General features: G+C 68.2%; 45 protein-coding genes, 1 tRNA gene and 2 pseudogenes (1 of these 48 running past the window's edge). 28 read left to right on the forward strand and 20 right to left on the reverse strand.

Features of this window, described 5'->3' with window-relative positions:
• Positions 1-31: 31 nt before the first annotated feature.
• Positions 32-1,242 (reverse strand): IS3 family transposase gene (locus KPB06_RS24450; RefSeq protein ID WP_275920516.1). Its coding sequence is split into 2 segments (ribosomal slippage): positions 32-927 and positions 927-1,242, totalling 1,212 coding nucleotides; the frame shifts between segments, so codons are not numbered across the junction.
• A 192-nt stretch (positions 1,243-1,434) separates the two neighbouring features.
• Here KPB06_RS24450 and KPB06_RS24455 point away from each other — a divergent pair.
• Both KPB06_RS24455 and KPB06_RS24460 read left to right on the forward strand, forming a co-directional pair.
• Positions 1,435-1,815, forward strand: a complete 381-nt coding sequence (locus KPB06_RS24455; RefSeq protein WP_196487838.1) for a hypothetical protein — start codon at positions 1,435-1,437, stop codon at positions 1,813-1,815.
• Positions 1,816-2,058: 243 nt separating this feature from the next.
• Positions 2,059-2,457, forward strand: coding sequence for a carboxymuconolactone decarboxylase family protein (locus KPB06_RS24460; protein WP_059580213.1), 399 nt, complete (start codon positions 2,059-2,061; stop codon positions 2,455-2,457).
• Positions 2,458-2,520: 63 nt separating this feature from the next.
• Here KPB06_RS24460 and KPB06_RS24465 read toward each other — a convergent pair whose 3' ends face one another.
• The 3 genes from KPB06_RS24465 to KPB06_RS24475 are packed head-to-tail and all read right to left on the reverse strand — an operon-like array spanning position 2,521 to position 5,994.
• Positions 2,521-3,504, reverse strand: coding sequence for an alpha/beta fold hydrolase (locus KPB06_RS24465; protein ID WP_059580216.1), 984 nt, complete (start codon positions 3,502-3,504; stop codon positions 2,521-2,523).
• 7 nt (positions 3,505-3,511) lie between these two features.
• Positions 3,512-5,095, reverse strand: coding sequence for a flavin-containing monooxygenase (locus tag KPB06_RS24470; protein WP_059580218.1), 1,584 nt, complete (start codon positions 5,093-5,095; stop codon positions 3,512-3,514).
• Positions 5,092-5,994: an SDR family NAD(P)-dependent oxidoreductase gene (locus tag KPB06_RS24475; protein WP_059580219.1), complete on the reverse strand. Its 903-nt coding sequence runs from the start codon at positions 5,992-5,994 to the stop codon at positions 5,092-5,094. Before KPB06_RS24475 ends, KPB06_RS24470 begins: the two co-directional genes overlap by 4 nt.
• 88 nt (positions 5,995-6,082) lie before the next feature.
• On the opposite strand from KPB06_RS24475, the gene KPB06_RS24480 reads away from it, so the two are divergent.
• From KPB06_RS24480 to KPB06_RS24490, 3 genes are all read left to right on the forward strand, one after another.
• On the forward strand, positions 6,083-6,739 hold the full coding sequence (locus tag KPB06_RS24480; protein WP_063892428.1) for a TetR/AcrR family transcriptional regulator: 657 nt from the start codon (positions 6,083-6,085) through the stop codon (positions 6,737-6,739).
• Between the two features lie 90 nt (positions 6,740-6,829).
• The gene (locus KPB06_RS24485) at positions 6,830-7,102 is read left to right on the forward strand and encodes a type II toxin-antitoxin system Phd/YefM family antitoxin (protein ID WP_050014516.1); all 273 of its coding nucleotides are present in this window, start codon (positions 6,830-6,832) and stop codon (positions 7,100-7,102) included.
• Positions 7,099-7,428 carry a type II toxin-antitoxin system RelE/ParE family toxin gene (locus KPB06_RS24490; RefSeq protein WP_050014473.1) on the forward strand — a complete coding sequence of 110 codons (330 nt, stop codon included), beginning with the start codon at positions 7,099-7,101 and terminating at the stop codon, positions 7,426-7,428. Before KPB06_RS24485 ends, KPB06_RS24490 begins: the two co-directional genes overlap by 4 nt.
• A gap of 24 nt (positions 7,429-7,452) precedes the next feature.
• On the opposite strand, the gene KPB06_RS24495 is transcribed toward KPB06_RS24490, so the two are convergent.
• Entirely contained in the window at positions 7,453-8,412 is a 960-nt protein-coding gene (locus KPB06_RS24495) for a LysR family transcriptional regulator (RefSeq protein ID WP_059580224.1), read from the reverse strand.
• A gap of 126 nt (positions 8,413-8,538) precedes the next feature.
• Here KPB06_RS24495 and KPB06_RS24500 point away from each other — a divergent pair, with 126 nt between their 5' ends.
• From KPB06_RS24500 to KPB06_RS24550, 11 genes are all read left to right on the forward strand, one after another.
• Complete coding sequence (locus tag KPB06_RS24500) at positions 8,539-9,183, forward strand: glutathione S-transferase family protein (protein ID WP_059580227.1); 645 nt, start codon at positions 8,539-8,541, stop codon at positions 9,181-9,183.
• 36 nt (positions 9,184-9,219) lie between these two features.
• The gene (locus tag KPB06_RS24505) at positions 9,220-11,283 is read left to right on the forward strand and encodes a pyridoxamine 5'-phosphate oxidase family protein (protein ID WP_060011762.1); all 2,064 of its coding nucleotides are present in this window, start codon (positions 9,220-9,222) and stop codon (positions 11,281-11,283) included.
• Positions 11,284-11,404: 121 nt separating this feature from the next.
• On the forward strand, positions 11,405-11,608 hold the full coding sequence (locus tag KPB06_RS24510; protein ID WP_006486164.1) for a DUF2970 domain-containing protein: 204 nt from the start codon (positions 11,405-11,407) through the stop codon (positions 11,606-11,608).
• Positions 11,609-12,217: 609 nt separating this feature from the next.
• The gene (locus tag KPB06_RS24515) at positions 12,218-14,449 is read left to right on the forward strand and encodes a TonB-dependent siderophore receptor (protein ID WP_060011760.1); all 2,232 of its coding nucleotides are present in this window, start codon (positions 12,218-12,220) and stop codon (positions 14,447-14,449) included.
• 59 nt (positions 14,450-14,508) lie between these two features.
• Positions 14,509-15,132: a nicotinamide riboside transporter PnuC gene (gene pnuC, locus KPB06_RS24520; RefSeq protein ID WP_059644631.1), complete on the forward strand. Its 624-nt coding sequence runs from the start codon at positions 14,509-14,511 to the stop codon at positions 15,130-15,132.
• Positions 15,133-15,167: 35 nt separating this feature from the next.
• Positions 15,168-16,376, forward strand: coding sequence for a phosphotransferase enzyme family protein (locus KPB06_RS24525; RefSeq protein WP_060011758.1), 1,209 nt, complete (start codon positions 15,168-15,170; stop codon positions 16,374-16,376).
• A 242-nt stretch (positions 16,377-16,618) separates the two neighbouring features.
• Complete coding sequence (locus KPB06_RS24530) at positions 16,619-17,929, forward strand: TolC family protein (RefSeq protein ID WP_089465424.1); 1,311 nt, start codon at positions 16,619-16,621, stop codon at positions 17,927-17,929.
• A 26-nt stretch (positions 17,930-17,955) separates the two neighbouring features.
• A complete protein-coding gene (locus KPB06_RS24535; protein WP_179231763.1) occupies positions 17,956-19,425 on the forward strand; it encodes an efflux RND transporter periplasmic adaptor subunit in 1,470 nt (489 codons plus the stop codon).
• A 128-nt stretch (positions 19,426-19,553) separates the two neighbouring features.
• On the forward strand, positions 19,554-22,766 hold the full coding sequence (locus tag KPB06_RS24540; protein ID WP_059580245.1) for an efflux RND transporter permease subunit: 3,213 nt from the start codon (positions 19,554-19,556) through the stop codon (positions 22,764-22,766).
• Positions 22,766-23,449: a heavy metal response regulator transcription factor IrlR gene (gene irlR, locus KPB06_RS24545; RefSeq protein WP_006490455.1), complete on the forward strand. Its 684-nt coding sequence runs from the start codon at positions 22,766-22,768 to the stop codon at positions 23,447-23,449. Before KPB06_RS24540 ends, irlR begins: the two co-directional genes overlap by 1 nt.
• Entirely contained in the window at positions 23,446-24,870 is a 1,425-nt protein-coding gene (locus KPB06_RS24550; protein WP_059580248.1) for a heavy metal sensor histidine kinase, read from the forward strand. The genes irlR and KPB06_RS24550 overlap by 4 nt, the downstream gene beginning before the upstream one ends.
• Positions 24,871-24,949: 79 nt before the next feature.
• Here the strand turns inward: KPB06_RS24550 and KPB06_RS24555 are convergent, their stop codons facing one another.
• Positions 24,950-25,237: a DUF4148 domain-containing protein gene (locus tag KPB06_RS24555; RefSeq protein ID WP_059580250.1), complete on the reverse strand. Its 288-nt coding sequence runs from the start codon at positions 25,235-25,237 to the stop codon at positions 24,950-24,952.
• A gap of 142 nt (positions 25,238-25,379) precedes the next feature.
• Here KPB06_RS24555 and KPB06_RS24560 point away from each other — a divergent pair, with 142 nt between their 5' ends.
• Both KPB06_RS24560 and KPB06_RS24565 read left to right on the forward strand, forming a co-directional pair.
• Entirely contained in the window at positions 25,380-25,775 is a 396-nt protein-coding gene (locus tag KPB06_RS24560) for a hypothetical protein (protein ID WP_230951170.1), read from the forward strand.
• Positions 25,776-25,996: 221 nt separating this feature from the next.
• Positions 25,997-26,500: a hypothetical protein gene (locus KPB06_RS24565; protein WP_059580256.1), complete on the forward strand. Its 504-nt coding sequence runs from the start codon at positions 25,997-25,999 to the stop codon at positions 26,498-26,500.
• A 22-nt stretch (positions 26,501-26,522) separates the two neighbouring features.
• Here the strand turns inward: KPB06_RS24565 and KPB06_RS24570 are convergent, their stop codons facing one another.
• The 8 genes from KPB06_RS24570 to KPB06_RS24605 all read right to left on the reverse strand — a co-directional run bounded on the left by KPB06_RS24570 (position 26,523) and on the right by KPB06_RS24605 (position 35,354).
• Positions 26,523-27,248, reverse strand: a complete 726-nt coding sequence (locus tag KPB06_RS24570; RefSeq protein ID WP_059580259.1) for a ZIP family metal transporter — start codon at positions 27,246-27,248, stop codon at positions 26,523-26,525.
• A 161-nt stretch (positions 27,249-27,409) separates the two neighbouring features.
• The gene (locus tag KPB06_RS24575; RefSeq protein WP_059580261.1) at positions 27,410-28,705 is read right to left on the reverse strand and encodes an O-acetylhomoserine aminocarboxypropyltransferase/cysteine synthase family protein; all 1,296 of its coding nucleotides are present in this window, start codon (positions 28,703-28,705) and stop codon (positions 27,410-27,412) included.
• 253 nt (positions 28,706-28,958) lie between these two features.
• The gene (locus KPB06_RS24580) at positions 28,959-30,263 is read right to left on the reverse strand and encodes an XAC2610-related protein (RefSeq protein ID WP_059580264.1); all 1,305 of its coding nucleotides are present in this window, start codon (positions 30,261-30,263) and stop codon (positions 28,959-28,961) included.
• A gap of 62 nt (positions 30,264-30,325) precedes the next feature.
• On the reverse strand, positions 30,326-31,474 hold the full coding sequence (locus KPB06_RS24585) for a DUF1176 domain-containing protein (protein ID WP_059580267.1): 1,149 nt from the start codon (positions 31,472-31,474) through the stop codon (positions 30,326-30,328).
• A 257-nt stretch (positions 31,475-31,731) separates the two neighbouring features.
• Complete coding sequence (locus KPB06_RS24590) at positions 31,732-32,544, reverse strand: nucleotidyltransferase domain-containing protein (protein WP_059580270.1); 813 nt, start codon at positions 32,542-32,544, stop codon at positions 31,732-31,734.
• Positions 32,545-32,596: 52 nt separating this feature from the next.
• Complete coding sequence (locus KPB06_RS24595) at positions 32,597-33,820, reverse strand: RtcB family protein (RefSeq protein ID WP_059580335.1); 1,224 nt, start codon at positions 33,818-33,820, stop codon at positions 32,597-32,599.
• 62 nt (positions 33,821-33,882) lie between these two features.
• The gene (locus KPB06_RS24600) at positions 33,883-35,022 is read right to left on the reverse strand and encodes a slipin family protein (protein WP_059580273.1); all 1,140 of its coding nucleotides are present in this window, start codon (positions 35,020-35,022) and stop codon (positions 33,883-33,885) included.
• 259 nt (positions 35,023-35,281) lie between these two features.
• Positions 35,282-35,354: transfer RNA gene (locus tag KPB06_RS24605), tRNA-Phe, on the reverse strand.
• Between the two features lie 338 nt (positions 35,355-35,692).
• Here KPB06_RS24605 and rtcR point away from each other — a divergent pair.
• Entirely contained in the window at positions 35,693-37,309 is a 1,617-nt protein-coding gene (gene rtcR / locus KPB06_RS24610; RefSeq protein ID WP_059580276.1) for an RNA repair transcriptional activator RtcR, read from the forward strand.
• A 43-nt stretch (positions 37,310-37,352) separates the two neighbouring features.
• Here the strand turns inward: rtcR and KPB06_RS24615 are convergent, their stop codons facing one another.
• Complete coding sequence (locus tag KPB06_RS24615; RefSeq protein ID WP_059580279.1) at positions 37,353-38,105, reverse strand: class I SAM-dependent methyltransferase; 753 nt, start codon at positions 38,103-38,105, stop codon at positions 37,353-37,355.
• A 13-nt stretch (positions 38,106-38,118) separates the two neighbouring features.
• A complete protein-coding gene (locus tag KPB06_RS24620) occupies positions 38,119-38,745 on the reverse strand; it encodes a LysE family translocator (RefSeq protein ID WP_059580281.1) in 627 nt (208 codons plus the stop codon).
• A gap of 164 nt (positions 38,746-38,909) precedes the next feature.
• Between KPB06_RS24620 and KPB06_RS24625 the strand changes: the two genes are divergently transcribed.
• From KPB06_RS24625 to KPB06_RS24635, 3 genes are all read left to right on the forward strand, one after another.
• On the forward strand, positions 38,910-39,710 hold the full coding sequence (locus KPB06_RS24625; protein ID WP_059580284.1) for an AraC family transcriptional regulator: 801 nt from the start codon (positions 38,910-38,912) through the stop codon (positions 39,708-39,710).
• Positions 39,711-39,828: 118 nt separating this feature from the next.
• Entirely contained in the window at positions 39,829-40,248 is a 420-nt protein-coding gene (locus KPB06_RS24630) for a hypothetical protein (RefSeq protein WP_059580286.1), read from the forward strand.
• A 101-nt stretch (positions 40,249-40,349) separates the two neighbouring features.
• Complete coding sequence (locus tag KPB06_RS24635; protein WP_059580289.1) at positions 40,350-41,351, forward strand: LysR family transcriptional regulator; 1,002 nt, start codon at positions 40,350-40,352, stop codon at positions 41,349-41,351.
• Between the two features lie 24 nt (positions 41,352-41,375).
• Here the strand turns inward: KPB06_RS24635 and KPB06_RS24640 are convergent, their stop codons facing one another.
• From KPB06_RS24640 to KPB06_RS24650, 3 genes and pseudogenes are all read right to left on the reverse strand, one after another.
• Positions 41,376-42,647 carry a type II toxin-antitoxin system HipA family toxin gene (locus KPB06_RS24640; protein WP_081066628.1) on the reverse strand — a complete coding sequence of 424 codons (1,272 nt, stop codon included), beginning with the start codon at positions 42,645-42,647 and terminating at the stop codon, positions 41,376-41,378.
• Entirely contained in the window at positions 42,644-43,171 is a 528-nt protein-coding gene (locus KPB06_RS24645) for a helix-turn-helix domain-containing protein (RefSeq protein ID WP_124657294.1), read from the reverse strand. Before KPB06_RS24645 ends, KPB06_RS24640 begins: the two co-directional genes overlap by 4 nt.
• Positions 43,172-43,429: 258 nt before the next feature.
• Positions 43,430-44,350 (reverse strand): annotated as a pseudogene (locus KPB06_RS24650) (LysR substrate-binding domain-containing protein).
• Between the two features lie 108 nt (positions 44,351-44,458).
• Between KPB06_RS24650 and KPB06_RS24655 the strand changes: the two are divergent.
• Together KPB06_RS24655 and KPB06_RS24660 are read left to right on the forward strand one after the other, a co-directional pair.
• A pseudogene (locus KPB06_RS24655) lies at positions 44,459-45,542 on the forward strand (tartrate dehydrogenase).
• 176 nt (positions 45,543-45,718) lie between these two features.
• The gene (locus tag KPB06_RS24660; protein WP_059580297.1) at positions 45,719-47,029 is read left to right on the forward strand and encodes an MFS transporter; all 1,311 of its coding nucleotides are present in this window, start codon (positions 45,719-45,721) and stop codon (positions 47,027-47,029) included.
• On the opposite strand, the gene KPB06_RS24665 is transcribed toward KPB06_RS24660, so the two are convergent.
• On the reverse strand, positions 47,023-47,526 hold the full coding sequence (locus tag KPB06_RS24665; RefSeq protein WP_059580298.1) for a P-loop NTPase family protein: 504 nt from the start codon (positions 47,524-47,526) through the stop codon (positions 47,023-47,025). The genes KPB06_RS24660 and KPB06_RS24665 overlap by 7 nt on opposite strands.
• A gap of 244 nt (positions 47,527-47,770) precedes the next feature.
• Between KPB06_RS24665 and KPB06_RS24670 the strand changes: the two genes are divergently transcribed.
• The 4 genes from KPB06_RS24670 to KPB06_RS24685 form a co-directional block, all read left to right on the forward strand.
• Entirely contained in the window at positions 47,771-49,909 is a 2,139-nt protein-coding gene (locus KPB06_RS24670; protein WP_230951171.1) for a filamentous hemagglutinin N-terminal domain-containing protein, read from the forward strand.
• Entirely contained in the window at positions 49,909-51,735 is a 1,827-nt protein-coding gene (locus tag KPB06_RS24675) for a ShlB/FhaC/HecB family hemolysin secretion/activation protein (RefSeq protein WP_059580305.1), read from the forward strand. Before KPB06_RS24670 ends, KPB06_RS24675 begins: the two co-directional genes overlap by 1 nt.
• A gap of 11 nt (positions 51,736-51,746) precedes the next feature.
• On the forward strand, positions 51,747-52,667 hold the full coding sequence (locus KPB06_RS24680) for a peptidyl-prolyl cis-trans isomerase (protein ID WP_081059323.1): 921 nt from the start codon (positions 51,747-51,749) through the stop codon (positions 52,665-52,667).
• A gap of 156 nt (positions 52,668-52,823) precedes the next feature.
• On the forward strand, positions 52,824-57,671 hold the 5' end (the start) of the coding sequence (locus tag KPB06_RS24685; protein ID WP_275905970.1) for a two-partner secretion domain-containing protein. The gene runs 6,591 nt beyond the window's last position; only the first 4,848 of its 11,439 coding nucleotides appear in the window; it begins with the start codon at positions 52,824-52,826; the stop codon falls past the right edge of the window.

A 57,671-nucleotide genomic window follows, 5' to 3' on the forward strand; every position in this document is an offset into this window, starting at 1 on the left:
TGGAGTTGACCCTGTAATCCCGGACACAGCGTCACACTAAGGTTGCTGACTCCATTGAGCGCCGGAACTCGCGAGGCGAGCGGTACTTCAGCGCGCTATGGGGATGCTTCTCGTTGTAATGCTCGAACGCGATGGCCAAGTTGCGTGCAGCAGTCGCTGCGTCCGGCTTCGGCATGAAGGCAACGTAGTCGCGCTTCATTGTCTTCACGAAGCTCTCGGCCATCCCGTTACTTTGGGGGCTGCACACCGGCGTGGTCAATGGCTTCAGGCCGATGGCCGCTGCAAACCGGCGTGTATCGTCGGCCGTATAGCCCGAACCGTTGTCGCTCAGCCACTCGATTTCGGACGGTGTATGCAGTTCGTTGCCAAACCGATTTTCCACTGCAGCCAGCATCACGTCGCGCACGATGTCACCACTGTGGCCTGCCGTCGTGGCCGCCCAGCTCATGGCTTCCCGGTCGCAGCAGTCCAGCGCGAACGTCACGCGCAGCGGTTCGCCGTTGTCGCAGCGGAACTCGAAGCCGTCCGAACACCAACGCTGGTTGCTGCGCGCCACGGCCACCTTGCCATCGTGCCGGCGTTGCTGCCGAGGCGGAGTCGGACGACGTTGCATCAGCAGACCATGCGTGCGCATGACGCGATAGATGCGCTTCGCATTGAACGGCACCTGTCCGGCGGCAACGCGTTCATTACGCAACGTGCCCCAGACGCGGCGATAGCCATAGCTGGGCAAATCGGCGACAACCCGGCGGATTTCTTCGACCACCACCGCATCGTCGGTCTGCCTGGATTGCCGCCCATCTCGCCATGTGGCCGGACGCGACAGTCGTGCCGAAACGTTCGAGCGCGACACGCCGAGAACTTCACAAACCAGTTTCACTGGTCGTCCTCCGGCAGCGAGGGCGAGTGCGCTATCCATTTTTTTGCTCGGCCATACTCGACTGCTTCGCGGAGAATCTCGTTCTCCATAGTCTTCTTGCCAAGCATCCGCTGCAGCTCACGAATCTGCTTGAGCGCGTCGGCCAGCTCTGAGGCCGGAACCACTTCCTCGCCAGCCTTGACCGCTGACAGGCTCCCATCCTGGTACAGCTTGCGCCAGTGGAACAGCTGGTTCGGGTTCACGCCGTGCTGCCGCGCGACCATCGAAACCGACTTCCCTGGTTCGAAACTCTCGCGAACCATCGCCAGCTTTTGCTCCGCCGTCCAGCGCCGCCGGCGCTCCGGGCCCGTCAACACTTCCATCACTTCCTGCCTGGTGTTAGTCAAAAACACAGTCTTATGCCTACCCGTTATTGTAAGTGGGTGACTGTGTCCGGCGTTTCAGGGGGCTGCTCCATACCCGAAGTACCCGAAGTACCCGAAGTACCCGAAGTACCCGAAGTACCCGAAGTACCCGAAGTACCCGAAGTACCCGAAGTACCCGAAGTACCCGAAGTGCCCGAAGTGCCCGAAGTGCCCGAAGTGCCCGAAGTGCCGGAAGTACCCGAGGTGCCGGAAGTACCCGAACTCCCGCCGCCCGATGTCCCCGACGAGCCGCCGCCCGACGTACCCGAAGTTCCCGAACTGCCGCTCGTCCCGGACGTGCTCGGCTTGATCGTCGGCGGGGTCGTCGGTCCGTCGACCGAACCGCAGCCGTACAGCGCGAGCAGCGACGAGACGGCCATCGTTACCGTCGTCTTCTTGAAGAGAGTGTGCATGTTGGCCTCGACATTGGAAGTGTGTCCCAGGCCTTCACTGCAAGTTCCGCGCCATGACAGGTTTCGCGAAACGGTGTCGCGATTAATTGCGAAAACCGCGAATATCGACGCGATTTAAACGGAGGAATGGCGGTTTCGCGCGACAGGCGCGTGCGGTGCGCGCACGCCGCGGCTGCGATGTTCCCGTCAGGCGCCGTAACGCGCGGCCGGATGTTACGTAGCGTTCGGCCGCCCGGTACGCGACCGGCCGCGAACCGAGCACCGCATCTTTGACGAAACGCGCGCCTCGCCCGAACATGGCTCGACATCTTCCGGCCGCCGGCGACGCCGAAGCGGTCCCGACTCCAATCAGGACATCGACATGAGCGAACAGGACAGGGAATACGGCAAGGCGCGGCGGATCGACGTGATGGGCGAGGCGTTCGTCGAGCGCGCGATGCGCGACCTCGACGGATTTTCGCGCCCGTTGCAGGACTGGCTGAACGAGCATGCGTGGGGCAGCACGTGGCAGCGCGGCGGGATCGACCTGAAGACGCGCAGCCTGTGCACGTGCGCGATGCTGGCGGCGCTCGGCCGCGGCACGGAGCTGAAGGGCCATGTTCGCGGCGCGCTCAACAACGGCGCGAGCCTCGTCGAGATCCGGGAGGTATTGCTGCACAGCGCGTTGTACGCAGGGGCGCCTGCCGCGGTCGAGGCGTTTCGCAACGCGCGCGAGGTGATCGCCGATCTCGGGCTGTCGATACCCGACGACGGAGCCTGAACCCGATGCGGCGCCGGCTGCCCGGCACGGCATCGGAATCCGGCCCTGCGTCGCCGCCGCGACCTACGCGATGCGCACCGGCTGCGCGGCGACGTCGACCGGCGCGGCGGCGACTTCGAGCAACCAGTCGGCCGTCGCTTCGGGAAGCGTGACCGGCAGCATGTGCCCGCCTTCGACGACCTTCAGCCGCACGCGCGCCGATTTCTGCGCGAGCGCGTCGCCGTGCGCGCGCCAGTTCAGGATCGGATCGGCACGGCCGTACAGCACGTCGACCGGCAGCGCGAGTTCCGGATAGCGGCGCTCCATCGCGGGCAGATCGACGGGCGCCGACAGCAGGTCCGTCGCCGTCGCGTAGAACACGTGCGGGCGCATCCCGAGCAGGCCGCCGCCCTTGACCGGGAAGTCGCGCGGCACGTCCTCCGGCGCGAACACCTGGCGCACGGCCTTGCGCCCGGTCAGGATCGTCAGCGGAATCGCGAAGGTCCACGACACGAAACGGCGCACGAGCGGCGACGGCAGCATCAGCGGCTTGAACGGCGCGGGCGGTTCGGTCTGCTCGTGCGACAGCGGCGCGATCAGCGCGAGCCGGCTCACGCGGTCCGCATGGTTGAGGCCGACCGCGAGCGCGATCGCGCCGCCGAGCGAGTGGCCGACCAGCACCGGCCTGTCGAGTTTCAGCGCGTCGATGAACGCGGCGACCGTGCGGGCCTGCGCGAACACGTTCGCCTGCGAGGCCGCGCCGCGCAGTGAGCGGCCGGCGCCGGGCCGGTCGATCAGGATCACGCGATGCTGCTGCGCGAGCCGCGCGAGCGGCAGGTACGCGAAATTGCGCCATTGCCCCGCGAGCCCGTGGACGAACACGATCGGCGGGCCGTTGCCGTATTCGACGTAGTGGATGCGGTCGCCGTCGATGTCGACGAAGCGGCCTTCGGGCGGAAACGCGCGCGTCACGCGACGGGCCACGTAAGCGGAAAACAGCGCGAGCGCGGCGAGCGCCGCGACGACGCCGAGCAGGACGTTCTGGATCAGATGGAGCGTAGGAGTCATGTCGGCCTCAGCGGGTTTCGAGTGCGGGTTCGGCAGCCGGCGCGGTGGCGGCCGGGCCGGTTGTGGCGCGGCGTTCGAAATGCATCGCGGAATCGGCGAGCGCGCTGAATTTCAGCGACGCGAGATCGAGCACGTAGTTCTGGTGGAACTTCCACGGCTTGCGGCGCCCCTGCTTCGGCAGGATGCCGGCCGCGCGCTGGATGTAGCCGGAGCTCAGGTTGACCGCCGGCACGTCGCCGAGATCGCCCGCGCCGAGCCGCGGCACGCACGTGTCGTACCCGTTCGCGCGCATGTGGTTGAGCAGCCGGCACACGTAGCGCGCGATCAGCTCGGCCTTCAGCGTCCACGACGCATTCGTGTAGCCGAACGACGACGCGAGGTTCGGCACGTCGCTGTACATCATGCCCTTGTACGACACCGTCTCGGGCAAATCGACCACGCGGCCGTCGACCGTCACGCGCGCGCCGCCGAGCATCTTCACCTTCAGCCCGGTCGCGGTGACGATCACGTCCGCGTCGAGCTGCTGGCCGCTCTTCAGCCGGAGGCCGGTCGGCGTGAAGCGCTCGATCTCGTCGGTGACGATCGACGCGCGGCCCGCGCGGATCGCCTTGAACAGGTCGCCGTTCGGCACGAGGCACACGCGCTGGTCCCACGGCATGTAGCGCGGCGTCAGGTGCTTCGCGACGTCGAAGTCGGGGCCGAGCTGCTTGCTGGCCGCGCGGATGATGAACTTCTTCGTCTGCTCGGGCTTGCGGCGCGACACGTTGTACAGGTACATCGTCAGCAGTACGTTCTTCACGCGCACCAGCCGGTGCGCGAGCCGCGACGGCAGCACGCGGCGCAGCGCGTTCGCGATCCGGTCGCGCGCGGGCAGCGACACGATGTAGGTCGGCGAGCGCTGCAGCATCGTCACGTGCCGCGCGTCGGCCGCCATCGACGGCACGAGCGTGACGGCCGTCGCGCCGCTGCCGATCACGACCACGCGCCGGTTCGCGTACGACAGATCCTTCGGCCAGTGCTGCGGATGCACGAGCTTGCCCTCGAACGTGTCCATGCCGGCCCAGTCGGGCAGATAGCCTGCGTCGTAGTCGTAGTAGCCGCTGCACATGAACAGGAAGCGGCAGGTGTAGACGAGCGTGTCGGTCGCGCCGTTTTGCGTGCGCTCGATGCGTACCGTCCAGCGCGCGCGGCTCGAATCCCAGTCGGCCGCGACGACCTTCCTGCCGTAGCGGATCGTCTTGTCGATGCCGTAGGTGCGCGCGGTGTCGCGGATATAGTCGAGGATCGTCTGGCCGTCGGAGATCGCCTTGTCGCTGTGCCACGGGCGGAAGCTGTAGCCGAGCGTGAACATGTCGGAATCCGAACGAACGCCCGGATAGCGGAACAGGTCCCAGGTGCCGCCGATCGCGTCGCGCGCCTCGACGATCGCCACGCTCGCATGCGGGCAGCGCTGCTTCAGGTGATACGCGGCACCGATGCCGGACAGGCCTGCGCCGACGATCAGCACGTCGAGGTCGCGGTTTTCGTCACTGTCGCGGCGGGCGTCGGGGGCGGGCGGCGCGTCGCGCCGGTCGGTCGTCGTCGAGATCATGCGGGGTCCTGGGTCGGCGTGGTCGGGCGCGCGGCCGGAGCGTGGGCGCGTTCGAGGTTGCGTGCGCGAGCGCGGCGCACATGGCGCAGCATCAGCCACTGGTAACCGGCGCCGAGCAGCCGCGCGATCCGGTCGAGCCGGCGCGCGTCGGCGCCGACCAGCACGCGGCGCGCATTGCGCTCGACGCCTGCGAGGATCTGCCGCGCGGCCTCGTCGGCCGTCGTCGCGTTGATCAGGCGGTTGGCCTGGCGGCGATGGGTCGCTTCGTCCTGGCCCGTCAGCGCGTGGATGCTGGTGTCGACGCGGCCAGCATCGACGATGCTCGTCGCGACGCCGCCCGGATGCACGCACGTCGCGCTCACCGGCGCGCCGTCGAGTTCGAGTTCCATCCGCAGCGCCTCGGTGAAGCCGCGCACCGCGAACTTGGTCGCGTTGTACGCGCTTTGCGTCGGCATCGCGACGAGCCCGAACAGGCTCGACGTGTTGACGACATGGCCGTCGCCCGACGCGCGCAGATGCGGCAGGAACGCTTGCGTGCCGTGCACGACGCCCCAGAAATTGATGCCGACGATCCATTCGAGATCGGCGAGGCGCGCGGTTTCGGCGCTGGCGGCCAGCGACACGCCTGCGTTGTTGAAGATCAGGTTGACCTTGCCGTGCTCGGCGCGCACGAACTCGGCCCACGCGAACACCGCGTCGCGATCGGCGACGTCGAGCCGCCGCGTGCTCACGCGCACGCTGTGCCGTGCGCAGGCGGCCGCCGTGCCGGCGAGCCCGACATCGTTGACGTCGGCGAGCGCGACCTCGCAGCCGCGCCGCGCAAGCTCCACCGCGAGGCTGCGGCCCATGCCCGAACCGGCGCCCGTGATCGCGGCGACCTTGCCGGAAAATCCCTTCATCCGTCGTTCCTCCCGTTCCGCTTGCGCTGTACCGGCGGCGCATCTATTGTGGTGTTGTTCGTCACCACTTTAGTTTTCGGGTGTCCTGATGTCAAATAGCGGAATGGAGAAAGCACTCGAAACGGAAAGAAGGGGCCGGTCGTATGGCGGCGTGGCGCCCGAGGTACGGGCCGCCGAGCGGCGCGACGCGTTGATCCGCGCGGCGACGCGCGTGTTCGGTACGGTGGGTTTTCGCAAGGCGACCGTGCGGTCGATCTGCCAGGCAGCGAAGCTGAACGACCGCTATTTCTATGCGGCGTTCGACAGCACCGAGGATTTGCTGCGCTGCACCTACCTGCATCACGCGCAGCAGTTGCATGACGCGGTCGCGCAGGCGGTCGCCGCGCGCGGCGGCGATCTGCGGGAGCGCGTCGACGCGGGGCTCGCGGCGTTCTTCGCGTTTTTGCGCGACCCGTGCGCGGCGCGCGTGCTGCTGCTCGAGGTGATGGGCGTGAGCGCGGATACCGACATGACGTATCAGCGCATGCTGATCGACTTCGGCAAGCTGATCATGGCGATTGGCGCGCCGGGCGAGGCCGCGACGCCTGGCGAGCGCAGTGAGCAGCGGCTGATCGGGCTCGCGCTGGTGGGCGCAATGACGAACGTCGGCGCGGCGTGGCTGCTGACCGACTATCGCGATCCGGAGGCACTGATGATTTCCAGTTGCAGGAAGGTGCTGCTGGGGACGTTGCAGGCGCGCGACTAGGGACGCGCGGGAAAACGGGGCTCATTGGCCGGACGAGACCAAATTCGGACTATAATCAGTCTTGTTATGGACTGGCACAGGACGTGTTCCATGAAATTCTCTACCCAGGTCAAGCCCATCAGCTATCTCAAGAGCCACGCCGCCGATATCGTCAGGGACATCTCGGAAAGCCGCGAGCCGATGCTGATTACCCAGAACGGAGAGGCGAAGCTCGTTGTCATGGACGTCAAGTCGTATGAGGAGCATGAAGAGACGCTTGCGCTTCTTCGGCTGCTTGCACTCGGCAATCGGGAGATCGAGCAGGGCCACTTCCGTCCAGTCGAGGATGTCTTTGCGGACCTCGACAAGGACGACGATCAATGACACTGCGGGTTGTCGTTCTTCGTTCGGCGGAAGAAGATCTGAAGAGGTTGAAGCGCTATCTCGTATCGAATTTCGGTTCGGCTACCTGGCAAACGAGCTACCGGCAGATCAAGGACGCCATTGCATCGATTCGCGCTTTTCCGAATCACGGCAGGATTCCTGATGAACTCGCGAATATCAGCCTCGGTCAGTATCGCGAAGTCATTGCCGGAATGAACCGCATCATTTATGACGTGCGAGGCGACACCATTCACGTGCATATCGTTTGCGATACGCGCAGGGATCTGAAGTCCTTGCTGATGAGGCGGCTTGTGGTCGCTCATTGAGCGCGATCGCCATTCTTCCTCGTTTCACGATCCCGCCCTCCGTGGTTTCGAACTTGCGCGCCGCGTAATCGGTGCCGCCGCCGTCACCCCGAGCCTCGCCTTCATCGCATCGACAAACGCCCGTACCTTCGGCGACGGCAGCCGCGTCGACGGAAACACCGCATGAATCCCGGCGGGCGCCGTGCGCCAGCCCGGCAGCAGCCGCACGAGCCGGCCGGTCGCGACGTCGTCCGCGGCCGAGAAATCCGTCAGCAGCCCGAAGCCGCCGCCCGCGAGCACGATCGCGCGGCACGCGGTCGCGGTATTCGACACGACCGGCGCGACGCAGCGCACCGACGCGCGGCCGCCTCGCACGTGATCGAGTTCGAGCGTATGCGGGCGCGGCAGCGACGACAACATCACGAACGGCAGCGCGGCGAGCGCATCCGGATCGCGCGGCAGCCCGTGCCGCGCGACGAACGCCGGGCTCGCGACCAGCCATTTCTCGTACGTGCCGAGCTGCACCGCGCGATAGTTCGAATCGGCGAGGCGGCCGATGCGGATCGCGACGTCGAGGTTGTCCGCGACGAGATCGACCACGCGGTCGTTCGCGACGAGTTCGACCGCGAGCGCCGGATGCCGGTCGCGCAGCGCGACCACGGCCGGCGCGACGACCAGCGCGCCGTAGTCGATGGGCACGCTCACGCGCAGCGTGCCGCGCAGCGGCCCGGCGTCGGACGACACCGCGTCGAGCGCGGCTTCGGTGGCGCGCACGATGTCGCGACACGCGTCGTAGAACACGCGTCCGGCGTCGGTCACGCTCAGCCGCCGCGTCGTGCGCACCAGCAGATTCGCGCCGACCTCGGATTCGAGGCGCTGCATGTGCGTGCTGACGACCGTCTTCGCAAGGCCGAGCCGCTCGGCCGCGGCCGTCAGCGAGCCGGCCTCCACCACCGCGACGAAGATCGCCAGCCGGTTCAGGTTCACGTCGCGCAGATCAGCCATCGTCGATTGTCCTATGCAAGCGGATAATGTTTCCGCGATTATCCGTCTTATGGAGACGAACGGCGAGCGCTACGCTGGAGCCGTTCGTCGCCGATTCCCGGCGACGCGAGATTCCGGAGTGTTTCCATGTCTGCCGCCAGCAAGCCTGCCTCGCCGATCCGCGTTTATTCGTTCCTGTTGTCCGGGCACGCGCACCGTGTCCGGTTGTTCCTGTCGCTGCTCGGGTTGCCGTCGAAGACCATCGACGTCGATCTTGCGGCCGGCGCGCAACGCGAACCGGCGTTTCTCGCGTTGAATCCGCTCGGGCAGGTGCCGGTGATCGACGATGGCGGCACCGTGATCGCCGATTCGAACGCGATCCTCGTGTATCTCGCGAAGCGCTACGGCGACGCACACTGGCTGCCGGACGACGCGGTCGGCGCGGCCGTCGTGCAGCGCTGGCTGTCGTACGCGGCCGGCCCGATCGCGTCGGGCCCCGCGGCCGCGCGGCTCGTGACCGTGTTCGGCGCGCAACTCGACGCGGAAGCGGCCAAGCGTACGGCCGCGAAGGTGCTCGACGTGATCGATCGCGAGCTGGCCGGCAAGCCGTTCGCGGCCGGCGCGCAGCCGACGATCGCGGACGTCGCCGCGTACACGTACATCGCGCACGCACCGGAAGGCGGCGTGTCGCTCGAACCGTATCCGCACGTGCGCGCGTGGCTGGCGCGTATCGAGGCGCTGCCGGGTTTCGTCGCGATGCCGACGACGCGCGCGGGCCTGCTCGCCGCGTAACGCCTGCCGCCAACGCATCTGTCCACGGAGAACGAGATGAACGCGCCGACCGCCGTCGTACCGGGGTGGGAACTCGATACCGCGCCGTTTCACGCGGGCGAGCTTGCCGTGCAGCAGCGCGCAGGCGTGGCGGACGCGGCGGGCGCGGCCGGCCGGCGCGGGATCCGGCGCTTCATGCCGGACCAGCACCGGACGTTTTTCGCGCAACTGCCGTTCTTCGTGCTCGGCGGCGTCGATGCGCACGGCCAGCCGTGGGCGACGCTGCGGGCCGGTGCGCCGGGTTTCGTCACGTCGCCGGACCCGCGCACGCTGCGCATCGCGGCGCCCGCGCTGCCGGGCGATCCGCTCGCCGGCGCATGGCACGCGGGCGCGCCGCTCGGCGGGCTCGGCATCGAATTCGATACGCGGCGCCGCAATCGCGTGAACGGCGTCGTGCGCGCGGTCGACGGCGATGCGCTGACGATCGCGGTCGAGCAGAGCTTCGGCAACTGCGCGAAATACATCCAGGGCCGCAAGCCGACTTTCGTCGCGCGGGAGGTCGGGGCCGCCGTCGCGCCCGACGTGTCGGATGCGCTGAGCGACGCGGATCGTGCGCTGCTCGCGCAGGCCGACACGTTCTTCGTCGCGAGCGCGAACACGTCGGCGCAGGCCGGTGCGGCGCGCGGCGCCGACGTGTCGCATCGCGGCGGGATGCCGGGCTTCGTGCGCGTCGACGATGCGCGCACGCTGACCACGCCGGATTTCAGCGGCAATCGGTTCTTCAATACGCTCGGCAACCTGCGGCACGATCCGCGCGCGGGGCTGCTGTTCATCGATTTCGAAAGCGGCGATTTGCTGTATGTCGCCGCGCACGCGGAGATCGTGTGGGACGGGCCGGTCGTCGCGTCGTTCGACGGCGCGCAGCGCGTCGTGCGGTTTCATGTGCGGGAAGTGCGGCGCATGCGGGCGGTGCTGCCGTTCCGGTGGTCGGCGGTCGAGCGTGCGCCGCAGTTCGCGGCGATGGCGGCGGCGTCGAGGCCGGCGGCGGCGACGGCCGGGCCGGTGCCGTCCGCGACCGCGCCGGTAAAGGCGCCCGCATGGCGGCCGCTGCGGATCGCGAAGATCGTCGACGAAGCGCGCGCGATCCGGTCGTTCCATTTCGAACCCGCGGATGGCGGCGCATTGCCTGCGTACGAAGCCGGGCAGCACCTGACGCTGCGCATCGCGCTGCCGGGCAGCGATGCACCGACGATCCGCAGCTACACGCTGTCCGACGCACCGGGCGGCGCGCATTACCGGATCACCGTGAAGCGCGATGGGCGCGTATCGGCGTGGCTGCACGACCACGCGCAGGCCGGCATGACGCTCGATGCGCAGATGCCGCGCGGCCGCTTCACGTTCGATCTCGCGAGCCCGCGGCCGGCCGTGCTCGTGTCTGCCGGTATCGGCATCACGCCGATGGTCGCGATGCTGCGCCGCGTACTGGCCGACGATACGCCGTCGCGCCGCATCGTGTTCGTGCACGGCGCGCGCGAAGCGGCCGACCGGCCGTTTGCCGCCGAGCTGGCGCGCATCGCGGCCGCCGATGCACGCATGTCGCTTCACTGGTTCGACAGTCTTCCTGACGAACGCTCGGCCGCGCGGGCCGGCCGGATCGACGTCGCGCAACTGAAGCGGCTCCTTTCGTTCGACGATTACGATTTCTACCTGTGCGGGCCGGCGGCGTTCATGCGCGACCTGTACGACGGGCTGCGCGCGCTGAACGTGCCGGACGAGCGCATCCGCTTCGAGGCATTCGGGCCGTCGAGCGTCTCGCGCAGTGCGACCCGCGCGGCTGCCACGTGCGCGGCGGCAGGCGTGCCGGTCGTATTTCGGCGCACGGGGCGCGAGGCCGCGTGGACGCCCGCCGACGGCACGCTGCTCGAATTCGCGGAAGGGCAGCGCGTGAGCGTGCCGTCCGAATGCCGCTCCGGTTCGTGCGGCACGTGCGCGACACGCGTGCTGTCCGGCGCGGTCGACTACGAGCGAGCGCCCGATGCGGCGATCGAACCGGGCTGCGCGCTGCCGTGCGTCGCGCGGCCCGCGCAAGGGGCCAGGGAGCCGCTCGTGCTCGACTGCTGACGCGTGTGCGACATGCCGCCGCAGACCGCCTGCTGCGCGAAAAGCGCGCGCAACTGCTTCTTTTTTCGGATGCCGTCCGGATCGACGATAGCGTCAACCGATTCGATGAAAGGAGCTCATCATGAAACTGCTCGGCATGGTCCGCCTGGTCCTGTGGAGTTTCTTCGGCGTGCGCAACAGCAAGGCGCACGCGACCGATCTCGCGAACGCCAACTTCACGCTGTTGCCGTTCGTCGCGATTTTGCTTGCGCTGCTGGTTGGCGCGGTGATTTACGGCGTCGTGCATCTGGTCGTCGATCCGACCGTGACGATGCAGGGCTTTTGAGCGAACGGCCGGCGAACCGGTAGCGGGCCGCTTTCTCCGCTCCGGCTTCAGGCCGCTCGACCGGCGCATACGACGCCGGCGCCGGAGGCCGGCACGCACGACGCGCATCGCGACCGCATTGCCGCCGTTGTCGCGCTGCCCGAGCCGCTTGTTCCCGTTCCCGCCTTTCCTGTCTCCTGTTCCCCGTTCCGCCCGGTTCCGCGGCCCTTCGCCCCGCCCGGGGTAAAATGCGCGCCACGCCGCGATGTCGCGCGAGCCGGGCACGCCGCCGTTCCGTTGAACGGCCGGCGCCAGTGTCCGCCGCCCGCACCGGGGCGTTCGAAGCGTCCCCCGCATGACGACCGCGCGATGCAGCCGGCCTTCCGACCCGCCCTCGACGAACCTGTCGGCCGCTGCGTCGGTTTCCGGCGCGTCATCCGAATCCGATGTCCCATCCTGCGTGTTTCCGATCGGTCTGCCCGCTTGCGCGCTGTATCGTCCGGTTCGTCTGATGAATATCGTATCGACGCATGCGTCCGGCGACGGGCGCGGCGGCGTTCGCGGGCGCACGATTTGCAGCTTCGTAACGGGTTTCGACAGGGTCGAGTGGCGAGTTTTCCATCCAGAACAATGACGGTGAATAGAACAACAGCGGTACGCGCACGGCGGCGGCGCGCGACGGTCGGGCTCGGCGTCGGGCTCGGTGTCACGCTTTTCGCGGCGCAGGCCGCCGCGGCTCCGGGCGACACGCCCGCATCGGGCGCGGACGCGGCCGGCAGCGCGACGCTGCCCGCGATCACGGTGAGCGGCGAGCGCGGCCACCCGCTGCGGGCGCGCGAAGCGTCGGTCGCGGGGTTCGACGACGCGCCGCTGCGCGACACGCCCGCGTCGGTGAACGTCATCACGCGCGCGCTGATCGACGATCAGCAGGCGAAGCGCTTGAGCGACGTCTTGCGCAACGATGCGTCGGTCGTCAACGACTATGCGCCGGTCGGCTATTTCGAAGGCTTCGCGATCCGCGGTTTTCCGGTCGATCTCGCGAGCGCGATCCGGATCGACGGGCTGACGGTGTCCGGCGAGCAGAACGTGCCGCTCGAGAACAAGGAGCGCGTCGAGATCCTGAAAGGGCTCGCGGGCATCGATAGCGGCATCGTCGCGCCGGGCGGCGTGATCAACTTCGTGACGAAGCGCTCCGCGAACGTCGCGAGCGTGACAGCTGGCGTCGACAGCCGCGGCTCGACGTCGGCGGCCGTCGATCTTGGCCGCCGCTTCGGTGCCGACCATCAGTTCGGGTTCCGGATCAATGCGGCGAAGGAGAACATGCACTCCTATATCGACGGCACGAACGGGCGGCGCACGTTCGGGTCGATCGCCGCCGACTGGGACATCAGCCCGCGCGCGAGCCTGCAGCTCAACGCCGAATTCCAGCAGTGGATCCAGCGTTCCGCGCCCGGCTACCAGTTGCTCGGCGGCACCGTCGTGCCGTCGGTCAAGACGACGTCGAAAGCGCTCGGCACGCAGCCGTGGGCGAAACCGGTGACGACCGACGCGCTGAACCTGAACGCGCGTTTCGACTATCGGTTCAACGACGACTGGAACGCGTACATCGCCGCCGGCCGCAGCCGCACGATGATCGACGACAACAGCGCGTTCGCGTACGGCTGTTCGTATGCGGCAAGCTGCGCGGCCGGTGCGACGTCGCCGTTCTTCTTCGGCGCGAACGGCGACTACGACGTGTACGACTTCCGCAGCCCCGGCGAATACCGGCGCAACGACGATCTGCGCGCGGTCACGACGGGCAAGTTCGCGACGGGGCCGCTGCGGCACGAGTTGACGCTCGGCGTAAGCGTGCAGCGCCGCGTCGTGAGCATGGCGGACGCCGTGTACGACTACGTGGGTAGCGAGAATATCTACGGGCCGGACCTGACGTTCCCGCCGTCGCCGAATTCGCCCGGGCCGTCGTATCCACGCCTCGATGCGTGGCAGTACGGCGTGTTCGGGCTCGACCGCATCAGCCTCGGCGAACACTGGCAGGTGCTCGCGGGCGGCAAGGAAGTGCTGCTGCGCCAGCGCAGCTGGAGCAGCCTCGACGGCGAGACGACGCACACCGACCGCTCGGTGTTCCTGCCGCAGGTCGCGCTCGTCTACAAACCGGTGAACGTGCTGTCGCTGTATGCGTCGTACAGCAAGGCGCTGTCGCTCGGCGACCAGGCGCCCGTGCGCGCGACCAACGCGTACGCGTTCCTGCCGCCCGTCGAATCGCACCAGATCGAAGTCGGCGCGAAATACGACTGGCTCGACCGGCTGAGCCTCACGGCCGCCGTGTTCTCGATCAGCAAGCCGTTCCAGTTCGCCGATCCCGACGCGTCGGGATCGTCCTATACGTTCGTGCAGCGCGGTACGCAGCGGCACCAGGGGATCGAGCTCGGCGCGGCCGGGCGCGTGACCGAACGATTGGGGCTGACGGCCAGCGTCGCGGCGATTCGCGCCCGCGCATACGATTCGGGGTCGCCGGCCTACGAAGGGCATCAGATCATCAACGTGCCCGCGCTGCGCGCGTCGCTGTATGCGGACTACGCGGTGCCGGACGTCGCGGGCCTGAACGTGCTCGGCGGCGTCGAGTACAGCGCGGCGCGCAACGCGAACGAAGAGGGTACCGCGCGCGTGCCGTCGTGGTTCGTGTTCAATCTCGGCGCGCGTTATACGACGAAGATCGGCGGCCATCGCACGGTGTTGCGCGTGTCGGTGGACAATCTGTTCAACAAGTTCTACTGGCGCGACGCAGGCGAGCAGCAGGGCGATGCGTACCTGTTCCCGGGTGCGCCGCGCACCGCGCGCGTGTCGTTGACCTATGATTTCTGATCGGCCGGAAACGGGCGCATGACGCGCGGCCCCGGCAGCCCACCAGGAGAGCACGGACGATGTCCCCACTCGAAATCGCCGGCGTGATCGTCAGCGCGCTCGCGATCTGGCTGACCGCGAAGCGGCGCATGCTGTGCTGGCCGGTCGGCCTTGCGTCGGTCGCGCTGTACGGCTGGATCTTCTTCGACGCGAAACTGTACTCGGACATGCTGCTGCAGGGCGCGTTCGCGGTGCTGCAGGTGTACGGCTGGCAGCGCTGGCTCGCGCAGCGGGCGAGCGAGGCCGACGGCGGTGCCGACGGCAAGGCGGCGCCTGCCGGCGATGTCGCGCCAGTCACCGGCGTGCGCCCGATGCAAATGCTGCCCGACCTGGTCGCGGCCGTCGTCGGCAGCGCGCTGCTCGGCGGGATGATGGCGCGCTGGACCGATGCGGCGCTGCCGTTCGTCGACGCGTCGCTGACCGCGTTCAGCCTCGTCGCGCAATACTGGACGGCGCGGCGCTACATCGCGTCGTGGGGGCTGTGGATCGTCGTGAACGTCGTGTACGTCGGGATGTTCGTGTTCAAGGAGCTGTATCTGACGGCCGGGCTCTATGCGCTGTTCATCGGGCTGGCCGTGGTCGGCTGGCGCGACTGGAGCCGCACGGCCGCGACGCTGCGCGCGAGCGCGAGCCCGGCCGGCTGATTCGCAGCCGATTCAACCACGGAGCTACGTCGTTCATGTCATTTCCCCTCGAACCGGATGCGCCGGCATCGCGTGACGCCGCGCAGGCGCGCGAGGTCGCGCCGCCGCAGTTCGGCGTCGACGGCGAACAGGCCGAACGCGACTGGCCGCTGATCACGCACGACGAAGTCGCGGCCGTGCTCGCGCGGATCGATGGCGCCGGCGCGCCCGCGCGCCTCACGTGGCACAGCCCGCGGCCGTTCTCGGCGGCCGTGCTGGTGCGCACGACCGACGAGCGCGCGCTGTTCGTCAAGCGTCATCATGCGAGCCTGCGCGACGTCGCGGGGCTCGAGGAAGAGCATCGCTTCATCGCGCATCTGCGCGCACACGGCGTGCCGGTGGCGGACGTGCTCGCCGGTCGCGACGGCGCAACCGCGTTCGCATCCGGCGACTGGACGTATGAAGTGCACGTGGTCGCGCCGGGTGTCGACGCGTATCGCGGCGTGATGTCGTGGAAGCCGTTCACGCATCCTTCGCATGCGTATGCGGCCGGCCGCGCGCTCGCTGAGCTGCATCGCGCGTCGGCCGGCTACGATGCGCCGGCGCGGCCGGTTCGCCCGCTGCTGTCGAGTTTTCGCGTGTTGTCGTCGAGCGATCTTGTCGGTGCGCTCGAACGCTGGGTCACGGCGCAACCGTTGCTCGTCAGGGCGCTCGGCGCGCGCGACTGGCGCGGCGACGTAGCCGACGCGATCGGCCCGTATCACGCGCGCCTCGTGCCGCTGCTGCCTGCGTTGCCGCCGCTGTGGACGCATGGCGACTGGCATGCGTCGAACCTGCTGTGGGCCGACGCCGGGCCCGGCGCGCAGGTGCGGACCGTGCTCGACTTCGGTTTGTCGGATCGTACTTGCGCCGTGATGGACCTCGCGCTCGCGATCGAGCGCAACACGGTCGACTGGATGGCGCCGGCCGATGCGCGGCGCATCGAATACGAGCAGATCGACGCGTTGCTCGACGGCTACGAATCGCTCGAACCGCTGAGCGACGACGCATATGCGGCGCTGGTCGCGCTGCTGCCGATCGTACATACGGAGTTCGCGCTGTCGGAAGTCGCGTATTTCGGTTGTATCGTCAACGCGCCCGATATCGTCGACGTGGCGTACGACGGTTACCTGATCGGGCACGCGAGGTGGTTCGGCGAACGCGACGGGCGGCAGTTGCTGGACTGGCTCGTGCAGCGGCGGCGGGGAAAGCAGCACGTCACCTGATTCGCGCGCGGGGCGTATGGCCCGCGCGTGTCGCATTTCCGAACGTCTGCATTCTTTCGTGCGGCCATCGTGCCGCGCGCTCACCGCATCTTCCTGATCGTCGAGAGGGGACGCCGTCCCCGCAGGGCACCGCACGTCTGCGTACGGTTGCGCCCAACATGACGGAAATATCATCTTCGCCTCATGTTCGCACTGCGGCCGGTCCGTAGCATCGGTCGCAAACCGTTACCGCAGAACCGAACATGTTCAAGCTCAACCTCGCCGTGGCCGCCGTATTCGCGATGGCCGCGACGGCTCATGCGCAGCCATCGCTGTCGCCGGGGCCGGCCACGGCTCCGGCTGCTGCCGCCCCGATCGGCGCACCGCCATCCGGCGCACGTCCTGCGTCGTCATTGACGCTTGCCGACGCGCTCGCCGTCGCCGCCCGCAACAACCCGGCGCTGCGCGGCGCGCGCGCCGATGTCGATGCATCGGCCGGCGCACTGATGCAGGCCGGCGCGCGGCCCAACCCCGAAGTGTCGTTCCTGCAGGAAGGTTTCAGCCGAGCGGAACGCACGTCGACCGCGCTGATCAACCAGACGATCGAACTCGGCGGCAAGCGTCGCGCACGGCTCGACGTCGCATCGTACGGCAGCGAATCGGCCAGCGCGTCGCTCGACGAGCAGGGCGCGGCGGTGCGCGCCGACGTGATCGCAGCCTTCTACGGGCTGCTCGCCGCGCAGCGTCAACTTCAGGTGACCGAGGAATCGGCCGCTATCGCCGCGCGCTCCGCGGATCTGGCGGCCCGTCGCGCGCAGGCCGGCAAGGTGTCGCCGGTCGAGGCGACCAAGGCCCGGGTGGCGGCGGCCGGCGTGCAGATCGAAGTCGTGACCGCGCGCGGCCGTGTCGACGTTGCGCGCGAGAAGCTGAACGCGGTGATGGGCGAAGCGCGCAACGCCCCGCTTGCGGTGCTCGGCGATCTCGAAGCCGTACCGTCGGTCGAGCCGCTGTCCGCGCTCATCGCGCGGCTCGACGATGCGCCGCTCGCGCGAATCGCGCGTGCCGAAATGCTGCGCTCGAACGCGGCCGTGTCGTTGGAGCGCGCGCGCCGCATTCCGGACGTGACCGTCAGCGCGGGCGTGAAGCGCGTGACCACGGGCGGCGTGCCCGACAACCAGGCGGTGGTCGGCGTGTCGATCCCGATTCCGCTGTTCAACACGAACAAGGGCGCGCTGCTCGAGGCGACGCACAAGGCCGAGCGCGCGAGCGCCGATCTCGACCGCGAACGCACGCGGCTGCGGCTTGAACTGACGCAGGCGTACGCGAATTTCGCGGCTGCCGAGCAGGAAGCGCAGCGGCTGAAGTCCGACATCCTGCCGGCCGCGCGCGTCGCGCTCGACGCGATGTCGCGCGGCTACGAACTCGGCAAGTTCAGCTTCCTCGACGTGCTCGACGCGCAGCGCACGCTGTTCCAGGGGCAGTCGCAATACGTCCGTGCGCTCGCCGACGCGCATACGGCCCGTGCCGATATCGACCGGCTCGTCGGCACGCCGCTCGCTGCCCGCGCGCAATGAGCGCCCCTCTTGACTGAAGGATCACCATGTCACGCAGCAGAATTTTCATCATTGCGGCAGCCGTGCTCGGCGGCGCAGGAATCGTGCTCGGCGCGCTCGCCGTCGCGCGGGGCGGGAGCGGCGCATCGGCGCCGACGGCCGCCGAATCCGCCCAGGCGGCCGACGGCGCCGGCGCGCACGGCGGTGTCGTGCTCAAGCGCGGCAGGCTGTCCGTCGAGATCGTGATGACGGAAAAGCCCGGCGATGCGCGGCTCGTCGTCTATCCGTTCGTCGACGGCAAGCCCGCGACCCACGGCGTGACCGTGTCCGGCACGCTGGTGCGGTACGACCGCACGCACGAGCCGCTGCGGTTCGACGCGGCCGGCCAGAAATTCGTGTCCGCGCAGTCGATCGCGAAGCCGCACGTATTCGATGCGACGATCGACGTGAAGGCGGGCAACGACGCCGCATCGTTCCCGTTCGCGCGCGCCGACGGCGCGGTCGCGCTGACCGACGCGCAACTGGCGACGTCGAAGATCGCGCTCGCGAAGGCCGGCCCCGCGCAGATCGCGACGCCGTTCCAGTTGCCGGGCGAGATCAAGTTCAACGAGGATCGCACCGCGCACGTGGTGCCGCGTGTGGCCGGCATCGTCGAACAGGTATCGGTGTCGCTCGGGCAGAACGTCGCGAAGGGGCAGGTGCTTGCCGTGATCGCGAGCACCGATCTGGCGGACCGCCGCAGCGAACTGCTGACGGCCGAGCGCCGGTTGTCGGGTGCGCGCGCAACCTACGAGCGCGAACGCACGCTGTGGCAGGAGCGCATCTCGGCCGAACAGGATTATCAGCAGGCGCAGGTGCAGTTGCGCGAGGCCGAGATCGCCGTGCAGAACGCGCGACAGAAGCTCGCCGCGCTGAACGCGCCGGCGGGCGCGGGCGCGCTGAACCGGTATGAACTGCGTGCGCCGTTCGCCGGCACGATCGTCGAGAAGCATGCGACGCCCGGCGAGGCGATCGCCGCCGATGCGAGCATGTTCGTGATCTCCGACCTGTCGACCGTGTGGGCCGAGATGGCCGTGCCGGCGCAGCGGCTGAACGACGTGCGCGTGGGCCGCGATGCGACCGTCAGCGCGACCGCGTTCGAATCGCGTTCGAGCGGCCCGATCGCGTACGTGGGCTCGCTGCTCGGCGAACAGACGCGCACCGCGCCGGCGCGCGTCGTGCTGCCGAACCCCGACGGCGTGTGGCGCCCGGGGATGTTCGTAAACGTGTCGGTCGACGCGGGCCGCCAGGGCGTGCCGCTCGCGGTCGCGAGCGACGCGCTGCAGGACGTCGACGGCGCGCCGGCGGTGTTCGTGCGTTCGCCGAAGGGTTTCGTCGCGCAGGCCGTCGAAACGGGGCGGCGCGACGAACGCGCGACCGAAGTGCTGAAGGGGCTCGAGCCGGGCCAGGAATACGCGGCGACGAACAGCTTCGTGTTGAAGGCCGAACTCGGCAAGGGGAGCGCGGAACATGAATGAGCAGCAATACGCGTGCGCCGTGGCGCGACTGGCGGCCCGATATGCGGCGCGCTTTCCGATCCGCCGCCTGACCGGCCGCGCAGCGCGTCCGGCGCGTGCGACCGTACCCCGTTTCAAGGAATCCCGACATGTTTGAGCGCCTGATCCGCTTTGCGATCGCGCACCGCTGGCTCGTGATGCTGGCGATCGCGGCCGTGGCCGCGCTGGGCGTGTTCAGCTACCAGCGGCTGCCGATCGACGCGGTGCCCGACATCACGAACGTGCAGGTGCAGATCAACACGTCCGCGCCCGGCTACTCGCCGCTCGAGGCCGAGCAGCGCATCACCTATCCGGTCGAGACCGCGATGGCCGGGCTGCCGGGGCTGGAACAGACGCGTTCGATCTCGCGCTACGGGCTGTCGCAGGTCACCGTGATCTTCAAGGACGGCACCGACATCTACTTCGCGCGGCAGCTCGTCAACGAGCGCATCCAGGAAGCGAAGGACAAGCTGCCGGCCGGCGTCGCGCCCGCGATGGGCCCGACGTCGACGGGCCTCGGCGAGATCTACCTGTGGACCGTCGAAGCCGACGCCAATGCGCGCAAGCCCGACGGCACGCGCTACACGGCGGCCGACCTGCGCGAGCTGCAGGACTGGGTCGTGCGGCCGCAACTGCGCAACGTGCGCGGCGTGACCGAGGTCAACTCGATCGGCGGCTACGTGAAGGAGTATCGCGTCGCGCCGAATCCGGCGAAGCTGATGTCGTACGGGCTGACGCTCGCCGACGTCGTGCGGGCGCTCGAGCGCAACAACGACAACGTCGGCGCCGGCTACATCGAAAAGCGCGGCGAGCAGTATCTCGTGCGCGTGCCGGGCCAGGCGCGCACCGTCGACGACATCGCGAACATCGTGCTGACCAACGTCGGCGGCGTGCCGGTGCGGATGAAGGACGTCGGCGTCGTCGACGTCGGCCGCGAACTGCGCACGGGCGCCGCGACGTCGAACGGCGAGGAAGTCGTGCTCGGCACGGTGTTCATGTTGATGGGCGCGAACAGCCGGACGGTGTCGAAGGCCGTCGCCGCGAAGATGGAGGACGTGAACCGCACGCTGCCGGCCGGCGTGAACGCGATTCCGGTGTACGACCGCACGGTGCTCGTCGAGAAGGCCGTCGCGACCGTGAAGAAGAACCTGCTCGAGGGCGCGGTGCTCGTGATCGCCGTGCTGTTCCTGTTCCTCGGCAACATTCGCGCGGCGCTGATCACCGCGCTCGTGATTCCGCTGTCGATGCTGATGACCTTCACGGGGATGGTCAACGCGAAGGTGAGCGCGAACCTGATGAGCCTCGGCGCGCTCGACTTCGGGATCATCGTCGACGGCGCGGTGGTGATCGTCGAGAACTGCGTGCGGCGGCTCGCGCATGCGCAGGCGGCGGCCGGGCGGCCGCTCACGCGCGACGAGCGTTTCGCCGAAGTGTTCGGCGCATCGCAGGAGGCGCGCCGCGCGCTGATCTTCGGGCAACTGATCATCATGGTCGTGTACCTGCCGATCTTTGCGCTGACCGGCGTCGAGGGCAAGATGTTCCACCCGATGGCGATCACGGTCGTGATGGCTCTCGCTGCCGCGATGGTGCTCACCGTCACGTTCATTCCGGCAGCCGTCGCGCTATTCATCGGCGAGCGGGTCGAGGAGAAGGAGAACCGGCTGATGCGCTGGGCGCGGCGTGCGTACGAACCGGTGCTCGCCGGTTTCATGACGCGCCCGGCACGCGTGATGATCGGGGCGGGCGCGATCGTGCTCGCCACGCTCGGACTCGCCACGCGGCTCGGCAGCGAGTTCATCCCGAGCCTCAACGAAGGCGACCTGGCCGTTGCCGCATTGCGAATTCCCGGCACGAGCCTGTCGCAGTCGGTCGAGATGCAGAAGTCGATCGAGAAGACGCTGAAGGCGCGCTTCCCCGAGATCGAGCGCGTGTTCGCGCGCACCGGCACGGCCGAGATCGCGGCCGACCCGATGCCGCCGAACCTGTCGGACGGCTACATCATGCTGAAGCCGGCCGATACGTGGCCCGACCCGAAGAAGCCGCGCGAGCAGCTCGTGAGCGAGATCGAGGAAGCGCTCGCCGAGCTGCCGGGTAACGCCTACGAGTTCTCGCAGCCGATCCAGCTGCGCTTCAACGAACTGATCTCGGGCGTGCGCAGCGACGTCGCCGTGAAGATCTTCGGCGACGACATGGCCGTGCTGAACCAGACCGGCGAACAGATCGCGGCCGCGTTGCGGAAGGTGCCGGGTGCGTCGGAGGTGAAGGTCGAGCAGACCACGGGCCTGCCGGTGCTGACCGTCAACCTCGACCGCGACAAGCTCGCGCGCTACGGCGTGAGCGTCGCCGACCTGCAGGATTCGGTGGCCGCGGCCGTCGGCGGGCAGAAGGCCGGTACGCTGTTCCAGGGCGATCGCCGCTTCGACATCGTCGTGCGGTTGCCCGACGAGCTGCGCACCGACATCGAGGCGATCAAGCGGCTGCCGATCGCGCTGCCCGCGCCGACGGCCGGCGCCAGCGCGCCGCTCGCGGCGGCGCCGTACGTGCCGCTCGCGGAGCTCGCGACGATCGACGTGGCGCCCGGCCCGAACCAGATCAGCCGCGAGGACGGCAAGCGGCGGGTGGTCGTCAGCGCGAACGTGCGCGGGCGCGACGTCGGCTCGTTCGTCGCCGATGCGCGCGAGCAGTTGCAGCAGGACGTGCGCGTGCCGGCCGGCTACTGGGTGTCGTGGGGCGGGCAGTTCGAGCAGTTGCAAAGCGCGAGCGAGCGCCTGAAGCTCGTCGTGCCGCTCGCGCTGTTCATGGTGTTCGTGCTGCTGTTCGTGATGTTCAACAACGTGAAGGACGGCTTGCTCGTATTCACCGGCATTCCGTTCGCGCTGAGCGGCGGCGTCGTGTCGCTGTGGCTGCGCGGGATTCCGCTGTCGATCACGGCGGCGGTCGGCTTCATCGCGTTGTCCGGCGTGGCCGTGCTCAACGGTCTCGTGATGATCTCGTTCATCCGCAACCTGCGCGACGAAGGGGTGCCGCTCGACGCCGCGGTGCGCGACGGCGCGCTCACGCGACTGCGGCCCGTGCTGATGACCGCGCTGGTCGCGTCGCTCGGCTTCCTGCCGATGGCGTTCGCGACCGGCACCGGCGCCGAGGTGCAGCGCCCGCTCGCGACGGTCGTGATCGGCGGTATCCTGTCGTCCACCGCGCTGACGCTGCTGGTGCTGCCGGTGCTGTACCGTGTCAGCCACGCGGTGTCGTGGCGCGCGGCGTTGCGCGGCGGGTTCGGCGCGGGCATGATGCGCCGGCTGCGTTTCTTCAAGGGTAATGCGTGATGCGAATTCTGATTGTCGAGGATGAACCGAAGACGGGCGCGTATCTGCGCAAGGGGTTGACCGAGGCCGGCTACGTCGTCGACTGGGTCGAGGACGGCATCACGGGCCAGCATCAGGCCGAAACGGAGGAGTACGACCTGCTCGTGCTCGACGTGATGCTGCCCGGGCAGGACGGCTGGACATTGCTGCAGAACCTGCGGCGCAGCAAGTCGACGCCCGTGCTGTTCCTCACCGCGCGCGACGACGTCGGCGATCGTGTGAAGGGGCTCGAGCTCGGCGCGGACGACTATCTCGCGAAGCCGTTCGACTTCGTCGAGCTGACCGCGCGCATCAAGTCGATCCTGCGGCGCGGCCAACCGCGCGATTCGAACACGCTGCGCGTGGCCGATCTCGAACTCGACCTGACGCGCCGCAAGGCCACGCGGCAGGGCGACACGATCCTGCTGACCGCGAAGGAGTTCGCGCTGCTGTGGCTGCTGATGCGCCGCGAAGGCGAGATCCTGCCGCGCGCGACGATCGCATCTCAGGTGTGGGACATGAACTTCAACAGCGACACGAACGTCGTCGATTCGGCGATCCGCCGGCTGCGCTCGAAGATCGACGACGCGTACGAACCGAAGCTGATCCACACGGTGCGCGGGATGGGCTACGTGCTCGAAGCGCGCGGCGGCGCGGCCGCATGATCGCGCGCCTGCTGCCGCGGACGCTGCGCGGCCGGCTGACCGCGCTGATCATCCTGTCGACGTCGGTGATCCTCGCGTCGAGCGGCGTCGCACTGTACGAAGCGCTGAGCAATCGCGTCGAAACGACGGCAGCCGAGCAGATGGCCGGCATTTCCGCCGCATTGGGGGCGCACCTGGCCGAGGCGCGCACGACGGCCGACGTCGCGCGCGACACCGACATCTGGATCGACCAGTTGCACGGTCACCCGAACATGGACCTCGCGATCTTCGATGCCAGCGGCGCGCGCGTCGTCGGCACGCCCGGCTTCCGCCCGTACGCGCCGCTGCTGTCGATGAACACCGGGCGCGTGCCGGTCGGCGTCGTGCCGCCGGGCGCACGGCACCAGTACCTGCTGACGGCCGTACCGCTCGCCGGCGCGGGTGCGCCCGTGGTGCGCGTCGCCGTGCAGTACGATCGCAGCGCCGACGTGCTGCTGTTGCGCACGCATGCTTACACGATCGTCGTGATCGAGGTGTTCGGCGTGGTGCTCGCGGCCGCGATCGCGTACGGCATCGCGGCGCTCGGGCTGAGCCCGCTGCGGCGGTTCGCGGCGCGTGCCGAGCAGATGTCGACGAGCCGGCTCGCGCATCCGCTGCCGGAACTCGATACGTCCGGCGAGTTGAAGGAGCTCGAGCATGCGTTCAACGGGATGCTCGAACGGCTGAACGAATCGTTCACGCGGCTGAGCCAGTTCTCGTCGAATCTCGCGCACGACATGCGCACGCCGCTCACGAACCTGCAGGCGGCCGCGCAGGTCGTGCTGTCGCAACCGCGCGGCGCGGACGAATACCGGAGCGTGATCGAGTCGAGCATCGACGAATACCAGCGGTTGTCGCGGATGATCGAGGACATGCTGTTTCTCGCGCGTTCGGAACAGGCCGGCACGTCGATCGGCGTGCGGCGGCTGAATGCGGCCGAGGAGGCGGAGCGGGTGGCCGGATACTACGAGCCGCTGGCGGAAGATGAAGGCGTGACCGTGAAGGTCGACGGCCACGCGTGGGTCGACGCGGATCTGACGCTGTATCAGCGCGCGTTGAGCAACCTGCTGTCGAATGCGCTGACCTATGCGCCGCGCGGCAGCGTCGTGACGATCGATTGCGTCGAGCAGGGCGGCGCGACGACGATCGCCGTGTCGGATACGGGGCCCGGCATCGCCGCGGAACATGTCGGGCGGATTTTCGAGCGCTTCTATCGCGTCGATCCGTCGCGGCACAATTCGGCGTCGGGCACGGGGCTCGGCCTCGCGATCGTCCGGTCGATCATGGACAACCACGGCGGCGAATGCGGCGTCGACAGCGAGCCGGGCCGCCGCACGACCTTCTGGCTGCGCTTTCCGCGAAGGCCGGCCGAACCGGAGCGGCCGGCCGCTACTCGCACCTGACAGCGCGCGCGGCCACGCCTGCGCGTTCGCGGTGAGACAGCCGCGCGGCGCGCGCTGCCGGCGCCCGTGCGGCCGCGCATCATTGCTTCGCGGCCAGGCTGTCGTGGTCGTCGGTCTGCGGCTTCTGCTCGCCGCCATGCACCGAGATCTCGTGTAGCTCCTTGTTGCGCGCGATGAGCTCGCCGGTCGGCGGGTACTGCGTCTTGCTGATCGGCACGATGCCGTCGTGCTGCGCCTGCTTCAGTTCATTGACGACCTGCGTGCGGGTCTTGCCCTGCGTTTGCGTCTGGGCGAATGCGGCCTGCGTGGCCATGCCGAGCGACAGCGTGGCGACGACCAACCATGCTGCGAGGTTTGCGCTTTTCATTGAATGCTCTCCTTGATCAGGGCCGCCGGGGTGGCGAACCATGGACCCAGTATGCGAAAGCAGCCATGCGTGATCGTGATCGCGAGATGAAAAATGCGTCAGATTGCGGGGCGCGAGCGGGCCCCGTGTGGACACACCCGACATGACGCAACCGTCATGTTCGCGTCATGGGTGCGATGAGCGGGAAGCGGAACATGAAGTCTGCCGTTGGCCGACCGTGCCGGCGGCGTGCATGCCGGTCGCGATAGCGGCATCGATCGCGGGCGGCGCCGTTCAGCCCTTCATTCCGGACCGAAAATTGCATCGTCCCGTCATTCGCCTCGCCTTGATCGCAGCCTTGATCGTCCCGTTGTTCGCGGGCTGTGCGCCGACACGTTCCGACACTGCGACCCCTGCCGCCGCAGTCGGCCGCAAACCCGTGCCGTCCGGCCTGATGCCCGGCGAGCAGGTCGACTATGCCGGGCATCGCTGCGGCAATCCGAACCTGTATGTGAAAACGCATCCGTGCGTGTACCCGCAGCGCAATTCGGTGCGGTGAGTGTCGGACACGCGTAAAAAAACGGCCCGGCACTCGACGAGCCCGGGCCTAATGCGTGATCGTGCCGTGCGGCAGCGACCCGCTGCGTGGGTGGGAACGGGCAGGGCCCGTGACGCGTTCGATGGTAGCGACGCGGCGCATCGCGAACCTGATCGCAACATGACATTTTTGTCAGCCGGCGCTGTGCCGGCCACCGCACTCCATACGAAGAGGAGCATACGATGCGTACTATCGCAAAAGGGATCGTGCTGGCGGCGTGTCTGATGTCGACGGCGGCAATGGCCGCAGGCTGGCCGGAACGTGCGCTGTCGCACGCATCGGCGCACGACGTTGGCAGTCGCGTGAACGAGCGGATGCGCTGCGAGTTGGCCGCCGTGCCGGCTGGCGCGTGGACCGCGACATTCGCGCGCGGGCAATGCGAAGTCGCCAGCGGCCGGCTGACGTTCGTGCCGGCCGATGCCGGCGACGCGCCGACCGTCGCGGAGAAACGGATCGTGCTCGGCGACGTCCGTAGCGCGTCGCATCACTCGCGCAAGCTCAAGGAACAGCTGCAACTGACGACGCGCGACGAAGTGATCGCGCTGAACGTGCTGACCGACGACGGCAGCCGCAAGTCGCGCGAACATGCGATCGACCTGTGGACCGCGCTGCGCAACGAGGGCGTCGCGCCGGTCAACGGCACACGTATCGTCGATACCTATCCGACCGGCGCGACGACGTGGTAACCGTCGCGCCATCGCGCGCGGCTTACCCGGCCTTCACCGATCCTTCGATCAGGAAGAACACGATGAAGCCGATGAAGAACGAAGCCGTCGCGAACGGCGTTTCGGGCACCTCGTGCGCTTCGACCAGCAGTTCTTCGGTGACGAGGTACAGCAGCGCGACGGTACCCAGCCCCAGAAGGGCAGCATAGATATTCGCGGGCAGCCCGGCGAACGCCGCATTGCCGGCAACGGCCGCGACGCTCAGCAGCGCCGCGAGCACGACCGGTACGACGATCGACAGCATGCGGCCGATGCCGGCCGCGGCCAAGGCCGCGCTGACCGACAGCGCGAGGAACAGCACCTCGAGCGTCAGCGCGACGGTCAGGATGATGCCGCTTTCGTCGCTCGCGGAAAACGCGATGCCGAGCACGAGGCCGTCGACGACGAGGTCGATCGCGGTGACGATGATCAGGCTCACCGGCAAGCGCGCTTCCTCGAAACGTGTCTCGATCGCGCCCGACAGCGCGCGAATCGCCAGCATCAGCGCGATGCCGAGCACGAAACCGACGACGACCGGAAACAGCGCATGCGCGCGGTCCTGCGGCAGCAGTTCGAGCGCGGCGGCCGCGAACACGATGCCGCCGGTGAAATGCTGGATCACGCTCGACGTTTTCGGGCCGGGCGCGCGCCACGCGGCCGCGAGGGCGCCAAAACAGGCCGCCAGCACGGGCGGTAACGTGAGCAGCGCAAGCTTCGCGGTCGGTGTCATGGGGTCTCTCGGCGGTTGGCGTATCGCAGCGCAGGGGGCGTTGCACGATCGTACGCGCCGGGCGTCGCCCCGGCATCAACCGGGGATTGAACACCTTGAAGCCGCTCCAGGGTCAAGCGGTTCGATGCGGGCGCACCGGCAAGCCGGCGCGCCCGTTTCGCTCAAAGCTGCGCGAGCGCCTGGTCGAGATCGGCGAGCAGGTCGTCGATATGCTCGATGCCGATCGACAGCCGCACCGTTTCCTCCTTCACGCCGGCCTTCGCGAGTTCGGCCGGCGACAACTGACGGTGCGTCGTCGATGCCGGATGCGTCGCGAGCGACTTCGTGTCGCCGATGTTGACGAGCCGCGTGAACAGCTTCAGCGCATCCTGGAACTTCGCGCCGCCGTCGCGGCCGCCCTTCACGCCGAACGTCAGGATGCCCGGCGCACGGCCCGACAGGTAGCGGGCGACGAGCGGATGGTCGGGGTGATCGGGCAGGCCCGCATAATTCACCCATTCGACGTGTTCGTGGCGCGCGAGATGCTGCGCGACCTTCAGCGCGTTGTCGCTGATGCGCTCGACCCGCAGCGCGAGCGTCTCGATTCCCTGCAGGATCTGGAACGCATTGAATGGCGAGATCGCCGCGCCCATGTTGCGCAGCGGCACCACGCGGGCGCGGCCGATATACGCGGCCGGCCCGAACGCTTCGGTATAGACGACGCCGTGATAGCTGACGTCCGGCTCGTTGAGCCGCTTGAAGCGGTCCGCGTGCTCGGCCCACGGGAACTTGCCCGAATCGACGATCGCGCCGCCGAGGCTCGTGCCGTGCCCGCCGAGATACTTCGTCAGCGAATGCACGACGATGTCCGCGCCGTGCTCGAACGGGCGCAGCAGGTACGGCGACGGCACCGTGTTGTCGACGATCAGCGGGATGCCGCGGCGATGCGCGACCTCGGCGAGCGCGGCGATGTCAGTGACGTTGCCGAGCGGGTTGCCGACCGATTCCGCGAAGATCGCCTTCGTGCGCGCGTCGATCAGCGGCTCGAACGACGCGGGGTCGCGTGGGTCGGCGAAGCGCGTGGTGATTCCGTATTGCGGCAGCGTGTGCGCGAACAGGTTGTAGGTGCCGCCGTACAGCGAACTCGCGGACACGATGTTGTCGCCCGCTTCGGCGATCGTCTGGATCGCGTACGTGACGGCGGATTGCCCCGACGCGAGCGCGAGCGCGCCGATACCGCCCTCGAGCGCGGCGATCCGCTGCTCGAGCACGTCCGTCGTCGGGTTCATGATCCGCGTGTAGATGTTGCCCTGGACCTTCAGGTCGAACAGGTCCGCGCCGTGCTGCGTGTCGTCGAATGCGTACGCAACGGTCTGGTAGATCGGGACGGCGACCGCGCGCGTGGTCGGGTCGGGACGATAACCGCCGTGTACTGCGATGGTTTCGAGGCGCCAGTTCGATACGGCCTGATCGGTCATGGGTGCTCCTTCTGTTGTTGTGATGGTCGAGCGATTATAGGAGCACGTGCGCGGCAACCCTTAGAACGAATGGTTTGTTGCTTATGGCGGGGCGGTGCATAAAATGCCTTCTTCCGCGCACAAGGGATACTTGATGAATCAGGATCATTGGAACCAGTTGGATGCTTACTTCTCGGCAACGCTCGTGCCGTCGATTTCGATCGTCGGCGCCGCGTGACATGACGCCGGTACGCCCGTGCGGGCGTACCGCATGCTAGCTCTCGTCGGGATTCGAGTCGCTGCACTGGTCGGGATCGTCGCGCAACAGGATGCGGCGGATGCGGCCGTTGTCGTAGAACGGCACGTCGGGGCAGAACTTCATGCCGGCGCGCGTTGACGTGCGTTTCCAAGCGACCTTTTCGGTACGCACGAGCGTCGGGGCGCTGCCCGCCGCGCCCGGCTTCCAGATGTCGATATACACGCGCGACATCTGCGGCGAATCGCCCACCTCGCAATCCTTCGGTGCACCGAGCGTCGAGCGCAGTCCGGCATCGGTCTGCTCGATGCGTTGCGGAAACTCGATGTAACCGTCGCCGTAGCCGGGTACGACGTAGCAATAGCGACGCGTATTCCCGTCGAGCACGGGCAGCAAGTAGCTGCTCGCCGAGTCGACCTCCTTCACGTCGTTGCCCTGCCAGCGGTACGTCGTCACGCCGTGCTCGCAGCAGCTCGCGCGCCAGTTCGTCCATATGATCCGGTGCACCGGATCGAAATCCGGCGACGTGATGTCTTGCAGTCCCTGCGGCGCATCGACGAAGCGCCGCGTCTTCGGGTTGAAGATCCACGTCTGGTACGGAATGTTCGGGCTCGCCCCCATCCCTTGCGCAAGCATCAGGTCGGGCCAGCCGTCGAAGTTCACGTCGGCGAATTCGGGCGTGGGCAGGCCGCAGGTGCCTTGCGAATCCGTCTGCAGTGTCTGCACGAGGCGGCCGCGGTCGTACAGGCGAATCGCGAAGACGTGCGGCGGGTCGTTGCACGAACTGCTGTCGTCCGGCAGCTTGTCGGCGACGAGGCGGACCTCGTAAGGGAACGGCCTGCCGTCCTGTTTCGGTGCGAGCGAGACGGGCAGCGTGCGCTTGCCGTCCGGCGATGCCCACGTGCCGGTCACGGCGTTGTCGAAGGATGCCGCGCGCCACGTACCCGTTACGCGATCGGCGTTGGCTTTCGCGCCGCTGTCGCGTTCCGAAAGCGTGACACCGTGCGCGTCGAGCGTTCCCTTCAACGCGAGCCGATAGCGTTTGTCGGACGTGCAGGGCGCGTAGCAGTACGAGCCCGATACCGTGTCGGCCACGCGCGACAGCGAGACTTCGACATGCCGGTTGCCGATCGTGCCGGTCCAGTTACGCGACCAGAACGGGATTTCGACTGAATCGCCGGTGCTTGCCGCGTTTGCTGGCGAGAAGGCGAACGCGGTGACTGCGGTGACGGTGACCAGCGCGAACGCACGCGCGCCACGCCAGCCGCGCGTGCGCCGCGTCGCGGTCGGGTTGCGCGACGCGTCGATGAACGGGAGATACATGGTACGGCCCCTCGGTTTGTTATCGGTTATGTCTGCCGGCGTGTTTCGGTGCGATGCGTGCGTCAGCGGTTTCCTGCCGCATCGGCCCGGCGATACAGGCGCGGCCACTGGTCCCGGAACAGGCCGTTGCACGTGCTGTGCGTCGCGAGGCCGTCGAGTACGAAGCGCCGACCGTCGAAGACCCACGACGCGGTCGAGCCGCAATCGCCCGCGCCGCGCAGCCGGACCGTGCTCGACAGCGTCGCGCTCGCGGGATCGTAGCCGGCGTCGGTCAGTTCGTTCGCGAACGACGCAGCATCGAGACCCGCGCTCGCGTTCTCGCCGAAGTTCATCGCGGCCGGCGCGTAGGGGGCGGTGCGTCGCACGCGATACCACAGGTCGGTGTGGTTATATAGGCTACTTGTCTGGCACGGAATCGCGACGAGCGCCTCGTCGGACGAAATCGCGACGGCTCTCGACGCTTTCCTGCGATCGCTCGCCGACATTTCGTCTTCGACATCGGCCGCGCATTGCTTCACGTCGGCGCCGAATTTCGCGAGTACCGCGTCGACCAGCGGCCGCTGTTCGGCGGCCGACAGATTCGACACGGGCGGCGGGGCGGGCGTGACCGCGGGCGGCAACGCGGGCGCGGCCGGTACCGACGACGCAGGCTTGAGGCCCGGGCGCAGCAACGCCGTGACCGTGCCGACGCGGCCTTGCGTGTCGTCGATCAGCAGCAGCGCGGCATTCAGTCCCGACAACGGCGTGCGAGCGGCGGGCGCCGATGCCGGATCGCCGAAGCTCAGCAGTTGCGCATTGCGCGCCGCGGCGAGCCACGCAGCCACCGTTGCCGGATCGTCGGTCCGGATCCGGAACGGGTGCGCCTGATCGCTGGACTTGTCGCCGAACGCATGCCATTGCGCCGGCATCGCATCGAACGGCCGGCCATCGACGCGTGCGGTGCGCAAGTCGATCGGCGCCGATGCGTAGAGATCGAGCGAGGGCTGCGCGTCCGGGCCGGCATCGCGCGTCACGCGCAGGATCAGGCCGGTGCGTGCATCGTCGATATCGTCGGCATGGCTTTCCGCGATACAGCGATTGCCGTTGTCGCAGACGACCGACCAGCTCTTGAATTCGCGCTCGACCGGCGGCCGCGCGAGCGGGCGAGCCTGGGCAACGATCGGGGAAACGGCGAGGAGGGCGGCGATGGCGAGCGAAAGGCGGTGCGACATGACGTTTCGTATCGACTGTGGATGGGCGCGCGGAAGACGTCGGGCTGCAAGCGCATCGTCAGCAAGCGGGCAGGTCGAAGGCTGCGGCGCATGCGGCGGCGCGCGTCACCGAACGGCATCGAGTATACCGCCGCAATGCGTTGCGATCGTGAAGACGACGCGTAGTGTGCGGGCACGACCGTTGCTCGCGTGCATGGGCCGGGCAGGTGCGGATGCAAATACGGCGCGATGCCCGCAGGCGTCGCGCCGTTCGCCTTTCATCGATCATCGACCACGTCGCGCAGGAACGCGTCGAGCATCGCCACGTCGCCCCACGGTCGCTTGTATTCGCGATCGTGTTCGGCATCGGCGAGCATCGTCTCGACGAGCGCGTGGATCGCCGGCCGGCGCGGCCCGTATTCGCTTTCGTTCGCGCTCATCTTCAGCGCGAGCAACGCGTCGAGTTCCGCGCGCACCGCCGGCTCGTGCACCGTGCCGTCGACGAGATCCACGAAGCGCATCGGCGGCATCCCGAGCCCGGAGTCGATCCAGCGTACCGCGAGCAGCGGCCGCAGCACGTACAGGTACTTCTTGTAACGCACCGTGTCGCCTTGCAGGTAGCCGCGAAAGTTCTTCTTGGCCATCGCGAGGTAGTGATGACGCCCGCGCACCGGCGAGAAGAACGCTGACGCCAGCGACCTGAGCCGCGGCGCCCAGCGCGCGTCTTCGCGATACACGACGGGCGAGTCGAGCCATTCGAGCAGCGTCGGGTTCGAGCGGCGCAGCAGTTGGAGCGCCTTGCGCAGTTCCCAACCGCTGACGTCGAGTTCGTCGTCGAGTGGCCGCTCGATCACGTCGCGCTGCGGTTCGACGCTCAGGTACCAGTCGCGCCGGTGTGCATACACGAAGCGCACGTCGTAGTCGCTGTCCGGCGATGCGAAGCCCCAGCCGCGGCTGCCCGATTCGCATGCGAACAGCACGGTCACGTCGTGGCGGCGCTCGACTTCCGCGAGTTCTGCCATCACGCGCGCCCGCACGGCCGGATCGACCGGGTGCGCGCTGCGCACGGGCGTCAATTGTTCCGTTTTCATTGTTGTTTCCCTTTTGTTGCGCGCGGCCGCCGGCCATTGGCCGCGCACCGCGCTATCCTTTCACGCACACCACCTGGCGCAGTGTATGCACCACTTCGACGAGGCTGCGCTGGGCCGCCATCACCGCGTCGATGTCCTTGTACGCCATCGGAATTTCATCGACGACGCCCGCGTCCTTCCGGCATTCGACGCCCTGCGTCGCCTTCGCCTGATCGTCGGCCGTGAAGCGGCGCTTCGCTTCGGTGCGGCTCATCGTCCGGCCCGCGCCGTGGCTGCACGAGCAGAAGCTTTCCGGATTGCCGAGCCCGCGCACGATGAAGCTCTTCGCGCCCATCGACCCCGGAATGATCCCGAGCTGCCCCTTCTGCGCGGACACCGCGCCCTTGCGCGTGACGAGCACCTCTTCGCCGAAGTGGCGTTCGCGCTGCACGTAGTTGTGGTGGCAGTTCACCGCGTGCTCGTCGACCGAAAACGGCTTCGCGATCACGCCGCGCGCCGCGCCGATCACCGCGTCCATCATCGCCTGCCGGTTGCGCCGCGCGTAGTCCTGCGCCCAGCCGACCGCCTCGACGTAATCGTCGAAGTGCCGGCTGCCCTCGGTGAAATACGCGAGATTGCGGTCCGGCAGGTTCGCGATGTGCTGCCGCATGTCGGCCTGCGCGAGTTCGATGAACAGGCTGCCGATCGCATTGCCGACGCCGCGCGAGCCGCTGTGCAGCATGAACCACACGCGGTCCGCTTCGTCGATGCACACTTCGATGAAGTGGTTGCCGGTGCCGAGCGTGCCGAGATGCGCGTAGTGGTTCGTCTTTTCCAGCTTCGGATACTTGTCGACGATCCGCTGGAAGCCCGGTTGCAGCGACTTCCATGCTTCGGTCACGGTGGCCGGCGCGCGATCGCCCCATGCGCCCGGGTCGCGGCGGCCCGGTGCGCGGCCGTGCGGCACCGCGCGTTCGATCGCGCCGCGTAGCCCACCAAGCGAATCCGGCAGGTCGGACGCCGTCAGCGTCGTGCGCGCGGCCATCATCCCGCAGCCGATGTCGACGCCGACCGCGGCCGGGATGATCGCGCCCTTCGTCGGAATCACGCTGCCGATCGTCGAGCCCTTGCCGAGGTGCACGTCCGGCATCACCGCGACGTGGCCGAAGATGAACGGCATCTGTGCCGTGTTGCGCAGTTGCGCGCGCGCTTCCTCCTCGACGGCGACGCCTTGCGTCCACATCTTCACCGGCTTGCCGTTCGCCAGTTCCATTACCTGGTAATCCGTGTCTGTCATTTGCTTCACCTGATTCATTTCGGTATCCGGCGCGAGTCACCTGCATCGCGCCGGATCCCGCATTACGTGCCCTTGATGCTGACGAGTCCGTTCAGCACCTGATCGAGGCCGCCGAACACCGAGATGCGGTCGATCCGTTCCGCGACGCGTTCGAGCGTTTCCAGCTCCTTGAGCCGCAGCGCGGTCGGGTTCTCTTCCATCACCTTCGCGGTGTTCAGCAGCGAACGCGTGGCCGCCGTTTCCTCGCGGCGGCGAATCACGTTCGCCTGCGCGGACTTCTCGGCCTCGACCACCTGCGCGAGGATCGTCTTCATGTCGCCCGGCAGCACGATATCCTTCACGCCGACGCTGCGCACGTCCAGGCCCGAACCGTCGAGACGGGCGCGTACTTGCGCGATCACGACGTCGTCGAGCGACTGCTTGTCCTCCAGCAGCTCGTCGAGCGAGCGCGTGCCGACCGCCGAGCGCAGCGCGAACTGCAACTCGCGATACAGGTGTTCGACCGGCTTCTGCAACTGGCCGAACGCATGCAGCACGTCCGCATAGCGCCACGTCGCCGACAGGTTCAGCCGCAGCGCGACCTTGTCGCGCGTGAGGATTTCCTGCCCGCCGACTTCGATCGCCTGCACGCGCAGATCGACCAGCTCGACCGCGACGTCGCGGTTGAAGCGCCAGAACGCCGACGTGCCCGCGTCCAGCAACCGCTCGATCTTGCCGTCGATCTTCAGTACACCGACGTGGTGCGCCGGCACCTGCGCCAGCAGCACGCCCGTCAGGCCAGCCACGCCGCGCGCACGCAGCGCCGGTTGCGCGATGCGCTTCACGAGCGCGTCGGGCAGCATGCTGTGCCGCGCGAGATCGACACGTTCCAGCCGATGCGCGGTCAGGCCGCGCCAGTACAGCCGGCGCGTGCCCGGCGCGAGGATCTCGACGAGCACGTCGTCTTCGTAGCGCAGGCCCGCTTCATCGTCGGCGAGATCCATCGCGACGAAATACTGCGCGAGCACATCCTGTGCGTCGTGACGCAGATAGTCGGCCAACGCTTCGTCGGCGAGCGGCGCGTCGAGACGCGCGGTCTGCACCGACAAACGCTTGAACGGATCGAAGGCCTTGAACACGCCCGGTTCCAGCACCTTCACGAAATCGCCCTCATTCATCAGCAGCGCGCGCTCGTTCTTTTTCACTACATGTCGCATCCACATATTCTTGTCCTTTTCTTCAATGGCCGCCGGGTGACGCGCATCGTGCGGATCGCGGTGCGACGCAATCGGGCGGGCGGCGCGCTGGCCGGCGTCGAAGCACAGGGCGACGCGTGTGGCATTGCGTCGTCGTGCGCCTCCGTGCGCTGGCCGTGCGGCCGCCCGGCCGATCGCGCGGAACCGCAACCGGTCCGACGCGCGGCGGGCCTCGCGGCCCGCACCGGCGGGTACTGCTTTTCATACGAGACCGTCCTTGCGGACAGCGTTCGAGCGGGATTCGAACCCGCCACCGGCCGGCTTTCGCCGGCTGCTCCACCTGGCTGAGCTTCCGAACAATGGGCGCTCCGGGATTCGAACCCGGACGAAGCGTCCTGACGCGCGCCCGTTTGCCTTCGTCTGTCCATGGCGGCATGCGCTGCGGCGACGAACGAGGTTCGGCGGCGGCGCACCAGCAGGGCTTGTTGAACCCTGGCTCGTGGGCCAGCGGGACATCCGGCGTCTTCTATTTAGCGAGGAGCGTGCCAGCGGGCGTGTCGGGGCTTTGTGGATTTTTTAAACGATTGAAAACAAAAGGGATTTATCTATTGTGCGTGGCTGGAGATCGACGTCGTGCCCAAAGGGTCATCACGATAATACGATATAATCGGATCGCCTCTTATCCTGCGAGATAAATATGCGAAAGACTGTCGCCATCGGGTTTCTCGGCACGGTGCTCGACCAGGGTGGCCGCGCGCCGCGCCGTTACCGCAAATGGCGGCCGACGATTTCGTTGTGCGAGCAGCCGGAGTTGCCGATCGATCGGTTGGAACTGCTGCATTCGCCGGACTACACGCGTCTCGCCAACCAGGTGCGGGACGATCTCGCGCGCGTGTCGCCGCATACCGACGTGCGGCTCACGCCGGTCACGATCCGCGATCCGTGGGATTTCGAGGAGGTCTACGCGACGCTGCACGACTACGCACGCGCATATCCGTTCGACCTCGAACACGAGGATTACCTGATCCACATCACGACCGGCACGCACGTCGCGCAGATCTGCTGGTTCCTGCTGGCGGAAGCGCGCTACCTGCCCGCGCGCCTCGTGCAGACGGGGCCGCCGCAGCGGACCGACGAAGGGCCGAGCGGGCCGGGCACGATCTCGGTGATCGATCTCGACCTGTCCCGCTACAACCGGATCGCGCAGCGCTTCACGCGCGAGCGCGACGAAACGGTGTCGTTCCTGAAGGCCGGCATCGCGACGCGCAACGCGCGCTTCAATGCGCTGATCGAGCAACTCGAGCGCGTGGCCGTGCGTTCGCGCGCGCCGATGCTGCTGGTCGGGCCGACGGGGGCCGGCAAGTCGTTTCTCGCGAAGCGCGTGTACGAGCTGAAGCGCGGCCGGCATCGGCTCGCCGGGCCGTTCATCGAGATCAACTGCGCGACGCTGCGCGGCGACGCGGCGATGTCGACGCTGTTCGGTCACGTGAAGGGCGCGTTCACCGGCGCGCAGTCGGCGCGGGCGGGGCTGCTGCGCGCCGCGGACGGCGGCCTGCTGTTTCTCGACGAGATCGGCGAACTCGGGCTCGACGAGCAGGCGATGCTGCTGAAGGCGATCGAGGAGAAGCGCTTCCTGCCGGTGGGCGCGGACGTCGAGGCGACCAGCGATTTCGAACTGATCGCGGGCACCCATCGCGACCTGCGGCAGATGGTGGCGACCGGGACGTTCCGCGAGGATCTCTATGCGCGGATCAACCTGTGGACCTACGAACTGCCGGGGCTCGCCGAGCGCCGCGAGGACATCGAGCCGAACCTCGAATTCGAGCTCGACCGTTTCGGCCGCGAGCAGGGCGAGCAGGTGCGGTTCAACGTGGAGGCGAAGCGGCGCTATCTCGCGTTCGCGACATCGCCGCGAGCGGCGTGGGCCGGCAATTTCCGCGAATTGTCGGCCTCGGTCACGCGGATGGCGACGCTGGCCGATGCCGGGCGGATTACCGAGGCGCTTGCCGAGCAGGAAGTCGAACGGCTGACGCGCACGTGGTCGTCGCCGGGCGGCGCGGGGGTAGCCGATGAGTGCGTCGATGCGGTGTTCGGCGCGCGTGCGGCGGAACTCGACCTGTTCGACCGGGCGCAGCTCGAACGCGTGCTCGACGTGTGCCGGACGTCGGCGAGCCTGTCGGAAGCCGGGCGCACGCTGTTCGCGGTGTCGCGCCAGAGCAAGAAGCAGCCGAACGATGCCGACCGGCTGCGCAAGTATCTCGCGCGGTTCGGGCTCGATTGGGGCGGTGTGCGGCGTGCGCTCGATCGCGCGTGATGACGCGTGGCGAACGAGGCGCATGACGTCTGCGCCGCGCCCGTTACGCGCGGCAGATCGCGATGATCTCCGCGCTGGTCGCTGCGTCGAACGGTGCGTGGTCCCAGTCGCCGCACCAGTCGGCCGACGCGAATCCGGCCGCCGTCACGCGCCGTTGCAAGTCGGGATGCGCGATGAAACGCAGCCGGCTCGTATTCGTCAGCACCGTGCCGTCGCGGCGGAAGCGGTAGTGCGTGTCGAACGTCACGATCGCGTCGTCGATCGCACGCACCGCGTGATGGAGATCGACGATGCCGAATGCGTGCGATTCGACGCTGCGTGCCGACTGCGCGGGCGTCCATGCTCGCCACGGTTCGGTGCGCGGGTTGCGGGTCTCGAACAGGAAGCGGCCGCCGTCGGCGAGCACGCGTCGCACGCCGCGCAGCGTCGCGTCGATATCGTCGTCGGTCAGCAGGCACTGAAACGCGTGCCCGGTCATCACGACCGCATCGAATCGCGCACCGGGCGGCAGGCCGTCGAGCGCGCACGCGAGCCAGCGGACGGCGGCGGCGCCCGGCTGCCGTCGCGCGTAATCGATCATCGCAGGCGCGGGATCGATCGCGACGACGTCATGCCCGGCCGACGCGAGCCGTCGCGCGAACGTGCCGGTGCCGCAGCCGAGATCGAGAATGCGTTGCCGGGAGGCGCCGATCGCCGCGGCATAGAACACGAAGTCCCGATCGCCCGCGTTGAACAGGTCGTACACCGCGACGAGGCGCGGGTCGGTGTAGAGCAGATCCGCGTCGGCGCGCGTCATGCGGTCGCGCCCATCAGCGCTGCTGCACGGCCACGCGCAGCCCGAGCGCGATGAAGATCGAGCCGATGATCCTGCCCTGCCAGCGCGTGAGCCACGTGAGCCGCTTCACGATGCGGCCGAGCGGGCGGATCGAGCACGCGATCAGCGTCGTGTAGAGCGAGCTGAGCACGACGAAGATCAGCCCGAGCACCGCGAACTGCACGAACGTCGAGCCGCGTTCCGGATGCACGAATTGCGGCATGAACGCGAGAAAGAACAGCGCGGTTTTCGGATTCAGCACTTCAGCGGGAATCGCCTGCAGGTACGCGTTGAGCGGCGTGACGGCCGCCACCCGCGGCAGCGACGGATCGGACGGCTTCTCCAGCAGCGCGCGCACGCCGAGATAGATCAGGTACGCAGCGCCGATCAGCTTCACGATGTTGAACGCGAGCGCTGACGTCATCAGCAGCGCGGACAGCCCGACGGCCGCGAACAGCGTATGCACGAAGTCGCCGCTCGCGACGCCGAGGCCGGTCAGGATGCCGGTCGTGCGCCCGCCCTGCACGGTGCGGCTCAGCACGAGCAGCACGGCGGGGCCGGGGATCAGGAACAGGCCCAGAACGACGGCCGTGAAGGTGGTCAGCGTGGTCAGGTCGAACATGGCGGCTCCGGCGGGTTGGCGCGGCGGCAAGGGGATCGGCGCATTGTATTCGGTTCGGCGCGCGGCCGCTGACGCCCCCGAACGGCACGGCTGCGCCGGCGCCTTTCTGGTATAAGCACGACAGGACGCGCCGGCGTCCGGCCTTTTCCACAGCCCGCCGTTCCATGCGCGACCTTCCACCGATCACCGATCCCGCCGCGGACGCAGACGTCTATCACGTGCCGCGTCCGCTCGTCGTGTTCGGCGGCTCCGTCGTCGAGCCCGAATGGCGGCTGGAGCGGCACAGCCATCGCCAGGCGCAACTGCTCTACACGCTGACCGGCGTCGTCTATTGCGAGATCGACGGCGGCGTGTGGACCGCGCCGCCGCAATGCACGGTCTGGATTCCCGGCGATGTCGCGCATGCGGCGCGCGGCTCGGCCGGCGCGACCTTCTACGCGGTGCTGGTCGAACCCGACGCGGCGCTCGACTTGCCCAAGCGCTGCTGCACGCTGGGCATGTCGCCGCTGTTGCGCGAGCTGCTGCTGAAGGCGGCCAGTTTCCCGAACCTGTACGACGTCGACGGGCCGCAAGGGCGGCTGGTCGCGACGCTGCTCGACGAGCTCGTCGCGGCGCCGGTCGAGGACTTGTACCTGCCGATGCCGGCCGACCGCCGGCTGCGCAAGCTGATCGACCATCTGCTCGACGATCCGGCCGACAAGTCGCCGCTGCCCGAGCTCGCGCGGCGTGCGGGCATCAGCGAGCGCAGCCTGACGCGGCTCGCGACGAAGGAGCTCGGGATGAGCCTCGGCGACTGGCGCCGGCGGCTGCACGTCGCGCTGTCGCTGCGGATGCTGACGACCGGCCGCCGCGTGCACCAGATCGCGATCGATCTCGGCTACGAGAGCGCAAGCAGCTTCGTCACGATGTTCCGCAAGGCGACCGGCAAGCCGCCGACGCAATTCCTCACCGATCGGCAGCGCTGAACCGCCGGATCGCGCCCGTGCCCGTTTGGCCGGATTGAAAAAGCAGTTGGCCGGGACGAGAAATGACGCAGGCGGTCCGGCTCCATAAAATGAGAATCGTTCTCATCTGGAGGCCGACATGCAAATCGTCACGACTGAATTCCCGTTTGTCTGGCTGCGTTACAGCGGCTCGACCCACACCGATCCTGCCCGCCTGATTGCCGAACTCGACGCGCTGCTCGCGCGCCGCGAACGCTTCGTTCTTCTGACCGACGATGCGCCGTCCGGCGACGATCGCGCCGATAACGATCACGAGATGCGCAAGCAGCTCGCGAAGTGGAGCAAGGCCAACCGTGCGCTGTCGCGCGAACGGATCCCCGGGATGATCGCGATCGAGCCCGATGCGGCGCGGCGCGTGGCGCTCAATGCCTTTTCGGGCGCCTTCGAGAAGGTCTGGGGTTATCCGCTGAACGCGGCGGCGAGCCGCGACGACGCGCTGGCGCTCGCGCAACGGCTGCTCGCCGAACCGGCGCCCGGCGTCGCGGCGGCGAACGCCTGACCCGGCGGCCGCGCCGCTCGCGCGGCTTGCGTCGACATCGACACGCACGCGCGGTGCGCAAACGCGCGCCGCGGCCTGTCGCAACCCCGTAGAGGTGTCCGGTGGACAATCCGATCCGCGCGATGCGCATCTTCACGCGCATCGTCGAAATGAACAGCTTTACCCGTGCCGCGCAGGCGCTCGGCATCTCGCGCGCCACCGCGACGCGCACCGTGCAGGAGCTCGAAGCGGCGCTCGGCATGCCGCTGCTGGTGCGCACGACGCGCGCGTTGCGGGCCACGCCCGAAGGCGACGCGTATTACCGGCGCTGCGTCAGCATCACCGCGGACGTCGACGAGCTCGAAGCCAGCATTCGCGGCGCCGCGGTGCATCCGAGCGGGCCGCTGCGCGTGGAATTGCCGGCGTCGGTGGCGGGCGCGATCGTGCTGCCGGCGCTCGGCGAATTCCATGTGCGGCATCCCGATCTCGAACTGATGCTCGCCGTGGCCGGGCGCGCGGGCGATCGCGTCGGCGACGCGATCGACTGCAGTATCCGGCTCGGTGCGCTGCCCGATTCGTCGCTCGTCGCGCGCCGGCTTGGCTCGCTCGAGCGCGTCACGTGCGCGAGCCCCGCGTATCTCGACCGCTTCGGTGTGCCGCGCACGCCCGACGATCTGGGCGGGCATCGCGCGGTAGGCGGGGCGCACGTCTTCGGCCAGCGTCCGGCCGAGCTCGAGTTCGCGGTGGACGACGCGGTGCGCAAGGTGCGGCTCGACGGCATCGTCGGCGTGGACGACGAGCAGGCGTATCTCGCCTGCGGCGTGCACGGCCTCGGGCTGATCCAGCCGACGCGCGTCGCCGCGCAGGCGCTGATCGACGCGGGGCGGTTGCGGGAAGTGCTGGCGCGCTGGCAGCCCGATGCGCTGGCCGTGTCGGTCGTCTACGTGAAGCGCCCGCATGTGTCGCCCGGCGTGCGCGCGTTCGTCGACTGGATCGCCGAGCGTTTCGTGCAGGTCGGACACGAGCAGGCAGGGCTGGCGGCGGCGGGGGCGGTGGGGTGGCGGCCGGCGCCGGGTGCAGTCGTTACCCCCGATCGCTACGGCGGGCTGGTGGCGGTGGCGTGACGGCGGGATGCGGACGGAAAATCCTCAAGCGCTTGCGAGGCGGAACGCGCTGGCCATCCGATCCTGTTCCCGAGCCGGCAGCGCGAGTCGCGTCGCGAGCGTTCTCCATTGACTGACGACACCACGGAAGTCGTCGATGATCTCGTCGGCATCGCTCAGACCGAGCCGAAAGAATTCGCAGACTTCACGGGCAAGCTCGAGGTTCAGCGCGTTGTCGGCTTCCGTGATATTGAGCTTGAGGCCGTCGGCGATCGCGACCGGATTCATGTCATAAGCCGCGGAGAGCCGCCAGCCCTTACCCGGTGCCAGAATGAATCCGTGATTGCGAAGATGGTCGTCGGTATTCGATACGAGAAGATTGAAGACGATCCGCGCCCAAAGTTCTCGCAGGTCGACATTCGGTTGCGCACCATGTTGTATGAGGACTTCCGCCAGTTCGAGATAGCTGACGCCGGTGGAGGCATCGTCGCCGTCGACGTGACCGGTCATGGTCATCGCCGAGGCAAAATGCAGGCGCCGTCCATCGGCCGTCCGGTCGAAGCGACGGACAAGGAAGCAATGATGGTCGCTGGCGAACTTTCGTGCCTCGGCTTGGGCGACATTCAGGCCGCAGCCGACCGCGAGCGCATTGACGACCATTTCCCAACCGCCTACGTCGTAATCGTCTCTTGCGCTGGGGAACTTCGCGATATACAGACGCCCCTGATCGTCGGCCACGCTTGCTTTCGGTCGTGCACCGCCGAGCGAGCCGCCAGGTGCGATGAGCATCGAGAGCCAGTCGCGGCCGTCCGGGGCGATGTTGTCGACATCCTCTTCCAGCGCCCGACTGACGCGTTCCAGTTCACGGATTTCCGCGAATGGCGGCGCGGCGAGATCAACGCGGTCGTCGAGAAACTCTCCTTCGTCGTCGAGCTTGTAACGCAGGGCGCCGACGCGGTAGAGATCGTGGACGCCCAGCAGGTAATCCGATTCACGGAGCCGAGTGCCCTTCGGTCGAAGGCCTGCACGAATGTCTCGCTCCAGCCGACGGTCCATCAGCATGCGCCCCCACCGATCGGGGCTGGAATCGGCGAACGCACCGAACGAGTCTCGCGGCGGAGGTGGATATTGTGGTCCTTCGAAGAGGCCGATGCCGGGATCGAGCTGAACCTGGGCGAGTTCGGGAGCGCTCAAGGCGGTTGCGTCGTACTGGAATTCGAAACGTTCGCTTGCCCGCGTCTGTCGGCTGTGCAGAAGGCCGAGTTTCCGGGGAGCGGGCAGGCTGCTCCAGTCTGCGTAAACGGAGATGGTCGTCATTTCTCGCGAGATTTCCCCAGGTGTTTGCTCGCTGGCTTCAACAGCGCGGCCAGTTCCGCGGCCGTCGTACCGCGATGGTGGTCGGGCGCCGGGATGCTGGACGCCGATCCCGGTGCTTTCCTGGCGGGGGCCGGGGCCGGGGCCGGGGGCGTGGTCGTGGTGGCACGATCGCGCCGATCAGGTATGCGTGGCGACTCGGCGGACGACCGCAGGGCAACTCGTTTCACGGATCGCGGTTTGACGAGGCGAGCGTCTTGAAGCTGGCGGCCGAACGAGTCCGCTGCGGCCAGCTTCTCCAGATCGCCCTGGAGGCCCAGTACTTGCATGACGGCAAGATAGGCGCCGATCGTGACCCCCGAACCGCCTCCCTCCAGCGAGCGAAGTGTCATCGGCGACATTCCCGCGCGTTCAGCGACCTGCTTGGCCGTCAGTTTCCGGCGCAGACGCGCGAGCTTGAGCCGCTCGCCGAATTCGACGAGCAACCGACTGGATGCGGGCAAGAGAGGGGCGGTTTTCTTTGCCATGATGGCGCTAATATTTCACTTTTTTCGGTGCAATAGAGCTAAAATAATAGCACTTTAGCGCAGCGTATCAGTGACTTTCGTCGAGGCGCTGCGCTGGTTTGTGTAAATATTTTGGCATCTACGATGCGAGATTTGCCAGAATATTGACTCCATCGCTTGGCGGCCATACGCTCGGACGCGTGTCGTGAGCCGAAAAGCCGTGTACTCGCCCCGGCATCGCTTACCGATGCCTGGCCCGCAGCGGGCGTAACCGACGCCCTACGTCGCCTTCGGCCGCCCCAATTCTTCCGCCAGGAAATCGACGAACGCGCGAATCCGCGTGGACATCTGGTGACGCTGCGCATACACCGCGTAGATGTCGGCACCCGGCGTTTCATGGTCGGGCAGCACGACGACCAGCCGCCCGTCGGCGAGATAGTCGCGCAGGTCCCATTCCGCGCGCATCAGGATCCCGTGCCCGTCGAGCGCCCACTTCACCGCGATCTCGCCGTCGTTCGTCGTCAGGTTGCCGTTGATCCGCACGGCCTCCGTGTGGCGGGCCGCGCCGCGCCCGGTCGTCAGGCACCACACGCCGTAACCTTCGTCGCCCTGCCGGATGCCGATGCAGTTGTGTCTCGTCAGGTCGTGCGGCGTGCCGGGTGTCCCATGCCGCGCCAGATAGGCGGGCGCCGCGCACAGCAGCCGACGGTTCGGTGCGAGCCGCCGCGCGACGACGCGCGTGTCGGGCGGCTCGCCGAAGCGGATGCACACGTCGAACGTGTCGTCGGTGAGCGGCGGCGGCATCACCGACAACTGCAACTGCACCGACACCTCCGGATAGCGCGCGACGAAGCGCGAGATCGCCGGGCCGACGTGGCTGCGCCCGAACCCGAGCGTCGCGTTCACGCGCAGCAGGCCTTTCGGCCGCTGCTTCGCGCTGCCGAGCAGTTCGCCGAGTTCGTCCATCTGGTCGAGGATTCACCGTGCGTATTCGAGATACACGTCGCCTTCGGGCGTCAGCATCATCCGCCGCGTCGTGCGATTGACGAGCGTCACGCCCGCGCGCCGCTCCATCTGCGTGAGCCGCTTGCTGACGGCCGCCGCGGTCAGCCCGAGCTCGCGCGCGGCCGCGCTCAGGCTGCCCGACGCGGCCAGCGTCGAGAAGAAGCCGAGATCGGCCGGCTGAACGGTATCCGCCATGACGAGATTCGTGAATTGAAGTTAAAGATGCTTTGAGTATAGCCACGGTTTCCGTACTGCCGGTTCGGTAAAGTGCGTTCACGCTCACGACCAATCGAGGATGTCCGCATGAAGACCTACCGTATCGCAACGATTCCCGGCGACGGCATCGGCAAGGAGGTGGTGCCCGCGGCCAAGCAGGTACTGGAAGCGCTGGCCCGCGGCAGCGACCGCTTTGCGTTCGAGTTCGAGGATTTCGACTGGGGCGCCGATTACTACCGTCGGCACCGGCGCGATGATGCCGGCCGACGGCCTCGACGCGCTGCGCGGCAAGGACGCGATCCTGTTCGGTTCCGCGGGCGACCCGGACGTGCCCGATCACGTGACGCTGTGGGGCCTGCGCCTGAAGATCTGCCAGGGCTTAGACCAGTACGCGAACGTGCGCCCGACGCGCATCCTGCCGGGCATCGATGCACCGCTGAAGCGCTGCGGGCCGGACGACCTGAACTGGGTGATCGTGCGCGAGAACTCGGAAGGCGAATACGCGGGCGTCGGCGGTCGCGTGCACCAGGGCCATCCGATCGAGGCCGCGACCGACGTGTCGATCCTCACGCGCGCCGGCGTCGAACGCATCATGCGCTTCGCGTTCCGGCTCGCGCAGTCGCGGCCGCGCAAGCTGCTGACCGTGATCACGAAGAGCAACGCGCAGCGGCACGCGATGGTGATGTGGGACGAGATCGCGAAACAGATTGCGCAGGAATTTCCCGACGTGGCGTGGGACAAGGAACTCGTCGATGCGGCGACCGCGCGCATGGTCAACCGCCCGGCGTCGCTCGACACGATCGTCGCGACCAACCTGCACGCGGACATCCTCAGCGATCTCGCCGCCGCGCTCGCGGGCAGCCTCGGCATCGCGCCGACCGGCAACATCGATCCCGAGCGCCGCTATCCGTCGATGTTCGAGCCGATCCACGGCTCCGCGTTCGACATCATGGGCAAGGGGCTCGCGAATCCGGTCGGCACGTTCTGGTCGGTCGTGATGCTGCTCGAGCATCTCGGCGAGACGGCAGCCGCCGCGCGCGTGATGCACGCGATCGAGGCCGTGACGGCCGACCCGTCGCTGCATACGCGCGACCTCGGCGGCAGCGCGACGACCGCGCAGGTGACGTTGGCCGTCTGCGAGCGCGTCGCGCACGCGGCCGCCGCGGCCTGAGGGCGGCGAGGCGGTGTGGCGCTGACGGCCGCGCCTGCGCGCAGCCGAGCGTCGCGCGTTCGCTTCACTCAGGCATTTTCTGCCTGCGACTCGCGCATCCGACGCGAGCCGGGCGCCGGCCGGCGCCGCGGTCCACCGACCGACGGCGCACGGCCCGACCTCGAAGGAGGAGACACATGCAAGCAGATCTGGAAACCCGCGTCGCGCGGAAGCTGATGTGGCGCATCATTCCGTTCGTGATGCTGCTTTACTTCGTCAGCTTTCTCGATCGCGTCAACGTGGGCTTTGCCGCGATGACGATGAACAAGGCGATCGGCCTGTCGCCCACCGCGTTCGGATTCGGCGGCGGCCTGTTCTTCATCGGCTATTTTCTGTTCGAAGTGCCAAGCAACCTGATTCTCCATCGCGTCGGCGCGCGCATCTGGATCGCGCGCGTGATGATCACGTGGGGGATCGTGTCGGCCGTATCCGCGTTCGTGACCGGCCCGACGAGCTTCTACGTGCTGCGCTTTCTGCTGGGCATGGCCGAAGCCGGCTTTTTCCCCGGCATCATCCTGTACCTGAGCCTGTGGTTTCCCGCGAAGCAGCGCGCGGTGGCCGCCGCGTGGTTCATGGCGGCCGCGCCGATCTCGACCGCGATCGGTTCGCCGCTGTCGGGCGCGATCATGCAGATGCCGCCGATGTTCGGGCTTGCCGACTGGCAGATGCTGTACATCGTCGAAGCGCTGCCGGCGGTCGCGCTCGGCTTCGTCGTGCTGAAGTACCTGACCGATGCGCCGTCGCAGGCCGCGTGGCTGCGGTCCGACGAGCGCGGCTGGCTGATCGCGAAGCTGAAGGCGGAGGCGGACGCGCGCCACACGCACGCCGGGCATACGGCCGGCGCGTGGCAGGCGCTGCGCGATCCGCGCGTGCTGGCGCTCGCGCTGATCTACTTCGGCACGTCGGCCGGACTGTACACGCTCGGGTTGTGGGCGCCGCTGATGATCAGGCAGTTCGGCTTCAGCGCGGTGCAAACGGGCCTGCTCACCGGCATTCCGAGCATGGCCGCCGTGGTCGCGATGATCGTGTGGGCGCGGCATTCGGATCGCATCGGCGAGCGCACGTGGCACGTCGTGATTCCGTGCGTGCTCGCGTGCATCGGCTTCGTGTTCGCGGGGCAGGCGAGCACCGCGCTGCCGACCGTGCTCGCGCTGGTCGTCGTCAACGTCGGGATCAGCGCCGCGAAGGCGCCGCTGTGGGCGATGCCGAGCGCGTTCCTGTCGGGGGCCGGCGCGGCGGCGGGCATCGCGATGATCAACTCGATCGGCAATCTCGGCGGCTTCGTCGGGCCGTTCGCGATCGGCTGGCTCAAGCATGCGACGGGCGGGTATGCGGCGGGGCTGTATGTGGTTGCGGGGACGCTCGCGGTATCGGCGGTGGTCACGCTGATGCTGAGCCGCAAGGGGGCGCGCGAGCAGGTCGTGTCGGGCATCCGGCGGCATCACTGAGCGCGGCGAGCGATCTCCGTCGCGCACACGTCGGGCGACGCGTTCGACGTATCGATCACGCAATCGCTGAACGTCCGCGACGCATATCCTTCCCGATACATCTCGGCGATCCGTTGCCGTTCCCAGTCCGTCAGTGCACGCGTGCCGCGATTCGATGCCGCGACCGCTTCGGGCGGCGCGAGCGTGACGACGAACAATCGCGCATCGCGCACGGCGCACGCCGTGCGCAGCCGCTCGAATTCCGCTTCGCCGATCGGATAGGCGATCACGACGTGGCGTTCGCGCGCTTGCGCGATCTGCGCGACGAGCCGCTCCAGCGCGATGGCCCATTGCACGTCGAACGGCGCGGATTCGGGCGCGTCGTGATCGTCGCCGTCGATGAAGCGCGCATCGGGCAGCACGCGTGCGAGTGCGCGACCGATCGTCGTCTTGCCGCTGTTGATCGGGCCGTTCAGATGGATGACGGTGAGCGGCGTGTTCGTCGATGTAGAGAGCATGAGGCGCGAGATTGACTGAATGCTTTCATTGTGCCTCGATGCGAAATGAATTTGTAATATCCAGTCCGAACGAATTAGAAAAATTATTCGATAAAGCGCCCTAAAGAAAGTCGTGGCCCCGCCGTTACTCTTCCTCGGTATCTCAAAAAAGTATGACGAAAGCAGTACGACCACACGACCAAAAAACCGAGGGCGCACGGCCGGCGAAGCCGTGCGCGGGATCAGAATGGGATGCACCGATTCAATGGGGCGCGCAGGCACCGGGGGCTGGCGCGCGCTGTGCCTTTGCCTTGCCGTAACCGGACTGCTGCCGCATTGCGCCGCCGCCGCGGGGATCGTCCCGGACGGCGGCACGCCCACGAGCGTGTCGGTCGGGCCGAATGGCCGGCAGCTCGTCAATCTTGCGCCGGCGGTCGCCGGCGTATCGAGCAACACGTATTCGTCGTTCAACGTGACGACCGCCGGCGCGACGCTGAACAACGCCGGCATCAACGCGCGCACGATCGTCAACCAGGTGACGAGCACCAACCGCAGCCTGATCGAAGGCGAGATCGCGGTGGCGGGGCCGCGCGCGAACGTCGTGCTCGCGAACCCGAACGGCATCACGGTCAACGGCGGATCGTTCGTCAATACAGGGCACGTCGCGCTGTCCACCGGCAACGTGAGCTTCAACGACCTGCAGATCGCCCCCGGCGTGATCCAGCGCAACATCGTGCTCGATACGTCGACCGGCACGATCGTCGTCGGTCCGGGCGGCCTGGCCGGCGCGCTGATCGGGCTCGATCTGATCGCGAAGAACATCGTCGTCGACGGCGCGATCGACAACACGTTTTCGTCGGCGACGGCCGGTGTGCGCCTGCTGGCCGGCCGCAGCCGTGCCGAGCTGAACACGGGGCTGTCGCCGAACGACAACGCGAACGACTGGCTCTCGCGTACCGCGACGACCCAGCCGGACACCGCGTCGTCCTACGCGATCGACATCACTGCCGCAGGCAGCGTGACGAGCGGGCGCGTGCAGTTGATCGTCACGGACCGCGGCCCCGGCGTGCGCAGCGCCGGCGCGATGAATGCGTCGCTGGGGGATTTCACGCTGGCGTCGAACGGCAACGTCGAGATGTCCCATGCGAAGGTCGACGTCGCGCGAGATCTCGACGTGACCGTGCAGGGCGGCATCACGCTGACCGGCACCGACATGAAGGCGAAGGGCGGCCACGCGAACGTGTCGGCAGCCGATGCGATCGCGTTGACGGGCAGCAGCCTGATGGCGTCGGGCAGCGTGAAGATGAACGGCGCGGGCATCGCGCTGAATCCCGACGATGCGATGAAGGGCGCGACCGTGGCATCGTCGCAAAGCGGCGTGGTGCTCAAGAGCGCGGCGGACATCGTGAATGTCGGGTCGCTCGTGCAAGGGCAGACCGCGATCGACGCTGACCCGGATTCGATGGGCGCGGTGACGCTGAACGCGGCGGGCCGCATCCTGAACGAGTCGTTGCCGCAGACGCGGCTCGGCATCCTGTTCGGCGTTCAGGGCGACGTGTCGCTGACCGCGGGCGCCGATGTCGTCAACCGGAATGCGCGGATCCTGTCGAACCAGAGCATTTCGATCGCCGCGGGCGGAGACCTGCAGAACATCGTCGACCACAGCACCGGCGTGCAGAACGGCGCGGTGGTCGGCTTCTCCGAGCAGGGCGGCCGCTTCCTGTTCTTCAAGCATCGTAGCGACGGCTTCACCGTCGACTATGGCGCGCTGGCCGACGCATCGAAACTCGCGTACATCACGGCCGATGCGGGCAACGTGACCGTGCGCGCCGCGAACGTGACGAATATCGGCGGATCGATCCTGTCGAATGGCGGCGCGATCGATATCGCCGCGCGCGAAAACATTCTCACGCAAGCCGTTTTCACCGGGCAGGCAGCGTACCGGCGCTCGTGCTTCGTGTTCTGCCGCGCGAGCGCATCGTCGAACGTGCAGGCGTTCGGCGGCGTGATCGAGGCCAAGGCCGACATCCAGCTGAAAGCCGGTACGCAGATCACGAACACGGGCGGAACCGTGCTCGCGCTCGGCGCATTGACGCTCGACGCACCGAAAACGCTCGCGCAGGGCGTACCGGGCTACACGGTGGTCAACCGCGACCACGACCTGAAAGCGTGGTTCGGCAATCGCTGGGCGGCAATCTATGCAGCCGACACGGGCGGCGTGTTCACCGGAGGAACCGGCAAGGTGCGCCTGACCGGCGAGGCCGACATCGACGGCGGCGCGTACAGCGCGCCCGAAGGTGTGCTCGCGGCGCGCGGCATCGTGACGATCCGGCCGCCCCATCGCGATCTCGTGACGATCGGCAACCGCAATCACATGGGCCTCGTGTCGTGGTTCGGCCTGTGATGTCGCAGACGGACCACCGCATCGCCGCCGCGCTCGCGTTGACGCTCGGCGCGATGTCGCCGTGCGCGCACGCACAGCTCGCGGGCGCACCGCCGGCCGGCGCGCCGCCGGGCCTCGGCGCGCTTCCGGCCGGGTTCGCGGTGCCGCGTGCGGAGCAGGATCCCGCGCAGCGTCTGCTGCAGGAGCAGCGCGACCGGCAGCGCCGCGACGAGCTCGCGCAACCGCCGGCGCAGATCGCGGTACCCGAGCAGCCGGCGATGCCCGACCTGCCGCCGGGCGCCGACGTCGACACGCTGCCGGACGTCGCGCCGACGTTCCCGATCGAGCGGATCGAATTCACCGGCGACGCGATCCTCGGGCAGCCCGAACTGGACCGTATCGCGGCGCCGTTCATCGGCAAGCAACTCGGGCGCAACCGGATCAATCTGCTGCTGCGCCGGCTGACCGAAGCGTTCATTTCGCGCGGCTACATCACGACGCGTGCGTACCTCGGGCCGCAGAATCTTGCGTCCGGCACGCTGAAGATCAACCTCGTCCCCGGTCGCGTGGCCGCGTTGACGTTGAACGGCAAGCCGCTGAGGCCGCGCGATCCCGACGAGAAGTGGTACGAAGTGCGCGGCGGCGGGCTGCTGACCGAAGCCGGCACCGCCTGGGCGTTCGCGAGCACGCCGGGCGACGTGCTGCGCCTGCCCGACCTGGAGCAGGGCGTCGACCAGATCAACCGGTTGCGGCGCAATCAGGCCGAAATCCGGATTCTCCCCGGCGAAGCGCCGGGTGATTCGATCGTTGCGATCTCGAACCGCTATGGCGATCGTCTTCATTACGATTTCGGCATCGACAACTACGGCAGCTCGCAGACCGGCAGGACGCGCTATCGCGCCGGTGTCGAAGCCGACAACGTGATCGGACTGCAGGAATCGCTGTCGTTCAGCTACGTCGGGACGACCGACACGAACGCGGTCGTGTTGTCGGCGGCGGTGCCGTACGGGTATCAAACTTTCAGCTACACGGCGTCGATGTCCGAGTACCAGCAGGCGATCGGCGACGTCGCGCTGCTCGCGGGGCGCACGTTCAGCCAGATGCTCGGCTGGAACGACGTGCTGGTGCGGTCGCCGCGCGGGCGCATGAGCGTCGACGTCACGCTCAACAAGCTGCGCACCGAGCGCGACCTCAACGGCATTCCGTTGTCGCCGCAGAACCTGACGGTGCTGCGGGTCGCGCTGAACGGGCTGTCCCGCTTCGTCATGCGCGATCAGGGCGCGGCCGCGACCTGGGATGTCGGCGTGTCGCAGGGGCTGCCCTGGCTGGCGGCCAACCACGATGCGTCGGACATCGGCATCGACGACGCGCACAGCCAGTTCACGAAGCTCGATGCGACCGGCACGCTGCAGTTCACGCTCGGCAATCTCGCCGGTTCCCTGTGGGCGTATCGCGGCACGCTGCGCGCGCAGTACAGCCGCGTCGCGCTGTTCGGCAACGAGCAGATCTTTCTGGGCGGCATGGGTTCGGTCCGCGGGTTTACCGAAGGCGGGATCGCGGGCGACAGCGGCGCATTCGTGCGCAACGAGCTGGCCTGGCAGAACGTGCCGGCGTGGCACGACGCGCGCATCGAACCCTACGTGTTTCTGGACGGCGGCAAGACGCATCTGAACGCACAGGGCGGCTGGCCGTCGCTCGTCGGCACGGGTGTCGGCACGCGCGCGCAATGGCGTTTGAAAGGCGGAACCCTGTCGGCCGAAGTGCTGGTCGGGCAGGCGCTCGCGCAACCGGCCGCACTCGGCAAGAAGGCCAGCGTGTTGCTGGCCACACTCAACTGGACGGACTGATGGAGAACTTCATGAATCGCCTGTCGAACGGTCGCGAGATCGCGATGCAATCCAACCTGTCGGCGCGTATTCGCAAGATCGGCGTCACGCTCGTCGCGGCGACGCTGTGCGCCGCTGTCGCTCCGCACGCGTATGCGGTTCCCAAGGCGGCGAAGAAACCCGCCGATGCAGCCGCCGCGATGCCGGCCGATGCGATCGCGAGCGTGAACGGCGTGCCGATTCCGCAAGCGCAGGTCGACGAAGCCGTGCGCGCGTCGAAGGCGCCCGATACGCCGGCGCTGCGCGCGGCGCTGAAGAACCAGCTGATCGCGCGCGAGTTGTTTCGACAGGCGGCGCTCAAGCAGCACTACGACACGAAGCCGCAGGTCGTGGCCGCCGTCGAGCAGGCGAAGGCGCTCGCGATGACGCAGGCGTACCTGCGCGATCAGATCAAGCCGGCACCCGTCACGGACGCGGACGTCAAGGCGCGCTACGACGCGGTCGTCGCGACGCTCGGCGAGAACGAATACAAGCCGAGCGTGATTGCCGTCAACGACGCGGACACCGCCAGGCAGATCCTCGCGCGGCTCAAGAAAGGCGAGGACTTCGGCGGCCTCGCGCGGCAGTTCAGCAAGGGGCCGGCCGCGGCGCAGGGTGGCGCGCTGAACTGGATCTCGTTCAAGACGCCGATCGAGGCAGGCCACACGCAGAACTGGCCGCAGCCGCTTGCCGAAGCGCTCGTGAAACTGCCGCAAGGCGGCATGACGCGCGAGCCCGTGCAGGTCGGCGATGCGTACTGGATCGTGCGTGCCGACGACAAGCGGCCGACGCAGGTGCCGCCGTTCGACCAGGCGAAAGACACGCTGCGCCAGCAACTCGAGCAGGTCGCGATGGAGAAGGCGACCGCGCAGGTCGTTGCGGATCTGATCCGCAACGCGCGGATCCAGCAGTAGGCGGCAAGCAGCAGGTAGCACGTAGCAGCGTCGGGCAGCCACCCGGCGAACACGCACGCGATGCCGGGCGGGGAAACCCGGCATCGCGCGGCGCCACGGTCGGGGATCGGCTGACGGCGTCGTCGCGGGGCCATCGAACGAAGCGAACAACAGAAGATGAACACGTCCAAGCGTAAGACCTTGCAGCAGCTTGCCGCCGCCGGCGCGGCGCGAATCGGCGCACGTGCGCAGTCGGCGGCAGGTGCGCCGCGATGCTTCGCGGTCGAGCCGGCCGCGCGATCGTACCGCTGGTGGCAGCGTGCGACGAGCGCGCTCGTCGCATTGACGATGTTCATCGGGCCGATCACGGTCACCGTCGAGCAGTGCCGCGATGCGGCCGGCGTGCTCGGCGCGGGCAATCGCCGTGTCGACGACGACGCATGGCAGCGGTTGCTCGATCTCGCGTCGCTGCGCGTGCGATTCTCGATGCAGCTGGCGGCTGCCGCGCCGATCACGGACCCCACGGCGCCGATCTCGTTTCAGCCGGCCATCACGCAGTCGACCGGCGCGGGCGGCGGCGTGCCCGTCGTCAATATCACCGCGCCGAACGCGGCCGGTATTTCGCTGAACCAGTATCAGCAATTCAACATCGATCCGGTCGGGCTGATCCTGAACAACAGCCTGATGTCGGGCACGTCGCTGACGGGCGGCAACGTGCAGGCCAATCCGAACCTGAACGGCCGCACGGCTAGCGTGATCGTCAATCAGGTCACGTCGACCGGCAATGCCTACGCGAGCTTGCTGAACGGTCCACTCGAAGTGTTCGGCGCGCCCGCGGCCGTCGTGATCGCGAACCCGAACGGGATCACGACGCGCGGCACCGGCTTTACCAACACGATCGGCGTGACGTTGTCGACCGGCGCGCCGCAGTTCCTCAATGGCGTCGGCGGCACCGCGACCGACTTCGCGAACGCGAAGGCGCTCGGCTACAACGTGACCGGTGGTCACCTGCAGATCGAAGGCAATGCCGGCGTGAACGGGCCCGGCGCGGGGATCGAGGGGACCGTGGGCACGATCGACCTGATCGGCGAGACGATCGGTATCAACGCGCCGCTCTATGCGGGCACGCGCATCAACGTGATCGCCGGGCGTCAGTTCGTGACGCCGGCCACCGTCGATACGTATGGCACCACGTACGGCACGGCGTCGAACGGCTCGGACAACTCCGCCGCGGCGATCAATCCCGCGAACGGCGGCGCGAACCGTTCTCTCGCGATCGACGCGACCGCGTTCGGCGCGATGACGGCGGGGCAGATCCAGGTCGTCAGCACCGCGGCGGGGATGGGCGTAAGGACCGACGCGCAGCTCGCCGCGAATGCGGGCGACTTGCTGCTATCGGCGAACGGCGACGTGTCGGTCGCGGGTTCGGCCGCGCAGCAGCAGGCGACGGTTCATAGCGCCGGCAACGTGTCGATGACCGGTGCGCACATCGGGGTCGGCGGTTACGCGATCGATGCGAACGGCGACGTGACGTCGACCGGATCGATCCAGTCCGGCGGCAAGCTGGCGGTGGCGGCAGGCGGCAACGTGAACGTCGCGAATGCACAGGCGCACGGCGACATGACGGTCGCCGGCGGCACGAACGTAACGCTCGGCGACGTACAGGGCGGCGGTGCGTTGGCCGTTACCGCACGCGGCACCGACGGCACGGGCGACGTCAACCTGAACGGCACGTCGGTCGTGACCGGCGCAACGACCGTGCAGGCGGCCCGCGACGTCAACGTGAACGGGCAGACGAACAGCGGCACGCTGCGCGCGACCGCGCAACGCGATGCGACGGTCAACGCGGCGCTGCAGACGTCCGGTGCGCTGGCGTTGACGGCGACGCAGGGCAACGTCGCCACGCATGCCGCGATGAAGAGCGGTGGCGATCTTGCGCTGACGTCCGGACAGGATACCGTCGTCGCGTCGCAGGCGACCGCGCAGAACGCCGTCAGCGTGCAGGCGGGGCGCGACCTGAGCGTAAGCGGTTCACTCGCGAGCGGAACGACGTTCGCCGCCGATATCGCGCGCGATGCGTCGGTCGGTGGCTCGCTGATGGTCGGAACCGACGCGCGCGTGGACGCGGGGCGCAACGTCGACACGTCGGGCGTCGTGATCGTCCAGCGCAACGGGGCACTGAGCGCACGCAACGACATCACGGGAAGCGGCTCGATCGCGTTTGGCCAGAGCGGCGCGTTGAACGCCGCGCATGACGTCGCGCTGACCGGCAAGCTGCTCGCCAATGGCCTACAGGTCGACGCGGGCAACAGCGCGAGCCTCGCGACGGTCCAGGCGGGCGGCGCATTCGGCGTGACGGCAAGCGGTGGCGCCGGCGGCGGCGACGTCGTATTCAACGGCAACGCGGCCGCGCTTGGCACCGCCGACGTGCACGCGTCGCGCGATGTCGTCGTGAACGGCACGCTCGCCGGCGGCGCGCAGGTCGCGCTTGCCGCGCAGCGCAACGTGATCGTCGGCGGCAGCGGCACCGTGCAGGCGGTCGGCGATCTGGCGATGACGGCGACCAGCGGCAGCGTCGCGTCGGCCGGCACGTTGAACGGCGCGGGCGCGTTGACGGTGCAGGGCGCGCAGGATGTCTCGCTGACCGGCGCGACCACTGTAACCGGCGACGTGACCGCGACGGCCGGCCGGGATCTCACGATCGGCGGCGCGTTGGCGGGGCAGGGCGTCGCGACGCTCACGGCAGCGCGCGACGTCGTCGCCGGCGGCACCAGCGGCTTCGCGCAGGACACGGTGTTGAGCGCGGGGCGCGACATCGACGTGACGGGGGCGTTCCAGGGGCGCGCCGTCTCGATGACGGCAGCCGGTTCGATCGCGCTGAACGACGTGCAGGCCAACGCGGGGCTTCAGCTCGCGACCCGCACGGGCGACGTTTCGATCGGCGGCAACGTGAACTCGCTGACGAACGGGACGATCGACGCGGCGCGCGACGTGATCGTCAACGGCACGCTGCGCACGGCGAGCGGCCTGGCCATCGGCGGCGGCCGCAATACGTCGATCGGCGGGACGGTCCAGTCGAACGGCAACGTCGCGCTGACGAATGCGGCCGGCTCGCTGACGAGTACCGGCAATATCCAGTCGGGCGGCAACCTGTCGGTGACGGCCGCGCAGTCCGTGGATCTGGGTGCGCAATCGACGTCGTCGCTCGGCAACCTGACCGTGGACGCGGGCCGCGACCTGACGATGAACGGCTCCGTCGTCGCACAGGGCAACGGCACGCTGAACGCCGGCGGCGCGATAGGCGGCGCGGCCGCCATTGCGTTCGGGCTCGCGGCGAACGTCGGTTCCGGCGGCGATACGACTCTCACCGGTTCGCTGCGCGGCGGCAACGTGCGGACGACGGCGGGCGGTTCGGCCACGCTGCACGACGTGCAGGCGGCGTCGACGCTCGCGCTCGATGCGGCGACCGACCTGAGCGTGACCGGTGCGGTGACGGGCGGCGCGGACGTGGCGCTGGCCGCGGCGCGCAATATCGACATCGGCGGTTCGTTGCAGTCGGCCGGCAACACGTCGCTGCTCGCGACCGGCGGCAGCATCGGATCGACGGGGGCGATCGCGAGCAATGGCGCGTTCGACGCACAGGCAGGCAGTGACATCAACCTCGGCGGCAAGACGACCGTGTCGCGCGACACGACGCTCGCGGCCGGACGCGACGTCAACGTCAGCGGGTCGCTGGCCGGGCAGGGACAAGGCGTCGTCAATGCGGCGCGCGACATCGTCGGCGCAGGCACGTTGACGTTCGGTCAGCAGGCGACGCTCGACGCCGGGCGCGACGTCGCGCAGCGCGGGCTGATCCAGGGACAGTCGGTCAGCGTGACGGCGGCCGGCAACGCGGCCGTGAACAACGTCGAGTCGACCGGCACGATCGCGCTGCGCGCGAACGGTACGAACACCGCAACGGGCGCAGGCGATCTGCGCATCGACGGTTCGGTCGCCGCCGCGGGCGCGATCACGGCGTTCGCGCAGAACGATGTCGCGATCGGCGGCAAGGCCGCGAGCGGTTCGACGGTTGGCGTGACCGCGCAGCGGGACATCGCCGTGAGCGGCGCGATCGAGTCGGTCGGCGATACGGCGCTGGCCGCGCGGCAAGGCAGCCTCAACGCAACCGGCGGCATCAACAGCGGCGGCAAGCTCGCCATCGCGACCGGCCTCGACCTGTCGCTCGGCGCGAGCACCAGCGCGATCGGCGACGCGACGCTGACGGCCGGCCGCGATGCCACGCTGAACGGCACGATGGTCGGACAGGCCAACGGCACGGTGACGGCCGCGCGCGACATCAACGGCGGCGGCAAGCAGGCGTTTGCCGCGACCGCGAACTATGCGGCGCAGCATGACGTCGCGCTGACCGGCGGCATGCAGGCGGCGGCGATCACGGTGACGGGCGGGAACAACGCGACGCTGCACGATGCGTCGTCGTCGACCACGTTGACGCTGACCGCGAACGGCAACGCCGGCGAAGGCGATGCGGGCGTCACGGGGGCGGCGTCCGCGCAGGGAGCGGCGAACGTGACGGGCGCGCGGGATGTGTCGATCAGCGGCACGCTCGGCAGCGGCGGAGCGCTTGCATTGAGCGCGCAACGCAACGTGGCGGTTGGCGGCGGCGTGGAGTCGAACGGCGATCTGACGGCAACCGCCGCGAACGGCAGCGTCGTGCTCACGGGGGCGACCACGACCGCGGGCGCGTTCAACGCCACCTCCGGGCTCGATACGCAGCTCGGCGGCCAGATCGCGGTGGCGAAGTCGACGAACGTGCAGGCCGGCCGCGATATCGCGTTGACGGGGGCACTCGCGGGTCAACGAGACGGCACGCTGAGCGCGGGCCGCGACATCAACGGTGTGGGCTCGGCGGCATTCGCCCAGGCGGCGACCCTCGATGCCGCGCACGACGTCGTGCTGACGGGCGCGCTGCAAGGGGCGGCCGTCAACGTGACGGGCGGCAACAATGCAGGACTCGGCACGATTCAG

The organism is Burkholderia semiarida, assembly GCF_029268935.1.
Taxonomy (GTDB): Bacteria; Pseudomonadota; Gammaproteobacteria; order Burkholderiales; family Burkholderiaceae; genus Burkholderia; species Burkholderia semiarida.

Excerpts from the sequence above, each read along its gene's own strand:
- KPB06_RS24460 (WP_059580213.1), top strand. The coding sequence starts at position 2,059 with ATGAGCGAACAGGACAGGGAATACGGCAAGGCGCGGCGGATCGACGTG.
- KPB06_RS24465 (WP_059580216.1), bottom strand. The coding sequence starts at position 3,504 with ATGACTCCTACGCTCCATCTGATCCAGAACGTCCTGCTCGGCGTCGTC.
- KPB06_RS24470 (WP_059580218.1), bottom strand. The coding sequence starts at position 5,095 with ATGATCTCGACGACGACCGACCGGCGCGACGCGCCGCCCGCCCCCGAC.
- KPB06_RS24475 (WP_059580219.1), bottom strand. The coding sequence starts at position 5,994 with ATGAAGGGATTTTCCGGCAAGGTCGCCGCGATCACGGGCGCCGGTTCG.
- KPB06_RS24480 (WP_063892428.1), top strand. The coding sequence starts at position 6,083 with ATGTCAAATAGCGGAATGGAGAAAGCACTCGAAACGGAAAGAAGGGGC.
- KPB06_RS24485 (WP_050014516.1), top strand. The coding sequence starts at position 6,830 with ATGAAATTCTCTACCCAGGTCAAGCCCATCAGCTATCTCAAGAGCCAC.
- KPB06_RS24490 (WP_050014473.1), top strand. The coding sequence starts at position 7,099 with ATGACACTGCGGGTTGTCGTTCTTCGTTCGGCGGAAGAAGATCTGAAG.
- KPB06_RS24495 (WP_059580224.1), bottom strand. The coding sequence starts at position 8,412 with ATGGCTGATCTGCGCGACGTGAACCTGAACCGGCTGGCGATCTTCGTC.
- KPB06_RS24500 (WP_059580227.1), top strand. The coding sequence starts at position 8,539 with ATGTCTGCCGCCAGCAAGCCTGCCTCGCCGATCCGCGTTTATTCGTTC.
- KPB06_RS24505 (WP_060011762.1), top strand. The coding sequence starts at position 9,220 with ATGAACGCGCCGACCGCCGTCGTACCGGGGTGGGAACTCGATACCGCG.
- KPB06_RS24510 (WP_006486164.1), top strand. The coding sequence starts at position 11,405 with ATGAAACTGCTCGGCATGGTCCGCCTGGTCCTGTGGAGTTTCTTCGGC.
- KPB06_RS24515 (WP_060011760.1), top strand. The coding sequence starts at position 12,218 with ATGACGGTGAATAGAACAACAGCGGTACGCGCACGGCGGCGGCGCGCG.
- pnuC (WP_059644631.1), top strand. The coding sequence starts at position 14,509 with ATGTCCCCACTCGAAATCGCCGGCGTGATCGTCAGCGCGCTCGCGATC.
- KPB06_RS24525 (WP_060011758.1), top strand. The coding sequence starts at position 15,168 with ATGTCATTTCCCCTCGAACCGGATGCGCCGGCATCGCGTGACGCCGCG.
- KPB06_RS24530 (WP_089465424.1), top strand. The coding sequence starts at position 16,619 with ATGTTCAAGCTCAACCTCGCCGTGGCCGCCGTATTCGCGATGGCCGCG.
- KPB06_RS24535 (WP_179231763.1), top strand. The coding sequence starts at position 17,956 with ATGTCACGCAGCAGAATTTTCATCATTGCGGCAGCCGTGCTCGGCGGC.
- KPB06_RS24540 (WP_059580245.1), top strand. The coding sequence starts at position 19,554 with ATGTTTGAGCGCCTGATCCGCTTTGCGATCGCGCACCGCTGGCTCGTG.
- irlR (WP_006490455.1), top strand. The coding sequence starts at position 22,766 with ATGCGAATTCTGATTGTCGAGGATGAACCGAAGACGGGCGCGTATCTG.
- KPB06_RS24550 (WP_059580248.1), top strand. The coding sequence starts at position 23,446 with ATGATCGCGCGCCTGCTGCCGCGGACGCTGCGCGGCCGGCTGACCGCG.
- KPB06_RS24555 (WP_059580250.1), bottom strand. The coding sequence starts at position 25,237 with ATGAAAAGCGCAAACCTCGCAGCATGGTTGGTCGTCGCCACGCTGTCG.
- KPB06_RS24560 (WP_230951170.1), top strand. The coding sequence starts at position 25,380 with ATGACGCAACCGTCATGTTCGCGTCATGGGTGCGATGAGCGGGAAGCG.
- KPB06_RS24565 (WP_059580256.1), top strand. The coding sequence starts at position 25,997 with ATGCGTACTATCGCAAAAGGGATCGTGCTGGCGGCGTGTCTGATGTCG.
- KPB06_RS24570 (WP_059580259.1), bottom strand. The coding sequence starts at position 27,248 with ATGACACCGACCGCGAAGCTTGCGCTGCTCACGTTACCGCCCGTGCTG.
- KPB06_RS24575 (WP_059580261.1), bottom strand. The coding sequence starts at position 28,705 with ATGACCGATCAGGCCGTATCGAACTGGCGCCTCGAAACCATCGCAGTA.
- KPB06_RS24580 (WP_059580264.1), bottom strand. The coding sequence starts at position 30,263 with ATGTATCTCCCGTTCATCGACGCGTCGCGCAACCCGACCGCGACGCGG.
- KPB06_RS24585 (WP_059580267.1), bottom strand. The coding sequence starts at position 31,474 with ATGTCGCACCGCCTTTCGCTCGCCATCGCCGCCCTCCTCGCCGTTTCC.
- KPB06_RS24590 (WP_059580270.1), bottom strand. The coding sequence starts at position 32,544 with ATGAAAACGGAACAATTGACGCCCGTGCGCAGCGCGCACCCGGTCGAT.
- KPB06_RS24595 (WP_059580335.1), bottom strand. The coding sequence starts at position 33,820 with ATGACAGACACGGATTACCAGGTAATGGAACTGGCGAACGGCAAGCCG.
- KPB06_RS24600 (WP_059580273.1), bottom strand. The coding sequence starts at position 35,022 with ATGTGGATGCGACATGTAGTGAAAAAGAACGAGCGCGCGCTGCTGATG.
- rtcR (WP_059580276.1), top strand. The coding sequence starts at position 35,693 with ATGCGAAAGACTGTCGCCATCGGGTTTCTCGGCACGGTGCTCGACCAG.
- KPB06_RS24615 (WP_059580279.1), bottom strand. The coding sequence starts at position 38,105 with ATGACGCGCGCCGACGCGGATCTGCTCTACACCGACCCGCGCCTCGTC.
- KPB06_RS24620 (WP_059580281.1), bottom strand. The coding sequence starts at position 38,745 with ATGTTCGACCTGACCACGCTGACCACCTTCACGGCCGTCGTTCTGGGC.
- KPB06_RS24625 (WP_059580284.1), top strand. The coding sequence starts at position 38,910 with ATGCGCGACCTTCCACCGATCACCGATCCCGCCGCGGACGCAGACGTC.
- KPB06_RS24630 (WP_059580286.1), top strand. The coding sequence starts at position 39,829 with ATGCAAATCGTCACGACTGAATTCCCGTTTGTCTGGCTGCGTTACAGC.
- KPB06_RS24640 (WP_081066628.1), bottom strand. The coding sequence starts at position 42,647 with ATGACGACCATCTCCGTTTACGCAGACTGGAGCAGCCTGCCCGCTCCC.
- KPB06_RS24645 (WP_124657294.1), bottom strand. The coding sequence starts at position 43,171 with ATGGCAAAGAAAACCGCCCCTCTCTTGCCCGCATCCAGTCGGTTGCTC.
- KPB06_RS24660 (WP_059580297.1), top strand. The coding sequence starts at position 45,719 with ATGCAAGCAGATCTGGAAACCCGCGTCGCGCGGAAGCTGATGTGGCGC.
- KPB06_RS24665 (WP_059580298.1), bottom strand. The coding sequence starts at position 47,526 with ATGCTCTCTACATCGACGAACACGCCGCTCACCGTCATCCATCTGAAC.
- KPB06_RS24670 (WP_230951171.1), top strand. The coding sequence starts at position 47,771 with ATGGGGCGCGCAGGCACCGGGGGCTGGCGCGCGCTGTGCCTTTGCCTT.
- KPB06_RS24675 (WP_059580305.1), top strand. The coding sequence starts at position 49,909 with ATGTCGCAGACGGACCACCGCATCGCCGCCGCGCTCGCGTTGACGCTC.
- KPB06_RS24680 (WP_081059323.1), top strand. The coding sequence starts at position 51,747 with ATGAATCGCCTGTCGAACGGTCGCGAGATCGCGATGCAATCCAACCTG.